The following is a 56,152-nucleotide window of genomic DNA, read 5'->3' as shown; positions in this document are numbered from 1 at the left end:
CGGCATCGTCGCGGCCTGGGACCAGGGCAGGGACATGGTCCTACGCGGCGCGCCCCATCTGTTGGTGGCCCATGCCCGTAAGGACAGCCTCAAACCGGAGATCGACTGCACCATCGCCCTGACCTATTTTGATCTGGCCGCAGCCAGCTGCGAGATCGGCACCTGCTGGGCCGGTATTCTAATGAGCGCCGTAACCGCAGGCTACCAGCCCCTGCTCGAGGCCCTGGCCCTGCCCGAGGGCCACAACCTTTACGGGGCCATGATCTTCGGCTACCCGAGGTTTCCTTATTTCAAGATTCCGGCCCGAAAAGAGCCCCGGATCACCTGGCGTTTCTAATTCACCCGCACACCAAAAGGATGCACAATGGACAACAACGAGAAAAAAAAGCCCAACCCGGAGCGGGTAGCCATCCTCCGCTCCCTGCCGCTGGAAATCAAGAGCCAGATCACCGGGGAAGAGGCCCAGGCCTTCATGTACGATGAGGAGCTACCGGAAAGCCTTTTGGAAAAACTCAAGGACTATCTGGACTAAAACCACAGCCCAAATAACTGGACGCCCGGCTGTTTAATGGCCGTCCGGCTTGGGCCTGTCGAAGGCCAGCCGTGGGAGGAAAACGGCGGTTCGACAGGCTCACCGCGAACGGTAACGGGACGATATAATCGCCAGCTCCCAGATTATTTGGGCTGGCAACACTTCTTATATTTCTTGCCGCTCCCGCAGGGGCAAGGCTCGTTGCGCCCGATCTTTTCGCTGGTTACCGGAACCCGGCCCGGATTCACTTTACCGTCCAGGTACAGCCACTGCCCCTCTTCACAAACAAACTTGGCCCGCTCATGCAGCCGATGGTCCTGGCCATGGCCGGAAAAGTTGGCGGCAAACTCCACCACCCCGGTCGTTTCCCCTGCTGCGCCGCCCTCGGTCTCCAGCACCTCGATCCCGTGCCAGACAAAACCAGCCTCATCGTCCAGATTCAGATCAGCCGGACGGGTACTCCGGTGCCAGGAGCGCAATATATAGGGGATATCCTGCCTGGCAAAAGCGGTATAGCGGGAACGCATCAGCGCCTCCGCGGTCGGGGCAAGCTGGCTGCCCTCCAGAAACGGACCACAACATTCGGCAAACTCCAACCCCGTGCCGCACGGGCACAGGCTCTTCTTCTCTTTCTTGGCCATCCCTACACCTTCCTTGTTTATATATTTGCGGGAATACTTGTACATCCCCAACGGAGTGTGCCACAATATCTCTATTCTTCCCTCCCTTCAACCCCCTTCTGAGGCGCCCGCCATGAAAAAGAAAACCTATCTCCTCATCGGCAACGGCGTAGCCGGAACAACCGCGGCGGAAGCCATCCGCAAGCAGGACCCCACAGGCAGCATCACCATCCTCAGCGAAGAGGACATCCCCTTTTACTATCGGATCAGGCTCAACGAGTTCATTGCCGGGGATGTGGGCGAAGACAAGCTCAGCGCCAAGAAAGACTCCTGGTACCAGGAGCAGCGGCTCGACCTGCGGATCAATACCAGAGTCATTGGCCTCGATGCCGCAGCGAAACAGCTGACCACCGAGACCGGCGAGAAACTCTCCTTTGACCGATTGCTCCTCGCCACGGGCAGCCATTCCTTTCTGCCGCCCATGGAGGGCATCGACCAGCAGGGGGTGTTTTCTCTCCGCCACATCAAGGACGCCAGAGCCATCCTGGCCCAGGCCGAAAAAAGCGAGGAGGTGATCCTCATCGGCGGCGGACTGCTCGGCCTGGAGGCAGGCAATGCCCTGCGCAAGCTGGGCAAAAAAATCACGGTGGTGGAGTTTTTCCCCCGCCTCCTGCCCCGGCAATTGGACAGCAAGGGGGCAGCACGGCTCCAAGAACTCATGGAAAAGATGGGCTTTGCCTTCCGCCTCTCGGCCATGACCAAGACGATCACCGGCAGCAATGGGAGAGCGAACGGCATTGTCCTTGAAGGCGGCGAGACCCTGCCCGGCCAGATGATCATCATCTCCGCCGGGGTCCGGCCCAACCTGGAGTTGGCCAAGAGTGGAGGTCTTGCCTGTGACAAGGGACTCAAGGTGAACGACCGTCTGGAAACCAGCGCCGACGGCATCTATGCGGCGGGCGACGTGGCCGAGCACCGGGGAGTGGTCTCCGGCATCTGGCCCGCGGCCATGGAGCAGGGCAAGGTGGCGGGCACCAACATGGCAGGCGGCGAGGCCGCATACCAGGGCACCACCATGAGCAACATCCTTAAAGTTGCGGGCATCGACGTCGCCGCCGCCGGCAACATCGACGCGGAAGGCCGCTATGAATCGCAGGTAGTAACCTCCGACACCGTCTATAAAAAGCTGGTCATCGAGAACAACCGGCTCATCGGCTGCATCATGGTGGGCGATACCAAAAACTTCACCACCATCACCCGCTACATCACAGAAAAACGGGATATCGGCACGCTCAAAAATACCCTGTTATGACCTGAGGTTATTTTGAATCCATCCGCATTCTTCTTCTCAAGGATGCGCACTTAGATCGGCTGGCGGCTCGGGAACAAAGACTGCAGGCGAGCAGTATTCGCAGACAGAATCGTCATTTTTCCTGTCAATAAGCCGCCAAGATTTCAGCAAGATGAGTTCGGCATGGGTCTTTTTGCAATCCTCGCATACCCAGAGTTCTTGATTGTTTTTCATCTGATATTTAAAACGTTTCATTGATGCTCCGTGATATTGTTAGGTTTTTCCCTCGGCCGGCATGGTCACAGGAATTGCGCAGATATCCAATGGGCTTTTATGTCGCAGCAGCGGATAATTGCGGGGTGAGCAGAGTTGTCCATAAAACGGTTTTCCAGAGGCTCTGGAGATGGTAATCATTTATCCACCTTATTATTTTAAAAGGAGGTATCCCATGCCAAAACTCTTCCGGTACATATTGGCCCTCGTGGCCGCCACCTTCATGGGACTCGCGCCTCTTGCCCAAGCCGGGGCGCCTCAAATGCAAACCCAGGTGCCAGGCTATTACCGAATCCAGCTGGGTCAGTTTGAAATCACCGCCCTGTACGATGGGGCCATCGAGCTGGACACCAAGCTGTTAAAAAACATCAAGCCCGCTGATCTCCAACTTTTGCTGTCCCGCATGTTTGTCGGCAGCCCCAAGATGCAAACGGCGGTGAACGCCTATCTGATCAACACCGGCAGCAACCTGGTGCTGGTTGATGCCGGCGCCGCCAAGCTGTTCGGCCCCTCCCTGGGGTATGTCTTGCAGAACATGCAGGCGGCCGGCTATGACCCGGCCCAGGTGGATACCGTCATCATCACCCACCTGCACCCCGACCACATGGGCGGCCTGAATGACGCCAACGGCCAGCCGCTCTTCCCGAAGGCCAAGATCTTGGTCCCCCAAGAGGATAACGACTTCTGGCTCTCGCAAAAAATCGCGGCTGGCGCGCCGACTGAACGCCAGCCTTTTTTCAAAATGGCTCGCGACAGCGCCGCTCCTTATCTGGCCAGCGGACAGTGGCAAACTTTCACGGCAGGGAGCATTTTGGCGCCTGGGATTCAGGCCGTATCGGCCAACGGCCATACGCCTGGCCATACCGCGTATGCTGTTGAGTCTGAAGGGAAAAAGCTGCTGATCTGGGGTGATCTGGTGCATGCCCATGCCGTGCAGTTTGCCAGGCCGGGCGTTTCCATTGAGTTCGACATCGACCAAAAACAGGCAATCGCCACCCGGCGGAGCATCATGAAGGCCATGGCTGCCAGTAAATCCCTGGTGGCCGGCATGCACCTGCCCTTTCCCGGCATTGGCCATGTCCGGGCAGATGGCAAGGGACGTTACACTTGGGTGCCGATAGAGTTCGGGCCGCTGCCCAAGGCGGCAAACCAATAAAACAAAGAACACCCCCCTGTTTTTCGAGAAGATACATGGAGTGGCCTTAGTTATTTGGCGAAAACAGTCCCTTGCCGAAAAGTTTTATGCAGGGAAGCGGGCTGCATCGACTCAGGCGGCTATCCCCTTGATGATGGCCCGCAGGAAGGCGGGCAGGTCGTCGGGCGTGCGGCTGGTGATAAGGTTGCCGTCCACCACCACCTCCTGATCCAGGTATTTGGCGCCGGCATGCACCAGATCATCCTTGATGGCAAAGAAGCCGGTGACGCTCCTGCCGTTAAGCACCTCAGCCGAGGCCAGCATCCAGCTGGCATGGCAGATGGCGGCGACAATCTTACCGGCTTCCGCCATATCCTTGACCAGTTTGACCATGGCCGGGTGGCGACGCATATGGTCCGGGGCGTAGCCGCCGGGGATGACCAGGCCGTCGAAATCATCGGCCCGCACCTCCTTGATGCCCGCATCGGCGGTGGCCTTGATGCCGGCGGCCCCGCTATAGCTCATCCCGCCCTCGGGGCCGACCACCGTCACCTGGGCGCCGGCCTCCTTGAGGCGGTAGTAGGGGTACCAGAATTCCCGATCGTTATAGGTCTCCTCCACCAGCAGTATTACCTTCTTGCCCTCTAGCTCCATGCGGCACCTCCTTATGTTATGGGTCGTGCGGAATGCTTAGTTATATCATGAAACCATGGTCATGCCCCTGACCCAGCGCTGAAAATAGTCAACAACCTCCGATACGCCCCATTGGCCACGGCCAGTTCCGCATGACTCCCCTGCTCGATGATCTTGCCCCCGGCCATAACCAGAATATGATCCGCCCGGCGGATCGTGGAAAGCCTATGGGCGATGACTATGTTGGTCCGCCCGGCAAAGGTCGCACCAATGGCCTGTTCGGTGAGCATCTCGCTTTCCGGGTCAACGCTGGCGGTGGCCTCGTCCAGCACCAGGATGCGGGGCTCGCGGGCCAGCACCCTGGCAAAGGCCAGCAATTGCCGCTGTCCGGCGGACAGATCCATGCCGCCCTCTCCCACCCTGGTTGCCAGCCCCTCGGGCAGCTGGCGGACAAAACGGGCCAGCTGTGCTTTTTCCAGAATACCCCACAAGAGCTCGTCGGTTTTTTCTCCATCGAGCAGGATATTCTCCCTTATGGTGGATGGCAGAAGAAACACGTCCTGCATCACCAGCCCCACCTGGCTCCGCAGCCAGTTCGGGTCCAAATCGCGCAGATCGATGCCGTCGAGAAAAATCGCTCCTGCATCCGGGTCGTAGAACCGCTCCAGCAGGTTGATGATCGTGGTTTTGCCGCTGCCGGTTGCGCCGACGATGGCCAGGGTCTGACCGGAGGGAATCTTCAAGGAGAAATTTTCCAGCACCGGATGCTCCAACGCATAGCCAAAGCGCACCTCCCGAAACTCGATCTCGCCTTTGCCGGATACGGGCCTTAAGGGTGTTGCGGACAGGGGCAGGGTCTCCTTGGAGTCGAGCAGCTGAAAAATACGCTCCGCCGAGGCCAGGGCCGACTGGACAATGGAATATTTCTGCGACAGCTCGCGCATGGGCTGAAAGAAGAGGCGCATGTAAGAAAGAAAGGCCACCAGCATCCCGATGGTCATCTTCCCGGCCATGACCTGGCTGCCGCCGTACCAGAGGATGGTGCCGATGCTCAGCGCGCTCATCAGCTCGATGAGCGGCATGAACACGGCAAACACCTTGATCTGATAGAGGGCCTTTTCAAAAAAAGTCTGGTTCAGTTGGGAAAATTGCTGCTGGCTGGAACGCTCCCGCAGAAAAAGCTGGATGAGCGAAACCCCGGAGAGCGACTCCTGCAAAAAGGAGTTGATCTGGGCAAGATGGGTACGGATCTGCCGGAATGCGTCCCGGGCCAACTGGCTGAACCAGAGGGTGTTGCCCACCATCAGCGGGAGGAGCAGGCAGATGCCCAGGGCCAGCCGCCAGTTCATCCAAAAGAGAATCCCCAGGATGCCGAGGAGCTTGACCCCGTCGTTGAACAGGGTGACGATCACCGAGGTGAACATCTCGTGCATGTTCTGGATATCGTTGGTCAGCCGGGTTACCAGCCTCCCGGCCGGGTTGCGGTGAAAAAACTTCAAATCGAGATGCAGGAGATGGACAAACATCATCTGCCGCATCCGGTGCATGATTCGTTGCCCGGTCCATTCGAGGATCAGCACCTGGACAAAATTGCCGAAAAACTCGAAGGCCATAAGGCCTAAGAAGAGAAGGGCCAGGTGCTTGAGCCCCGCAAGGCGAACCTCGGCGGCAGGCCCGGTGTTGAGGATGAAATCATCCACAGCCAGACGGATCAGATAGGGCAGGGCCAGGCCGCAGCCCACCACAACAAAGGAAAGGAGCACGGCCAGCAGGGCTCCGAGCCAGTAAGGCCTGCCCAAAAAGACGATCCGCCGCCACAGGCTGAGATCACCGAACTTGCCCAGCTGGTCTTCTTCAAAATAGCCGTAATTATCGTGCACAATTGACCCTTTTGCAAAAATCCAACAAGTTCCCTCTCCCCTTGCGGGAGAGGGTTAGGGAGAGGGGGAAACAGATATTAAATCGGCAGGTTGCGACCTCACCCTCCCCCTTCCCCCTCCCGTCGAGGGAGGGGGAATTCAAGTTGACAGAGGTTTGCAAGAGACTCAAAGCGACAGCTCCTCTTCCCGGCGGCGGTGCATTTGTTGTTGATGAAACATGGTGCGGTAAAAATCGCTGGTGGCCAGCAGCTCGGCATGGTTGCCCTGGGCCAGCAGCCGCCCTTCCTCCAAGACCATAATCCGGGCCGCGTCCCGCAGAGGGGCGATCCGGTGCGAGACGATGAGGCAGGTCCGCCCCGGCAGAAAGATGGTCAGGCCGGAGATGATCTCCTGCTCGGTTTCCAGATCCACGGCAGAGAGGCTGTCGTCGATGATCAGCAGGGGCCGGTCGAGCAGAAGGGCCCGGGCCAGGGCGATGCGCTGGCGCTGGCCGCCGGAAAGCTTGACCCCCCGCTCCCCGATCCGAGTCTGATATCCCTCGCTGAAGCCGAGGATCTCCTCGTGGATGCGGCAGATTTTGGCCGCCGCCTCGATCTGCGTTTGATCAGCCGCCGGATTGCCAAAGGCGATGTTCGCCCCCACGGTATCGGAAAAAAGCAGCACATCCTGAGGCACATAGGCCACCCGCTCGCGCACCGAGGCCAGGGACAACCGGTTGATGTCAATCCCATTGAGAAAAATAGCCCCGTCCGCCACGGGATACTGCCGGGCCAGAAGATGACATAAGGTGGATTTCCCGGAGCCGCTCCGGCCGACCAGGCCGACGATCTCCCCTGCCCGGATAACGCAGCTGACCTCGGTCAGGGCGGGCCGCTCCTGCCCCTCGTACCGGAAATGGAGATGGCGCAGGCTGATCTCCGTTTGCCCGGCTGGAAAGGCAACCGGCTGGGGAGGGTCCGCCAGGGTCGGGTCAGCGTTCATCACCTCATTCAGCCGCCCCAGGGAGGTGAGCCCGCGCTGGAAAAGATTGGTCACCCAGCCCACCGCCATCATCGGCCAGGTCAGCATGTAGAGATAGGAAATAAAGGCGACAAAATCCCCCACCGTGATCGTGCCAACGATCACCAGACGCCCGCCGAAAAAAATCGCCAGCAGCAGACTGGTATTGCCCACCAACCCGGAGATGGGAAACAGGGTGCCGTGCACCCGGGCCAAGCGGATGTTGTCCCGCTGGTACTGGCGCCCAAGGCGGTTGAACCCCTCGGCCTGCGAGGCTTCCTGGGTGTAGGCCTTGAGCAGACGGATGCTGGTGATGGTGCTGCGGGCAAATTCGGTGAGATGGGAAAACTGCTCCTGCACCTTCAAAAAACGGCGGTGCAACCGGGCAGAGAGCACCCTGGTCAGCAAGGCCAGAAAAGGCATGGGGATCACGGCGATCAAGGTGAGGCGCGGGCTGATATAGGCCATGCAGGCCAGGGCGGCGATGCCCATGATCGCGGCGTCGGCGCAGGCCACCACGCCCATGCCCCCGGCCAGCTGCACTGCGGCCAGATCGTTGGTGGCCAGGGCCATGATTGCGCCCACCGGTTTTTTTTGAAAGAAGGGGCGGTCCAGGGTGAGGAGATGGCGGAAAAAACCATCGCGCAGGTCGCGCTCCACCATCCGGGAGAATCCGAGGATCAGATAGCGCCAGACAAAACGGCAGCCGGCAATGCCCATGGCTAGCAGGAAGATGGCCACGGCACTTTGGCCCAGGGCAATTTGGCTGGCCGTGCCATGGGCCAGGAGATCAACGGCCCGTTTCACCAGCCGGGGAATGCCCAGCTGCAGGAGATCAACGGTCAACAGGGCAACAAGACCGCCGAGCAGGCGGGGGGAATATCGCCGGACCAGGGGACGAATAAGCCCTAGGGGGGACGCAATCCTGGCCCCGGGCGCATCACTCTGCGGCACGCTCGGCCTCATTTGGACTCCATCCGCCACACCCCATCCCAGGCCAGGGGCGGCTTGGCCAGCATCTCCCGGCAACGGGCGGCATAGCGTCCGGCCACCACATCGTCCGCGGCCAGATCCTGGAACCCTTCCCTGGCTTGGGCAACCTCGCCCCGGTAGTACAGGGCCAGCGCCGCCGCAAACCGCTCACGCAGCGCCTCTTTCTCGTCGCCCGGAGCAAGGGGCTCAAACACGGTGATAGGCTCCTTGCGGCCCACCACCCCCACCCGGGCGATCTCCCGGACCGTTATCCCCACGAGCAGCTGACGGCGACACGCCTCGGAGATGAGAATCGGGGTACCGAACTCCTTGTTGACCCCCTCCAGCCGGGCCGCGACATTGGCGTTGTCGCCCAAAATGCTGTAATCGAAGCGCTGGCTGGAACCGAGGTTACCCACCACCACCGGGCCGGTGTTGATCCCGATCCGCAGGAACAGGTCGCAGTCGAACCGCGCTTTGAAATCGGGGCGCAACTCGGCCAGCCGCTCCTGGCAGCGCAAGGCCGCCTGCACTGCGCGAGCGGCATGATCCGGCTGGGTAAGCGGCGCGTTCCAGAAGGCGATGATGGCATCCCCTTCATACTTGTCGATGGTCCCCCCGGATTCCAGGATGATATCGGTCATGGCGGAGAGATACTCGTTCAAGAGCAGGGTGAGCCGCTCCGGGTCCAGCCGCTCGGACATCCCGGTGAACCCGGCCAGGTCGGAGAAGAAGATGGAAAGCTCCCGCTTCTCGCCCCCCAACCGCAGCCGCTCGGGATTGCTCACCAACTGGTCGATCACGGTGGGATGGAGATACTGGCTGAAGGCGCGCTTGATGTAGCGTTTCTTGCGCCCTTCGGTGGCGAAGTTGAACACCACCCCGCTGATCAGGGCACAAAGCACCGCCGTGGCCTGGACCGCAACGGGCAGCCAGATCCCTTGCCCATAGGCAAGAAAACCGGCGGCAAAAGGCAGGGGAAGCAGGAGGACAAAGGCCAGGGAGGATTGCCAGGCATTGCGGCAAAAAAGGATGATTATTGCGGCCAGCACCCCGAAAGACAGAGTCAGGAGTGCAGCCAGCCAGACCGGGCTGTCGCGGAGAAAATCCTGGGACAGAAGGTTGTCCAGCATGGTGGCGTGGATCTCCACCCCCGGATAGATCCCGTCGATGGGGATGGCCCTGAGGTCGTAAAGCCCAGGGGCGGTCATGCCCAGAAAGACGTAGGTGTCCTTGAACTCGGCTGGATCGATGACCGGCCTTTCCCCGGCCGCGAGCTGCAACTCGGATTGCACCACTGCGGCCAGGGAGACGGTGGGGACGGTGCGGGATACCCCCCGAAAATTGAGGATGGCCTGCCCTGCCGCGTCGAGCACCACCCCAAGGTTCCCAACCTGCAAATGGTTTTGATTGAGCGACAGGGGCACCGGGCCGAGGGCTCCGGCAAGATAGGCAGCCAGGGCCAGGGAGGGCACGGGTCGGCCGGCGAGGTTGACAAAAAGAGGGGCCCGGCGGAACACCCCGTCCGGATCAGGGCGGTTGCTGATGTTGGCAAGCATGGCCGCGTTTTCGGCCAGCTCCACCACCGGCATGGTCACCGCCTGGGGCAACACCAGCGCCCGGCTTCCCATGAGCCACTGGGAAAAGCCGGAAATGGTCAACCCCGACGGGCCCGCTCCCTCCGCCTGCCCTTCCCCCGTTGGGGCAAGGGTGTAGCTGAGCACCACCGGCCCGTTCTCCCGCATGGCCTGGCCCAAGGCCTGGTCGTCAGCCACGCCGTGGAGCGACGGTTCGCTGAACAGCATATCAAAGGCGACCACCTTGACCCCCCCCCGTTTGCAAAAGGCAAGGACGGTGGCATACGCCTCTCTCGGCCAGGGCCAGGAGAGGTTGTTTTCCCTGCGCCCCCAGTCCAGGCTTTTCTGGTCCAGGGCGATGATCCGCAGCCGGCTGGTGGCCGGAGTCGGCTTGGCAAAATGGGCAACCCGCCACTGCCAGGCCGCATGCTCGAAGCCGGTGAGTGCGCCCTGGTGCCAGAGGAGAAAGGCAAGGCCACAGGCGATCAGGCCGAGAGCAAGCCCGGTAAGACCTTTTTTAACCACGGTCAGATGCTGCCCAGAATGCTCTGGAACCGTTGCTGACGCTGCGCCATGCCGGCCGGGGTCTTGGCTGCGGCAAGCAGGGGTGCAAGGTCGGCAATCCGGTCCGCCGGATCGGGATGGGTCTTGGCGAAATCCAACCCCTGCGGGTTGAGCCGTTGCTTCATCTCGCCAAGCATCCCAACCAGGGCCCGCTGGTCATAACCGGCCCGCTCGAGAATCACCAGGGCCGCCATATCCGCCTCCCGCTCAAAAGCCCGGGAATAGCCGCTGTTGACCAGGGTTGCGGTAACATCGTGGATGGAATCCTCAAACAGTCCGGTGAGCTGGGCCAGTTGCGGCCCCCCGGCCTGCTTGGCCCCTTCCGTGGCCATGATGGAAAAGGCGCTGGTCAGCCGGCTGGTCTTGATGGCCTGCAACCCGTGCTTCAGCTGGACATGGGCGATTTCATGGGCCAGCACCGCAGCCAGGGTGTCCTCGTCCCGGCAGCAACGCAGCATACCCCGGCTGACAAAGATCAGGCCGCCCGGCGCGGCAAAGGCATTGATCCCCTCATCCTCCAGGAGGACAAAATGGTAGCCGCCGTAGGTTTCCGGCATGTCGGAGACCCTGGCCAGAGACTGGCCGACCAGATTGAGGTACTGCAAGGCCTGGGGTTCGGTGCGGGGGTGGTATTTCCCCAGCAGGGTGGCGCCCACCGCCCTGCCCACATAGTATTCCTGCTCCGGGGTGATATCGGTGAAGGCTTTTTCCATGGCCACGGCGGTTTTCTTGAGCGCGCCCACCTGGGACTCGCTGAGCCTAAACCCGCCCACCTGGACCGCCCCGAGGCCATCGATCACATCGGTGGTTTTACAGCCGGCAACGAGCCCAGCGCAGCAAAGAGAGAGAAGAACAGCGAGGAGAACGGGTCGTTTATTTTCCATGGCCGGCACCTCCCCCAAGGATCTGCAAGCCGCCCTTGACCAGGAATTCCCGCATGGCCTCCGGGCTCACCTGGATCCGCTCCAGCCAATCCACCGAGGCATAGTCGAGATTCTTGCCTCTGGCCTTGTACTCGGCTTCCACCTGGGCATTGAAGCCCTTGCCGCCCAGGGCCAGCTCGTCCTCCGAGGCTCCACCCCCCAACCGCTCTCCGGGTTTAAGGACAATGGGTTTGGCAATGAGGCTGGCACTATGCATCCAGCCTTCCCGCCCCTGCCGCTGGTCGCGGACTTTAAGCCAGAGCCCCTGCTCGCCGAGCACATCCACCCGCTCACCGTAACCCAGGGTGGCGACGATCTTCCCAAAGGGCATGGGGGAAACCCTTACCGCGCCCTTCTGCACGGCAACGCTCCTCCAACCTTGCCCGGCCAGGGCAGAGGCCGCCAGAAGAGAGACAACAAGGAACAAGATTATCTTTTTCCGCATTCCCATGATGGTTTCCCTGAAGAATTTTCCTGCCTTGAACAACAGCCACTTTTTATACTAGCACAGGAGATTTCCCGAGACAATGGGACCAAAATGCATTTTTTCCGACAGCGCCACTGAACAAAAGTTGCCTCCCGATTCCGAGCCACTTACAATCCGCGCCCATTTCCCCTAGAATATTCTCACCCTCTTGCCTCCCCTTTGCGACATACGCAGACTCCCCCGCCGTGGCAGCCAGCACACACGGCCTTTGCCTGCCGGACATAAAAATCTTGCAAATAAGTACAATTACTATATAATCAAAAACTGAAATTCCCCCAGCCCTCGCAGACACCTGCAGTGCTTTACCCACACTCCCATTGTGTCCTAATCCGGAGCAGATCGATGAATTTTGCAAATTTTTCCCTGGCTAAAAAACTGGCAGCTGGCTTTGGCTTCCTGGTTATTCTTTCCACCATCGGCGCAGGCTTTGCCGTTTTCAAATCCTCACAGATGGTAACCTCCGTCAAGGACCTGGAAAAAACCCATCTTCCCCTGGCCTATCTGGGCGGCGAACTGGCCCTCTTGGTCAGCCGCCAGCAGCTGGCGGCGGCAAATTTCGTCATCCACAAGGACGCCGTCTACCGGGATCGGTTTGCCAGCCTGGACAAAGAGGCGGATGAAACCTTTGCCCGCGCCCGCACAACCATTCAGGCAGATAAGGAGCTGGTGCAGGCCGGCTGGCTTGAAAAAATCGAGACCATCGTCCAGCTGCACGACCAGCTGGCTCCGGCGGACCAGGAGATGATGGCCGCAGCCCAGGCGGACAACCTTGCCTTGGTATCGGAAAAGGCGGAAGCCGAAGAGGCTGCGGCGGACAAGATCCGTAAGGCCATCAACGAATTCGACAAAATCAACACCGCCGAAGGGGAACATGTCGCCAACAAGGCCCTTACCGAAGGCCGTACGCTCCAGACCCTTATGATCTTCCTTGCCATCGGCATCTTTATCGGCGGCTGCGCCCTTGCCTTTGCCATCACCCGCGGCATCACCGTATCGCCTTAAAAAGGCGATCAGCGGCCTGACCGCGGGCGCCAACCATATCTCCGCTGCGTCCGGCCAGGTAGCGAGTGCCGGCCAACAGCTGGCGGAAGGTGCCACCGAGCAGGCGGCCTCCCTGGAGGAAACCTCCGCCTCCATGACCCGAAACAGCTCGGACAATGCCTATGAGGCCAACGCGGTCATGGGCGAAGTAAACAGTGTGGCCAGCCAAGCGGCAGCCTCCATGCAGCAGCTCACCTCCGCCATGGGTGAGATCTCCGCCGCCAGCGAGAAGACCTCGAAAATCATCAAGACCATCGATGCAATCGCCTTCCAGACCAACCTGCTCGCCCTGAATGCCGCGGTGGAAGCGGCCCGCGCCGGCGAAGCGGGGGCAGGCTTTGCCGTGGTGGCCAACGAAGTTCGCAACCTGGCCATGCGCGCCGCGGACGCGGCCAAGGAAACCGCCGCCCTGATCGAACAGACGGTGAACAAGGTGCAGGAAGGCACGGTGCTCGTTGACAAGACCAACAATGAGTTCAACAAAGTTTCCGCGGGTACCGGCAAGGTTTCGGTGCTGATCAACGAAATTTCCACCGCAGCGAAAGAGCAGACCGAGGGTGTAGGCCAAATCAACAAAGCCCTTCAGGAAATGGACACCGTGGTGCAGAGCAATGCAGCCACCGCAGAGGAATCCGCCGCCGCCTCGGAGGAACTCTTTGCCGAAAGCAACACCCTGCTCGGCCATGTCCGTGAGCTGCAGACCATGATCACCGGAGAGGCTGGCGACAATTCGGGTGCTACGGGCGCCCAAATGCGAAGCAATCCGACGCGCGGCAAAAATACGGGGATCCGACCGTTACTGCGGCAAAAACAGACGCAGACCCGAGCCATCTCTCACAACACAAAGAGTACGGCCAAAGAGGTCATCCCCTTTGACGACGAAGAATTTGAGGATTTCTAAGAAGGGATGATTTTTGAAGGGCGGACACGCCCACGACAACAAAAAAAGCCACCGGCGCAACCGCACCGATGGCTTTTTTTGTTGGTAATCCTACTTTAAAAACGAACAGCAATAATCGGTAAGGCTCCTGATCTTCAGGGAAAACTTGGAGTGGGCAGGCACCTCGAAGGATTCACCGCCATGGATTGTCTTCCAGTCCGACGCCCCGGGCAGCAGAACCTCCAGCTCGCCGGCCATGATCTCCATGATCTCCTTGTCCGCCGTGTTGAATTCGTACTCTCCGGGCAGCATGACACCCAGGGTCTTCTGGGATCCGTCGGCAAACACCACCGTCCGGCTGGTGACCTTGCCGTCGAAGTAGACATTGGCCTTTTTCACGATGGTGACATTGTTGAACTCAGACATGGGTGTTTCCTCTCGGTCGGTTTTTCAATAAAAATTCCCGCCGGCACACAAGCGGGAAGAGTTGATGCACAGTGCAACCTCGTAGATTCTTTATAACCGGACCGGACAAATTGCAAGAATTTGTTGGTCCGGCTTGCACCGCGCCCGCCAAAGAAAAGGGCCGCCCTTAGGCAGCCCTTTTCTTTGCTCATTTCATTTTTCGCGATCAGACGGTGCGACACACCCGGCCGAACCCACCAGGAATGGAGCCAGAGGCCCAAAACGCCGTACCCTGTTTGAAATCCATAAACCAGTAACCGCCGGGTTTGCGCTGGTCGGCAAGAAAGATAAAGGGCTGCTCCCTGGAAAAACAGGGATGGAGATGGACGCCCTTTTCATTCACCCGCGGTTCCAGAAGGGAGAAGGCCTCTTCCATGGTGGGCAGCCGCCAGTCGGCAAATCCGGCAAAGCGCTGGCGGTTAAGTTCTGCCACATATTTCTGCACGTTGCGGATGGCGCTGAGATCACAGCCGCCCCGTTGCCACATGAGCCCGGTGACCTGATCGGTAACGGTCAGGCCATCGCCGTTGTCCACCAAGACATTGCTGAAATTACCCCGGGGGTTGTGGCGGCTGTCATAAAAATTATGCTGCGCGGCCAGGCCTGCCACTTCCTGCTCGGTGAGGACGATACCGGCGGCGCGCAGGCTGACTTTTTCCAGGGCTGGCAGAGAGGCGCCCTTTTTCGGCAGCCCGGTCTCCATGGCCTCCTTCGCCACGGAGTTGTCCACCAACTCGATCTTAGAAGAATCTTCGCTCTCGATGATTTTTTCCAGCAGCCACTGCTTGATCCCCTCGTCAATGGCGTAACTCTTGTCGCGCATGTCCGAGCCCTGCCTGGCCACACATTTTTCCAGCATCTCCTGCGGGCAGTCGATGTGGGCTAGAATCTTGGCGTGCTTCACGCCCCGTTCCATCAGGCAGAGCTTGGCCGGCGAATTCCAGTTATCGATATAAAAATAATAGTGGAGCTCCGCGTTGTTACGGATCCGTTCCTGGTTCTTGCCGCCCCAGCTTTCGAACATGGCAAAGGTATCCGCAGGGGTGAGATCCCAGTCGATTGTCAGATGGTGCCCAGCCATGCCCAACCTGTCCGCTAATCCCATAGCACACCTCCTCTCTTTTATTTCGGGGCCGTTACAGATTTGACCATTCGTTACGGCCCCTTACGCCGCTTACACTGCTGCCGATCACGTCATTTCAATGTTACAGTCGCCGTTGACACTGCTATTTTTGAACAACGGCTTACTTCCTTGGTCGGAAAACGATATAATGAAACAGCTGATTTTTTAAATTAATAATTATTATCAATAATAGTTACGGTTTTCTTTCCACGCAAGGGGAATTTACAATGCGCAAAGAAAAGTTCACCCACAGCGCCGGGTACCCGCTGCCCATGGGCTCATTCCTGAAGCCGGAGGGGGTCAATTTCGCCGTGTTCTCCAGAAATGCCGAAACCGTCACCCTGGTGCTTTTCAAATCCGGCACCGAAGATCCCTGCGCCGAGATTCCCCTTGACCCGAAGATCAACCGGACCGGCCATATCTGGCATATTCTGCTCCACAATCTTGACACCAATCTCCGCTATGGCTACCGCATGTCCGGCCCTTACGACCCCAAGGGCGCAGGCCATTTTTTTTCCGAGAAAAAGCTGCTGCTCGACCCCTACGCCAAGGCCCTTACCGGAGGCTCCGAGTGGGGGATCCCTTACTGCCGCAACGGCCTCTGCGGTCCGTTAAGCTCCTTCCAGCGGCGCTGCTGCATCATCGGCAACGACTTTGACTGGGAAGGCGACCGGCCCCTCAATATCCCCCTGGAAAAGAGCATCATCTACGAGCTCCATGTCCGGGGCTTCACCCGTGATGCGAGTTCCGGCGTACCCCATCCCGGCACCTACCAGGGCGTAGTGGAAAAAATCCCCTATCTCAAAAAACTCGGCATTACCGCGGTGGAACTCCTGCCGGTCACCGAATTCAACGAACTCGAACTCACCAACAACAACCCCTTCACCGGGGAGAGGCTGAAAAATTTCTGGGGCTACAGCCCCATCTCCTTTTTCGCCCCCAAGGCGGCCTATGCGGTCAATGGCCGCAACGGCAATCAAATCCGGGAGTTCAAGGAGATGGTCAAGGCGTTGCATAAAGCCGGGATCGAGGTGATTCTCGACGTGGTCTTCAACCATACGGCGGAAGGGGGCGGCGACGGTCCGGTCATCAGCTTCCGGGGGCTGGACAATGTCATCTACTATCTGCTGGACCCGCAGAGCAGGGAGTATCTCAACTTCTCCGGCTGCGGCAACACGGTGAACTGCAACCATCCCCTGGTCCGGCACCTGATCATGGACTGCCTGCGCTACTGGGTGATCGAGATGCACGTGGACGGCTTCCGCTTCGATCTGGCCAGCGTCCTGGGCCGCGACCAGCAGGGCAACGTGCTGAGTAACCCGCCCATGGTGGAAAAGATCGCCGAGGATCCCATCCTCGCCCACACCAAAATCATTGCCGAGGCCTGGGATGCCGCGGGCCTCTATCAGGTAGGGAGTTTTTCCACTAACCGGCGCTGGGCCGAATGGAACGGCAAATTCCGCGATGATGTCCGCCGCTTCCTCTGCGGGCACGACGACACGGTGGCTCCGCTTGCCACCCGCATCGCGGGCAGCGCCGACCTCTACCAGGACGACGGCCGCACCCCGCGCAACAGCATCAATTTCATCACCAGCCACGACGGCTTTACCCTCTACGACCAGGTGAGCTACAACGAAAAGCACAACCTGGCCAACGGCGAAGACAACCGGGACGGCGGCAACGACAATATGAGCTGGAACAGCGGCAGCGAAGGGGTAACGAACAACGCGACCATCGAAGGGCTGCGCCGACGACGGATCAAAACCTTTGCCACCATCCTCATGCTGTCCCAAGGCGTGCCCATGCTGGTGGCGGGCGATGAATTCGGGCGGACCCAGCAGGGCAACAACAACGCCTACTGCCAGGATAACGAAATCAGCTGGCTCAACTGGGAGCTGGCGGAGCAGAACCACGGCCTGCTGCGCTTCTTCACCCAGCTCATCGCCTTACGGAAAAGACACCCGGTATTCCACCGCACCGATTTTTTCCCCGACGGCGAAGAGAACCCGGAGATCGAATGGCAATCCACCACGCCGGGCAGGCCGGACTGGTCCCCATCCTGCAAGACCCTGGCCTTTATGCTGCATGGCACTACAGCCGGGGTGCGACACGACGATGACTTTTTCGTGATGCTCAACGGCGGGCACACTCCCGAAGAGTTCATCATTCCGGCGCCGCCATCAGGCCGCCTCTGGCATAAACTGCTGGACACCGCAGAACCCTCACCCAACGATCTTGTCGCCGAAAAAAAAGCGCCGCCAATCGGCGAGGCAACAATCACGGTGGGAAGCCTGACGGCCATGGTCTTCATCTCGAAAGCCCGCTGATCTCCCACCATGAAGATTCTCTTCCTTGGCGATTCTCTCGTTGCCTTCTACCACTGGCAGGCCCGCTTTCCCGCCCATGCCGTGATCAACGGTGGAAGGAGCGGAGAAACCGTGGCCTGCCTGCTTGCCAACCTTCCTCTCCATCTGCGCCGCTGTCCCGACCCGGAGCGCGTGTTTATCATGATCGGGACCAACAATCTGCTCAGGGAAGACTATGGTTTTCTGCCGGACTACGCAAAAATTCTCGACGACTTAAGCAGCATCCTTCCCCCGGAACAGATTACCGTTACCAGCCTGCCGCCCTTCCGGGCCGCCCATCTCGCCCCCTCCGTTGTCCCCCAAGTGAACGAAGGTCTGCTCCAGCTCAGCCGGAAGAAAAAGGCCGGGTTTCTGGATCTGTTCTCCGCCTTCAACCGTGACGCGCCAAGCGTTACCGCCTGCTTCACCGGCGACGGCGTCCACCTCAGCGACCTGGGCTACGCCATCTGGTCTGCCAGCCTGTCCCGTTGTTTGTAGCCGGACCCTGCAGCCCTTCCCAGCCCTGCACATTTTCAGATGCAATATCAGACAAATTTGTTACAATGGCCTGCGCTTTACAAAACGATGCATACCAAACCGTAAGAAAGACCTGGGAGAAGCCATGCCTGAAAATAACCGCGAGCCAATCGATCTGGCCACCCTGTACGAGATAACCAGGGCTCTGGCCTCATCGGACGACCTGCGCAAATGCCTGGAAGAAAGCCTCACCGTGCTGGCCGCACGCACCAACCTGGGCAACGGGGCGGTGACCATCGCCAACCCGCTCACCGGCCAGATCGAAACCGAGGTGGCCCCCGGCATGACCGCGGAAGCCCGGAAGCGCGGGATCTATAAATTCGGCGAAGGCATCACCGGGAGGGTGGTGGCCAGCGGCTCCCCCATTGTGGTGCCCCAGATCAGCCAGGAACCGCTTTTTTTGAACAAAACCCGAGCCCGGGCAGAGAAAAACCAGGAGGCCCTCTCCTTTCTCTGCGTGCCCATCAAGCACGGAGCCAACACCATCGGCGCCCTGAGCGTGGACCGCGACTACCAGGAGGGCATTGATTTTGAAAAGGATCTCCAGTTTCTCACCGTGCTCTCCGGCCTCATCGCCCAGACCGTGGTCCGCATCCAGGCGGTGAATCAGGAACGGGAACGATTGGTGCAGGAAAACACCCAGCTGCGGCGGGAACTTTCGGAGAAATACCGGGTGGCCAGCATAGTCAGCAACTCGAACCGGATGCAGGAGGTGTTCGAGATGATCCACCGGGTGGCGGACTCCAACGCCACCATCCTGCTCCGCGGCGAATCCGGCACCGGCAAGACCATGGTGGCCAAGGCCATCCACCACAACAGCAAACGGGCCAAGGCGCCGTTCGTGGCGGTCAACTGCTCGGCCCTGCCGGAAACCCTGCTGGAAAGTGAGCTGTTCGGCCACGAAAAAGGGGCCTTTACCGGGGCGCAGATCGCCAAGAAGGGCCGCTTTGAGCTGGCCGAAGGCGGCACCCTGTTCCTTGACGAAATCGGCGAACTGAGCCAGGCCGTGCAGATCAAGCTGCTCAACGTGGTTCAAGACCGCGAATTCCAGCGGTTGGGCGGCATCGCCCCCATCAAATGCAACGTCCGGTTGATCACCGCCACCAATAAGGATTTAGAAAAGGCCGTGGAAGAAGGCTCCTTCCGGGAAGACCTCTACTACCGGCTCAACGTCTTCCCCATCTACCTGCCGCCCCTGCGGGAACGACGCACCGACATCTTGCTCCTGGCCGAGTTCTTCCTCCAGAAGTACAACGAGGAAAACTCCAAACAGATCCGCCGCATCTCCACCCCGGCCATCGACCTGCTGGTCCAATACCACTGGCCAGGCAATGTGCGGGAGCTGCAAAACTGCATTGAGCGGGCGGTACTGATCTGCGACGAGGATTCGATCAAGAGCTACCACCTGCCGCCGTCGCTGCAAACCTCGGAATCGGTGAGCGAGCGCAATCCGGTTTCCTTTGCTGCGGCAGTGGAGAATTTTGAGCGGGAGCTGATCATCGACAGCCTGAAAAAGAGCCAGGGCAACCAGACCAAGGCCGCCCAGCTGCTGGACACCAGCCTCAGAATCATCAACTACAAGATCGCCAAGCTCAATATCAGCCCCCGCCAGTTCAAACTCAGCAAGGCTTAGGCCGGAAGATGACCGTTCTCCTGCACCTCTGCTGCGGTCCCTGCACCATCTATCCCCTTGCTACCTTGCGAGAGCAGGGGATGACCGTGCGGGGCTATTTCCACAACCCCAACATCCATCCCTACCGGGAATTCCGCCAACGGATCACCACCGTAGAAGATCTGGCGCAGCGGATGGCCTTGCCCGTAGAATACGAACGGGAATACGGCCTTAAGGAATACCTGCGCCAGGTGGTGTTTCACGAAGAGGACCGCTGCCCGCTCTGCTACCGGATGCGCCTTGAAGCAACGGCGAGAAAGGCTTTGGCGATCGGGGCGGACGCCTTCAGCACCACCCTGCTGTACAGCCGCTACCAGCGCCACGAAACCATCCGCGCCCTGGGCGAAGAGCTGGCGGCAGAATTCGGGGTACCATTTTACTACGAGGATTTTCGGGTCGGCTGGCAGGAAGGAATCGACGCCAGCCTTGAGATGGGGCTTTACCGGCAGCCGTACTGCGGCTGCATCTATAGCGAACAGGAACGCTACGACAAGAAATTCAAGAAGAGCAAGGAAGCAGCAATGTAACGGCGAGGGACTAAACAACAATGGGCCTTACCCGCAAACACCGGGAAGGCCCATCAGAATAAACAGCATGTAAGCCGGACACCTATTCCTTGGCTGCCCCGCCGCTACCGCCGGGCATGATCCCGAAGGCAGAGGTAAAGGACTGCCAGTCTGGCAGAGAAAGCGTGGGCACAAACCGACGCCAGGTTTTCTCGATGCCCTTGCCGGACTTCAGCTGGGCCAACAACTCTGTGGCCTGGGGCTTGACGCTGGACTCAGGATAGTTGGCAAGCAGATACTCAAGCCGCCCCTGGGCCTGCTTGTCTTCATCGGTCCGCACATAAAAGGTGGCGACGGAAAACTCGTGCTGGGCCAGAAAATCCTTGGCAGCCTTGGTCCTGGCCGAGGCCTCGACAAAATAGGGCGATTTGGGAAAAGAACGATTCAAGCGATCAAAGGCCTGCACCGCATTCTGGGCGTTGCCAGGATCCCGGTCAGTGGTGCCGATCTGCGAATAATAACACATGCCGACCTGGAACAGAACATAGGGGACAGCCTCGTTGGTCGGATGATTGGCCTCAAACTCTTCGTACATGGTCTTGGCCTCGCTGAACTTGTCCATGTAATAATTGGAATCAGCGGCCTTCAACTCGGCCAGCAGGGCCACCTCGCTGAAGGGAAACCTGTCTTTTATCTCCACGAAACGCTTCAAAGCCGCGCTGTATTTTCCGCGGTTAAAATCGTTCATCCCCTCCATGGCCAGTGCTTCCGGAGTTTCCGGCGCTCCACTAGAGCCAAAGCCCACCCAGCCCAGCATGGTGTCAAGGGTCGCGCACCCGCTGAGTCCGGTGGCTAAGGTCATCATGACAAGAGCCAGGACACAGGCCCGAAAAAATCGACGATTCTGTTTTGAAAAAATCATGTCCCGCTCATCCATTTCAGCAAAAAGAGAAAAGGCCCGGCGCACAAGAACCGGACCTCGAAGCCATCCCAGTAACACCAGAGCCTATAAAGCCTTTTCGATCATGGCCTTGAGCTGCTGTTTGCCCACCGCGCCGGTCACCTGATCGATAACCTCCCCGCCCTTGAAAAGGATCAGGGTGGGAATGGCCCGAATCCCGTATTTGCCGGGGGTGACGGGGTTATCATCGACATTCATCTTCCCGACCTTGAGCTTGCCTTCAAACTCGGCGGCCAGCTCGTCGATCACCGGACCAATCGCTTTACAGGGACCACACCAAGGCGCCCAAAAATCCAAGAGAAAGGGAACCTCTGACTGCAGGGCCTTTGCGCCGAAATCACCGTCGGAAACCTGGATAACCTTGTCGCTCGCCATAATTTTCTCCTTGTATTTCATGGGGATAATTGTATTCAGAGTATATTTGGCTTATCTTACAAAGGGAACCCTGCGCTGACAAGGAAAATCTTGTGCTCTCCCGCCTTCATCCGGGGCAGAGGAACAAAAGCTAAAAAGAGCCGCACCTCATTCTTGACAACCACCAAGCAGTCGCTATAAGGTAATCGGCATGCGTACACGAATCTGCCCATTCTGCAAGGAAGACATCCACGGCCTGGCCCTGGTCTGCCGGTATTGCCGGCGAGACTTGCCCCCAGTAACACAGCGCCGGAGAAAAAATTCCCACGCCTGGCTGGCGGCGATCACCGTTGCGGGAATCATCGTCAGCGGTGCGGCCTTTCTCGCCGCCGAGTTCCTGCGGGAACGGAAAAACTGGCTCACGGAACCTGCTCCGCGACCAGAACCGCAAAACCCGCCTGACTGACCAACCCGGCCTGGGAGTGTTCCATCTCCCGCAAGGCCTCCGGCGGCTGGATCAGGCTGGAGCGTCTTTCCTCCACGACAAACCCGCACTCGATTAAGCATTGTTCCACCTCGTCCGGCTCATAAAATCGGGCCTGTTGGTAGAACGGATGCCCAGCCTCTTTTTTTTGCTGGAGCATTCTCCCCCAAGGGCTGGCGGCCACAATGAGCCCCAGCACCAGATGCCCGCCGGGCTTGAGCACCCTCCGGCACTCCCATAGCACCGGGCGGGGATCGACGAGAAAACAGAAGGTGAAGAGCAGCAGCACCGTCTGCATGCTCTGCCCGGCATAGGGCAGAGCCTCCCCCACCGCCTGGCTCACCCGCACCCCCCGTTTTCCGGCAAAAGCCAGCGGGGCCAGGGCCGGGTCGATCCCAAACGCCACGCCCAAAGCCTCGGCAAAGCGGCCCGGACCAACACCGATCTCCAGCTTCGGATCCAGCAGCGGCGTGACCAGCTCTTGCAGGGCTGCCCGCTCAATGGCAAAGAGCAGACTGTTCTCAAACCAGCCATCATATTCCGCGGCCCGCTCGTCAAAAACCCCGGCTGCCTGGCGCCAGAACGTCTCCTGCCCCATACCTTAGCCCTCGGTCATCAGCTCTCAGCTCCCAGCCCGGCTGTTTCCTTTTTAATAAATAATGGGTATGGTTACTTGCATTCCCCTGATGAGCAAGAAAAAAATCATACCCCCGGATACCTATTCCCATGCAGGCTGAGACAAAATCCCCTTTCCGGCAATCGCTTTCTAATCCCGAACAATTCACCATCACCCTCGAATTGGTGCCCAGCCGGGGCGGGCACAGCCGGGAACACGACCGCACCCTGGAACTGGCCGACAAGCTGGCCCGCGACCCGCGCATCCAGGCGGTGAGCATCACCGAAAATGCCGGCGGCCAGGCCGCCTTGTCCCCGGAAGTCCTGGGCTGCGAGATCCAAAAAATGGGGCTTGACGTGATTGTCCATTTTTCCAGCAAGGACAAGAACCGCAACCAGATGGAAAGCCTGCTCTTTGCCTGGGACCGCCTGGGCATCCGCGACTTGCTGGTGATCACCGGCGATTATCCCCAGGAAGGCTACCAGGGCTGCCCAAAACCGGTCTTTGACCTCGGCTCGGTGCATGTTCTGGATCTCATCTCCCGGATGAACCAAGGAAACTACGGTCCGGACCGGGGCCGCGGCGCCATCCAGCCCACCTCGTTTCTCATGGGCGTGGCCCTCTCCCCCTTCAAACGGCTGGAGGCCGAGCTGCTGATGCAGTACGCCAAGCTCCACCGCAAGACCGAGCGGGGCGCGGACTATATCATCACCCAAGTCGGCTACGATGCCCGCAAGTTCCACGAATTGCTCCAGTATGTCCGGCAGAGTCACCTGAACCTGCCGGTATTGGGCAATGTCTTTGTCCCCAACCTCACGGTCGCCACCCTCATGCACACCGGAAAAATCCCCGGCTGCGTCATCACCGATGCGCTGTACGGTGAAATCCGCCGCGAGGCAACAAGCCCGGACAAGGGAAAACAGGCCCGGCTGCTGCGGGGGGCGAAGCTGCTGGCCATCCTCAAGGGGTTGGGTTACGCAGGCGCCCATCTCGGCGGACCTGGGCTCACCTATGACAACATCAACTATCTCCTCACCACCGCCGATTCCCTTGCCGGAAACTGGCAAGCGCTGATACCGGAGATGGGCTACTGGCATGAGGACGGCTTTTATCTTTACAAAAAAGACGAGAAAAGCGGCCTCAACACCGGCGAGCTCGCCCCCCGCGCAGAAGGACCAGCAGGCTTGCAGGTCAACTACCGGATGGCCAGGATGGTCCATAACCTGGCCTTTACCCAGGAAGCGCCGCTCTATCCGGTGTGCAAAAAAATCTGTCTCGCCTTGGAAGGCGGCAGGCTGGACAACGGGCTTTCCCACCTGGAATATGTAACCAAGTTTCTCCTCTTCGGCTGTCAGAACTGTGGGGACTGCACCCTGGGCGACCTCGCCTTTGTCTGCCCGCAATCGGGCTGCGCCAAATACCTGCTGAACGGCCCCTGCGGCGGCAGCCGCGACGGCTGGTGCGAGGTGTATCCCGGCAAAAAACGCTGCCTCTATGTCCGAATCTACGAACGCCTCGCCGCCCGGGGATTGCCGGAATCCATGCAGCATGGCTTTGTCCCCCCGCGCAACTGGGCGCTCAACAACACCTCCTCCTGGCTCAATTTTTTCCGGGGCTTAGACCACGCCGGGGCAGGCCGGGCCTCCGAAAGCGGAACCGGGCAGAAAAAGGAAAACCCCTCTACCTGAGAAACGTAACCGTTCAGCAGCGCCGCTTTGCTGCTGCCGCAGATGCGCGAAAGAGGCCCGCGAAGTGTGCTCTCGCAGACGAGCAGGCCGATGACAGGTAAGCGAGCCTGCGAGACTCCGAAGCAGATGTGGCGCTGCTGAACGGTTACGAAATAAAAAACATTTCCCATCCATATAAAAGGATGTATATTTTCTCCTTTTTTCCGGATGGACGACAAGTACATCACAAGGGACAAAACGCCATGACATACTCAGACGCATCACGCCCCAAGGACGAATGCGGCGTTTGCGGAATTTTCGGCCATGAAGACGCAGCCAAGCTCACCTACTTCGGCCTCTATGCCCTCCAGCATCGCGGCCAGGAAAGCGCCGGGATCGTGGCCAGCGACGGCAGCCATATCTCCCAGCACAAGGGAATGGGGTTGGTGCACGATGTTTTCAGCGAGGATGACCTGCAAGGACTGAAAGGCCACCTCACCGTGGGCCATGTCCGCTACTCAACCACCGGCGCCTCCAATATCGTCAACGCTCAGCCGTTCACCGCCACCCACCAGGGCTGCACCGTGGCCGTGGCCCACAACGGCAACCTGGTCAATATCCGCTCCCTGCGCAACGAGCTGGAGAAAAAGGGCTCCATCTTCCAGTCCACCATGGACAGCGAGGTGGTGGTCCATTTGCTCGCCCGCTGCTCCCATCTTGGCCTGGACAAGGCGCTCATCGACACCTTCGAGAGCATCAAGGGCGCCTACTCCATCCTGCTCATGACCGAAGACAAGCTCATCGCCGTGCGCGATGCCGGAGGCTTCCGGCCGCTCTGCCTGGGCAAACTCAACAACGGCGGCTTCATCGTCGCCTCGGAAACCTGCGCCCTCGACCTGGTCGAGGCCCAGTATGTCCGCGACATCGAGCCCGGCGAAATCCTGATCATCGACCGCGACGGCCAACGCTCCCTCCAGCTCGACACCAGCCAGCGCCGCAGTTTCTGCATCTTCGAACAGGTCTATTTTGCCCGGCCCGACAGCGACATCTTCGGCATAAACGTTTACCAGAGTCGCAAGCGCATGGGCGCGATCCTGGCCCGCGAATGCAAAATTGATGCGGATTTCGTCATGCCCTTTCCCGACTCCGGCAATTACGCCGCCATCGGCTTTTCCCAGGCCTCGGGCATCCCGCTGGAAATGGCGGTGATCCGCAACCATTACGTGGGCCGCACCTTTATCCAACCCACCCAGTCCATGCGCGATTTTTCGGTGCGGGTCAAGCTGAACCCCATCCGTTCCTTTCTGCAGGGCAAACGGGTCATCATCCTGGACGACTCCATCATCCGGGGCACCACCGGCCGCTCCAGGGTCAAATCCCTGCGCGAAGCCGGGGTAAAAGAAATCCACATGCTGATCAGCTGCCCGCCCACCCGGAATCCTTGCTATTACGGGATCGACTTTCCCTCCGGCGGCGAGCTCATCGCCAACAAGAAAACCGTTGACGAGATCCGCGATTATCTGGGCCTTGATTCCCTTTACTACCTCAGCCTTGAGGGGTTGCTGGAAGCCTGCGGCGGCCCGCCGGACGGCTATTGCAAGGCTTGCTTTGACGGGAATTATCCCGTGGAACCGGACAAGGATTTCTGCAAGCTTCTCCTTGGCACCAGGAACGCTTGCCAGTCCACGGGCAAAAAATAGGAATCCTCAGACCAATGAGCATTGAACAGGCCAAGGAAGTTCTCAGAATTGAAGCGGAAGGCATCATTGCCCTGCTCGACCAGATCGACAGCGATTTTGAAAAAGCTGTGGCCATGATCATGGCCTGCCCTGCCCGGGTGGTGATCACCGGCATCGGCAAGTCGGGGATCATCGGCCAGAAAATCGCCGCCACCATGAACAGCACCGGAACCCCCGCCCTCTTCCTCCACCCGGTGGAGGCCATGCACGGCGACCTGGGCATGGTGGATCCCCAGGACGTCATCCTGGCCATCTCCTACAGCGGCGAAACCGCGGAACTCAGCCTTCTGCTCCCCAACCTCAAGAAACGCGGGGCCAAAATCATCGCCATGACCGGCAACCCCTCCTCCAGCCTGGCCCAGAGTGCCGACGCGGTGCTCAAGGTCGCGGTGCCGCGGGAGGCCTGCCCAATGGGGTTGGCGCCCACAGCCAGCACCACCGCATCCTTGGCCATGGGCGACGCCCTGGCCGTGGTCCTCTTGAACCTCAAGCAATTCAAGGAGAGCGATTTCCGGCGCAACCACCCGGCCGGCAGCCTTGGGGAGCGGCTGAAGGTCAATGTGGCCGAGGTCATGCTCACCGGCACGGCGATCCCCAAGGTGGACCAAACCGCCACCCTGCCCGAGGCCATTGCCGAGCTGAACGCCAAAAACCTGGGCGCGGTCCTGGTCATGCAGGACGAAACCATCACCGGCATCCTGACCGACGGTGATCTTCGCCGATTTATCAGCCAAAAAGGCGGCGACCTGAGCGGCCTCACCCTGGCGGAGACCATAACCAAGGCGCCCAAAGCCATCACCACCGAGCTCCTGGCCGCCGACGCCCTCAGCATCATGCAGCGCCACGAAATCACCTTTCTGGCCGTAACCGATCGCAACGGCAAACTGGCGGGCGTGCTCCATCTTCAAGATTTGCTGGGCAAGGGAGAATTCCGCTTTCTGGTGTAGGGAACAGAGAGCATTTGCGCCGAACCGACCCCCGAAAAACCGCTTATTCTGGTAGATATACCTATTGGGCGGGGCTATTTTTTATGCTACAGTTCCCGACGCTGTTTTGGTTCAACGGGTTATAACCCGGACCAACCGGAGAGAAAAAATTACCCGGCACCCATTGCCGGGTTTCATATCTTCATATGAGGCTTTGTTATGGCAATCTCCAGCAAGGATATCAATTCGGCCTTCAGCGCCGAGGTAACGGCGATTCCGGGAGGCGAGTTCCTGAACCGCTGTTTTTCCTGCGGCGCCTGTAGCGGTATCTGCCCGGTAAGTCAGGCAATTCCCGACTTCGACCCCCGCAAGATCATCCACATGATCCGGATGGGGCTAAAAGACGCGTTGCTCAAATCCGAGCTGCTCTGGTTCTGCTCCCGGTGCCGCAGCTGCATCTTTGTCTGCCCCCAGGACGTCCGCTTTGCCGAGATTATGGTCGCCCTGCGCCAGCTGGCCATGAAAGCCGGCTATATCACGGCCCAGGATCTGCTGGACAAGGGCAAAGCCGCTTGGGTGGAACGCGATCTCTGCGTCTCCTGCCTCACCTGTGTCCGGGTCTGCCCCTGGCGGATTCCTAAGATCGACGACCAGGGCAAGGCTGCCATTGATCCCCAGGAGTGTCGGGGCTGCGGCATCTGCCCCTCCGAGTGTCCGGCCCAGGCCATCCGCTTAAACGAGTCCGAGGACGAGCGACTGATCGCCGCCTGCGGCACAAATAAGTAGCACGGTGAACCCAATGTCCTTTACCCCCAATATCCAAGCATTCTGTTGCCATTACACCTCCCAGCAGACCCTGGCCGAAGGGCCGGAAGGATTGCTGACCGACGGCTTCCCCAAAAACGTGACCATCCACCGCTTGGTCTGCACCGGCAAGCTCGAGGTCAGCACCCTGCTCAAGGCCTTTGAAGATGGCGCGGACGGCGTCTACGTGGCCGGATGCCCGTTGGACAAATGCCACAACCTCATGGGCAGCCAGCGGGCCGCGAAGCGGGTTGCGGCGATCAAGAAGGCCCTGGCCGAGCTCGGGGTTGAACCGGAACGCATTGAGATGTATCACCTGGAGCGCGGCTTCCACCCCGACTTTGTCAAGGCCGCCCAGGAGATGGATGCACGGATTACCACCTTGGGCCCGAGCCCGTTTCAGGGAGGCGCGAAATGATTATTGCCGAGAGAAAACCCATCAATGAAATCATGGACATGGTGAAGGATGCCAAGCGCATCCTAGTTCTGGGTTGCCGTGGCTGCGTAACGATCTGTTCCGCCGGGGGCGAACGCGAGGTGGAGATTCTGGCCTCCCTGATCCGGTTGGGCAAGCAGAAGGCTGGCCAGGAGGTTTCAACCATCGAGGCCACCCTGGTCCGCCAGTGCGACAAGGAGTACATCGACTCCATCGACCAGTGGGACGGCCAGTACGACGCCATCGTTTCCATGGCCTGCGGGGTCGGGGTCAACTTCATCGCCAATCTGCGGCCCATGGCCAAGGTATATCCGGGGGTAAACACCTCCTCCTTCGGCGGTTCTGCCGAACAGGGGGTGTGGAGCGAGCAATGCGCCGGTTGCGGCAACTGCATCCTCCACCTCACCGGCGGCCTCTGCCCGGTGGCCCGCTGCGCCAAGAGCCTGATGAACGGCCCCTGCGGCGGTTCGGTGGGCGGACGCTGCGAGATCCACAAGGACGTGCCCTGCATCTGGCAGTCCATCCACGACAAACTGGTCCGCATCGACAATAAGGAAGGCCTAACGGCCATCGCCCCGATCCGGGACTGGAGCACGTCAGGACACGGAGGCCCGCGCAAGACGGTGCGCAACGACCTGACTGTCTGATCTGTTTTGATTCACTGACAAAAAAGGCGGAACGCTACCAGCGCTCCGCCTTTTTTTATGGACTGCCGTTGATTTTCAGAAAAAGCCCCGACCAAAACCTGAACATCAGGATTGGGGGTAGTATAAAAAGCAGCAAGGGATGATGCTCACGCTCGGCCGGGGCTCTTGGCCATGGTGCGGTATTTCCCTGCCGAACACAATACTGAAAAAATACGGGGTCGCTGCCTAAAAATCTTCAAAGCCATCGCCCATGGGGATGATATCCTCGGGCGTTGCTCCCTTTGCCGGTGGCTTATTCGCTGCGGGAGGACGGAAGCCAGAAAAAAAGAAAGGCCCCGCAACCGTTTTCGGTTACAGGGCCTTTTATAAATATGGTACCGAAGGCCGGACTCGAACCGGCATGGGTCGCCCCACAGACACCTCAAGCCTGCGTGTCTACCAATTCCACCACTCCGGCAATCCTTATTTTCAAATAAAATAACATAAAACGGCTACTTACCCTGCGCCGGGGCTTGAGGAGCGGCTCCGTCCGCCGAAGGCAACGGGATCGGCGTGCTTTGCGGCTCGGCAATGGGGGCGACTTCTTTCATGACCGAGCCATCGCCAACCCTGGTTGACATGTAAGCCAGGGAGATGGAGGTCAGCATGAAAACTATGGCAGCCCAGGTCGTGATCTTGTTCAACAGGGGCAAGGGGCCTTCCGTGCCGAACACGGTCTGGCTGGAGCCGCCGAAGGCCGCGCCCATACTGGCGCCCTTGCCGTGCTGCAACAGCACGATCACGATAAGGAACAGACAGACAACTACATGAACAATGGTCAGTAAAGTGGTCATGCTTTCTTGGTTACCGTTATTGCCGAAAGTGGATGATGCGTTCAAAGGAATCGGCCTTGAGCGATGCCCCGCCAACCAAGGCCCCGTCTATATCAGGCTGCCGCAACAGGGCATCCACATTCCCCGAATTGACGCTGCCACCATACAGTATTCTCATTTGCTGGGCAATACTTTTCTCGTACATCGTAAGCAGCAAATTCCGCACGAATTCATGGGCTTCCTGGGCCTGTTCCTCGCTGGCGGTTTTGCCGGTGCCGATGGCCCAGACCGGCTCATAAGCAAGGACCAGGCCGCTAGGCTCGACCACAACAATGCCGCTCAGCCCGGCCCGGACCTGACGCTCAAGCACGGCCATGGTCTGCCCGGCCTCACGTTCGGCCAGGGTTTCACCAAAACAGAGGACCGGGATTATGCCAAAACGCAGGGCCCCAGCCACCCGCTGGTTGATGAGCGCATCGGTCTCCCCGAAGATTTGCCTTCGCTCCGAATGGCCGATAATGGCCATGGTGCATCCCAGCTCCCGCAGCATGCCAGGGGCGATCTCCCCGGTAAAGGCGCCTTGCTCTGCCCAGCAGACATTCTGGGCCGCCAGCCGAACCTCTGAGCCGCGCACCACCTCGGCCACCGTGGCCAGGGCGGTAAAGGGCGGGGCGATCATGACCTCTCGGTCGCTCAACCCCTTGCAGGCGGAGACCACAGCACCGGCAAGAGTTCTGGCCTCGGCAAGCGAGGTATACATCTTCCAGTTCCCGGCAATCAAAGGGATGCGCTGCATGGACTGCTCCTTATTCATTCCTTTGCTTCCAGGGCCTCGACGCCAGGTAGCTTCTTGCCTTCCATCAGCATGAGGAAGGCACCGCCACCCGTGGAGATGTAGGAGATGTTGCTCGATTCCCCTGCCTTGTGCACCGCCACATCGGTGTCGCCCCCGCCGACAATGGTCAGGGCGTGGGAGCGGGCCACATGCTGCACCATGGCCATGGTCCCTCGGGAAAAGGCGTCCATCTCGAAAGCGCCCATGGGGCCATTCCAGATGATGGTCTTGGCGGTCTCCATGGCCTCGGAAAAAAGAACCGTGGTGGCCGGGCCGATGTCGAGCACCATCCAGTCGGCCGGCACCTCCTGCACCGTTACCCGCTTGGATTCGGCCCGGGCCTCAAACCTGTCCGCGACGATGCAATCCACCGGGAGATAGAGCTTGACCCCAAGGCGCTTGGCCTTGTTGAGCAACTCCCGCGCCGTATCGAGCAGTTCATCCTCGACCTTGGACTTGCCCATGTCATGGCCGATGCTTTTCAGGAAGGTATTGGCCATGGCCCCGCCGATGATCATCTTGTCCACCCGGTCCATGAGGTTGTCCAGGGCGCCGAGCTTGCTTGAGACCTTGGCCCCGCCCACGATGGCCACCAAGGGCCGCATGGGCTCGCTCACCGAGCGGTGGAAATAATCCATCTCCTTTTGCAGCAGGAAACCGGCCGCACACTGCTCGACGAATTGGGTCACCCCCACCACGGAGGCATGGGCTCGATGCGCCACGGCAAAAGCATCGTTGATATAGATATCGCAAAGGCTGGCCAGCTGACTGGCAAACCCATCGTCATTCTGCTGTTCCTCCGCATGGAAGCGGAGATTTTCCAAGAGGACCACACTGCCGGGCTGCATGGCCTCGACAATGGCCTTGGTTTCCGGACCGATACAATCTGGAGCCAGAACGACCTCCTTGTTCAGCAGCCGGGAAAGACGCTTGGCCGCAGGGGCCAGGCTGAACTGAGGTTTACGCTCTCCCTTGGGCCGTCCCAGATGCGAGCAGATAATGACCTTGGCATTTTCATCCAGGGCGTAGTTGAGGGTGGGCAAAACCCCGCGGATCCGGATATCGTCGGTGATGTTCAGTTGTTCATCCAGGGGCACGTTGAAATCAACCCGGATGAGCAGCTTCTTTCCCTTGATGTCAAGATCCCGGATATTCTTCATGGGGGGTGTTCCTTTCGCAAAGTTTGTTAATGCACTGCGGAAATTATCTTTTCCATGAGTATCGCATCTTCCAGCGGCGAGGCGTAGTAATTTTTCCTCAACCCCACCCGGCAAAAGCCGAACCGTTCATACAAGGCCAGAGCCGGAAGATTGGCGGCGCGCAGTTCCAAGAAACAGCGCTCCACCCCTTGCTCCGCCAGATAGCGCAGGGTGTGCGCCACAAGCTGCACCGCTATCCCCTGCCGCCGGTATTCCCGACCCACCGCGATTTTCAGCAACTCACCTTCCCCAACGAAGCTCCGGCCACAGACAAAGCCGCACACCTGCCCGGAAGCGCCGGATTCGGCAACGAACTGCCAGCCGCCTTCCTGGTCACGCTCACTGGCCAGCTGTCCGGCTGTCCACGGTGCAGGATTTTCGGATTCGATGGCAACCACCGCGTCGAGATCAGCACCGGTCATGGCCCGAACGGAAAAGGCGCAAGGCACAGGGGACGAGGCTGAAGGCTCACGTTTCTCCTTGGGCCTTTCACCTTTCACCTGTGTCTTACCTTAACTAGATCATCTGTTCGGCAATGGAAACGGTCCGGTCACCCAGCACATTGGTATAGCTGCCCAGCTCGTTGTCGTACCAAGCATACACCACCGCCTGGGTCACCGGCACTTCCAGGGTGGTGGGGCCAATGTTACAACCGAGCTTGGCCAGATTCACTTTGAGGCTGCCCGTGCGGGTGTGGGTCTCCGAGCCCTCGATAACCGCGGCGGCAAAAGGCAGGCCGATGATATCCGTGGAAACGTGCTGTTCCTCGCTGTATTCCAGATACGCGCTGTTCTTGGCATAATCCCGATAGATGGAATTCACCAGCTTCCGTTTGATGGGGTTTTCCATACTCTCATCCTGGAGGTTGAGCACCAGGACAATCAGAGAGCCGGTATTGGTGGGAATCCGCACCGACTCGGCGATGAAGCCGATGCTCTTCATCTCCGGGATGACCAGGGGCAGGGCCTTTGCCGCGCCGGTGGTGGTCAGGATGATATTGTTAAAGATGCTGCGACTTTTGCGAAGATCGGTGGCCCCGGCATTGGGCAACCGGTCAAGCACCTGCTGACTGCCGGTGGCGGCATGGACCGTGACCATGGAAGCGCTCAAAAATCGGTCCGCACCAAAATGATCGAGCAGGGGCTTGATCATGAAGGAGAGACAGGTGGTGGTACAGGAGGCCGCGGAAATCAGGGTGTGCTGAGACGGATTGAAATCGCCGTCGTTGATGCCCATCACCGTGGTTACGGCATCGGCGGGCATCTCCACGCCTTTGTTCTTGATTTTAAAGGGGGCGGAGAGGAGCACTTTTTCGGCTCCGGCCTGAACATGGCCCCGCAAAGCGCCCTTGGGACTGTCGGCGTCCGCGGTGGGATCGGTAAAAGCGCCGGTGGTGTCAACGACCAGCCGCACCCCGTTTTCCTTCCACTGAATCCCGGCCGGATTCCTGGCCTCACGCAGGATCTTGACCGGCACCCCGTTGATGGTCATGGTGCCGTCCGCGTCATTGAGGTTTTCAATAACCCGGCATCCTCCCTTGCAGCCATGGAGGTACATGCCGAGCCGCCCGTAGGAGCTGTCCCGGTCAATGGAGCTGGCGATATCCTGAAGCCCGGTGCCCACCTGCCGACCCACGTTGACCACAATCTCGGAAAAATGCTTGCGGGAAACATGATGCCAGAGTGAAAGCTTACCGATCCGACCCAGGCCGTTAATGCCTAATTTCATGGGGATACATCTCCTTCTACGCTTTGAGTGAACAGGCACCATCTTGCCTGCGATACAATCGGCTGATTATACGAAAGGGGTATGCTTCCGGCAAGGAAAACTTTGCGACCACACCCCGGCAACCATTGGCCGCATAGGTAAAACAACCTATTCGCTTTCCGGCGCCAGAGGAGGCCGCGGGATCTTGTGCAGGGGCTCCATGGGCGCAATATCCTTGGCCAGAGCCGGATCGATGTCCTGCAACTTCCGGGCGGTGACCAACACCCGCCCCTCAAAGGAGCCCACTGCCCGGTTGTACGATTCCACCGCCCGGTCCAGCCCCTTGCGCATGTCGTGAAAATGGTCGCCCAACACCCCAAGCCGCTCATAAAGGGTGCGCCCAAGTTCGCCGATAACCTGGGCGTGCTCGGCGATCTTTTCCTGCCGCCAGCCGTAGGAAACTGCCCGCAACAGGGCGATCAGGGTGGTGGGCGTGGCAAGGATGACCTTTTGCGCCACCCCGTATTCGATCAATTGCGGGTCCTGCTCCAGGGCGGCGCTGAAAAAATTCTCTCCGGGCAGGAAAAGAACCACAAATTCCGGCGAAGGCCCGAACTGCTCCCAGTAAGACTTGCTGGCCAGCTGACCCAAATGGGTGCGCACCTGCCGGGCGTGCTCCTTGAGCCGCTCCTGGCGGGTCTGGTCATCCTCCGCCTCCATGGCCTCAAGATAGGCGGACAAGGCGGTCTTGGAATCAACCACGATATTCCTCCCGTTGGGCAACCGGACAATCAGGTCCGGCCTCAACTTGCCGGATTCGGTGTCCACCGACCCCTGCTCGACAAAATCGCAATACTCCACCATCCCGGCCATCTCGACCACCCGCCGCAGCTGCATCTCTCCCCACCGGCCACGCACCGAGGGTTTCCGCAGGGCGTTGACCAGATTGGCCGTTTCCCCGTGGAGCCTGACCTGACTGGTGGCCAGGGATTTGACCTGCTCGGTCAGCCCGGCGTACGCCTCGACCCGTTCTTTTTCCACCTGCCGGATCTGATCATCGACCTTTTTCAGGGATTCATGCATGGGCAGGAGCAACTCCTGAATGGAGTGCTTTCTGGTCTCCATGTCGGCCATGCCCCTTTCCTGAAACTTCGCCAGGGTCTGCTGGGCAAGCTCCAGAAAGCGCTGGCTGTTGCTTTGAAAGATGTCGGCGGAAATAGCCTTGAAGGCGTTGGCCAACTCCAGCCTGGCTTCCTGCAACAGCTCCTGTTTTTCCTGGAGTTGCCGCTGCTCCGCCTCAAGCCTTGCCGCAAGCTCCGCAGCCTTGGCCTGCAACATTCCGTTTTCCCGCCGCAGCCCGGCCCGTTCCTCCTCTCCGGCCGCCAACCGCCGCTCGAGATCAACAAGCTGGTCCTCCCGCAGTTGCACCCGCTCATCGGCCAGTCCGCGTTGCCCTGCCAAACGGCCCTGCATCAGCAGCCAGGCCAATATCCCGCCGCAGCACAACCCGACCAGTCCCGCCCCTGCCAGAAAAAAAACAAAAGATACCTCCATTGCACTCCCCCCAAAAAACTTCACGAATGCCCTGTGAAAAAGTTACGAAAATGACCGCCCACATCTCTCACTGGATGGCTGTTGACTTTTCCAAGGAAACCATTATTTTTAAAAAAATTAACGTGCCGGCGTAATCCGGCCTCTTTGCCCTTAGCCAAGCTCAGGCATTGACCACACATGTTCTTGATCTGCGCCAGGGGATATATCTCGCCACAATTAGGCAAATCGTCCTGTCCCCAATGTAACACAGACACCAAAAGGGCTCACCTGCTGAGCCCTTTCTTTTTTTATTGCCAAACATTTTCCAAGGAGCAACCCATGTTGAACGACGGCGAAAAAGGGGCAGTACTGCAACGCGACAAAAAAACATATGCCATTGTCCCCCATCTCCCACTCGGCCTCATCACCCCGGCGCAACTGCGAAAAATTGCCGATGTGGCGGAAAAATACCAAACCGCCGCCCTCAAGATCACCAGCGCGGCCCGCATCGCCATGGTCGGCCTCAGAGAGGAGGATATCGACCAAGCCTGGCAGGATCTGGGCATGAATCCCGGGGCAGCCATCGGCCTCTGTGTCCGCAGCATCAAGGCCTGCCCCGGCAACACCCTTTGCCGCCTTGGCCAGCAGGACGCCTTGACCATGGGCACGGAACTGGACACCCGCTACCACGGTCTCGAACTGCCCGGCAAGATGAAGATGGGGGTATCCGGCTGCCCCAACCAATGCGCCGAAACCTCGGTAAAGGATCTGGGGTTGGTGGGCAAGGCCAAGGGCTGGACCATTCTGGTCGGGGGCAACGCCGCCTCTAAGGCCAGAATCGGGGTTACCCTCTGCGAAGACCTTTCCAGCGAAGAAGCCCTGGCCACCTGCGCCCGAATCATCACCTATTTCAAGGAAAACGGCAAGAAGGGCGAGCGCATGGGCAGATTCCTGGACAGGGTCGGCTTCGAGACCTTCAAGGCGACCGTACTGGCCGGATAATTCCTGCTTCCCGATACGCCATGGCGGGTAAATCCATGGCGTATCGGGGCCGCGCCTCTTTTCTTCCCCACGGAGCATCCTCGCGCCAGCCACAAATAGTATTGACAATCCTGACGTATCGGCTATTTTATGTGATTCATTCTTCGTTAGAGATATGGGCCTATAGCTCAACTGGCTAGAGCCACCGGCTCATAACCGGTCGGTCCCTGGTTCGAATCCAGGTAGGCCCACCACCCCAAGCCGGAACCGACAGAGCAGGAATGTATTGTACACGCAACATAAATCAATCTATCCAGGGACATGTTTTGGCAAGGCCAAGGCAGGGTTCCGGACACAAGGTGCGACCACACACGGTTAGCGCCTTTTTTTTATCTTAGGTTACCCACGGACACCAACAAGGGATGCAGGAAGAAACATTTTCCACCACCACACTTCTCTCGATCCTCGATACCATTGCCCCGTTTGCCATGGCTGAACCATGGGACAACGTCGGGCTCATGGTGGGGGATCCGGACCAGCAGGTCAACGGGATTCTGATCGGACTCGATCCGACCGAGGCGCTCATCCACGAAGCCCTCGCCCAGAAACTGAACACCATCCTCACCCACCACCCCCTGATCTTCCATCCCCTGAAAACAATCCCCAGCAACACCTCCATGGGCCGCCTCCTCAAAACAGCCCTGAGTAACGATCTTTCCCTCATTGCCTGCCACACCAACCTCGATCTTGTCGCCGCCGGGGTCAGCAACGCCCTGGCGGAGAAACTTGGCCTGCGCGACACCCGGCCGCTCGCCGGCCAAGATCCTGCCACACCAAGCCAGAGCCCCGGCTTTGGCAAAATCGGCACCCTGCCCGCCCCCCTCTCCTCCGACCAATTCCTGCACCTCCTGCTGACCGCCCTTGCTGCCCCGGGCATACAGCTTGCCGGCGTGCTGCCGGAAACCATCCACCGCGTGGCCCTCTGCGGCGGCAGCGGCTCCGATCTGGCCGAAACCGCCTGGCGCATGGGGGCGCAGGTCTATATCACCGGCGAGGTAAAACACAGTGTGGCCCGTTGGGCCGAGGGTGCAGGATTCTGCGTGATTGACGCGGGCCATTACCCGACCGAAAACCTCATCGTGCCGGTCTTGGCGGAGATGCTAAAAAAATCCTGCGCGAACAAAGGCTTTACCCCGACCATTACCACCACCGCCCAGCAAGACAATCCCATGCAATGGGTTGTCTTAGACGATAACAAACCCAGATTCTGTCAACCAATAGAACCATTGAGGAAGCACAATTGAAAGCAAACATCTCGCATCTCAGGGAACTCCAGGCCATTGATCAAAAAATCAGCACCTTGGACAAGGAAATTGCGGCCGGTTCCGCCGAAATTGAAAACCGCCGCGCCAGTCTTGACGGCCACAAGGACACCCTTGTCCAGTTGACCGCAAAAATCGCCGCCAACGAACAACGCCGCCGGGAGCTGGAAGCGGAACTCGAAGATGAGCAGGTCCGGATCAAAGACCGGCAGGCAAAACTGATGAATGTCCAGACCAACCGCGAATATCAGAGCATTCTCAAGGAAACGGAAGACGGCAAGAAAGCAAACACGCAACGGGAAGAGGCGGTGGTCCAGCTCATGGAACAGATCGAAGCCTTGACCGCCCAAATCGAGGAAGAAAATAAGATCTGCGCCGAGGATGAGAAGATGCTGGCCGATGACATCGCCGCGGTGGAGAAAAAAACCAGCCAATTCACCGCGGAAAAAAGCAAGATCCTGAAAACCCGCGAAAGCAAGGCGAGCGGCGTATCCGCCAGTCTTCTCAAAAAATACACCGCCATCCGCGACAAGCGCAACGGCCTGGCCATTGTCCCGGTGACCGGCGGCGTCTGCCGGGGCTGCTTCATGAACATCCCGCCGCAACTGTATAATGATCTGATGAAGGAAGACAAACTCATTTCCTGCCCCACCTGTCACCGCATCATGTTCCACGAGGTCGAGACCGAGGAAGAATAGGGGCAACCGGTTACCAATGAGAGAAGAACCGCAGGATTGAAAAGGGGCAAGCCGTTGAAAACCCTTGACCTTTTCCGGTCCTGCTTATAGTTGTGTCAGTGTGGGGAGTGGGTGCATGGTCGCTGGCGGTTCTTGCCGCCAGAGGAAAGTCCGGACTCCGCAGGGCAAGGAGGTTCGTAACACGAACTGGGGGCGACCCCGAGGAAAGTGCCACAGAAAACAGACCGCCGGGCAACCGGTAAGGGTGAAAAGGTGGGGTAAGAGCCCACCGCTTGCGTGGCGACACGGAAGGCACGGCAAACCCCTCCTGGAGCAAAACCAAATAGGGAAGCATTTGAGGGCGGCCCGCCCGAAGCTTCCGGGTAGGTTGCAAGAGATGCCGGGCAACCGGCATCCATAGAGAAATGATCATGGCCCTTGCAAAAGGGTACAGAATCCGGCTTATAGCCCACTCCCCTTTTTTATCTCTCATATGCAGACAGCAACAGCGATCATTGCCGCAGGCGGCGCAGGGTTACGCATGGGAACCTCCACCCCCAAGCAGTTCAGCGAACTGCTCGGCGTTCCCATCCTGATCCACACCATCCGCGCCTTCCGTCAGGTTCCCGCCATCGGGGCCATTATCGTGGTGGCCCCGGCGGAGTCCCGGGAGCTGACCTGCGCCCTTCTGGTCCGTTACCAGCTTGACGACCGCTGCACGGTGGTCAGCGGCGGCAAACTCCGCCAGGACTCGGTGCGCATCGGCCTGGCCCAAGTGGCGGCGGATTCCCCCTTGGTGGCGGTGCACGACGGTGCCCGGCCCCTCATCGCCCCCGCAGACATCCAGCGTTGCCTTGAGGCCGCGGCAACCCATGGCGCAGCCATCCTGGCTGTGCCGGTGAAAGACACCCTCAAGGCGGTGGCCACGGACACCTCCATCCGCCACACCGTGGAACGCGAATCCCTCTGGCAGGCGCAAACCCCCCAGGTGGTCCGCGCCGACCTTCTGAAAGAGGCCTTTGCCAGGGCTGACCAGGACGGTTTTGTCGGCACCGACGAGGCCTCCCTTCTTGAGCACGGCGGCTGGCCGGTCATGGTGGTCGAAGGCTCGGAAACCAACCTCAAGATCACCCGCCCGGATGATCTGCTCATGGCAGAGGCGCTCCTCATGAAAACACAACCATCCCAGCAAATACGGATAGGCCATGGCTTTGACGCCCACTGCCTGGTCGCAGAAAGACCATTGATCCTGGGCGGCCTGGAAATTCCCCACACCCTCGGCTTGCTGGGTCATTCGGACGCCGATGTCCTCACCCACGCCCTGTGCGATGCCATTCTGGGCGCTATCGGCGCAGGTGATATCGGCCGCCATTTCCCGGACAGCGACCCGCAGTACAAGGGAATCTCCAGCATCAAGTTGCTTGCGCATGTAATCGACTTGGCTGCGACACAACATTTCCGCCTCAACAACGCCGACATCACCGTGGTGGCGGAACGGCCCAAACTTACCCCTCATTTTCCGGCCATGCAGAAGATTCTCGCCGAGGCCTGCCGGGTTGAACCTGCGGCCATCAACCTCAAGGCCAGCACCACGGAAAAGATGGGCTACACCGGCCGCGAGGAAGGGATCAGCGCCCATGCCGTAGTTCTGATGGCGAGCTGCCTCTAGCTTAATCGCCCAACTTGTAGGACGCCTCGATGGTGTGAAAAGCGCCCTTGGCTGTCAGTTCACTGGAATAGAGGTGAAACTCGGAAACCGGGAACGCTTCCGTGGCAAAGAGGCTGTTGCCTGCCAGGAAGCGGCTCAGCCTGGCAGGCGGGGTGTCGTGCAGCCTGGCCAGGGTGATGTGCGGGGAAAATTTGCGGCCCTCCGGGGCAAGCCCCAGGCCAAGCAAGACGTTGTCGATCCTCTGGCGCAGGGCGCTGACCTGCTCCACCGGCGCAATCCCGGCCCACAGCACCCTGGGAGTCTTTCTGGGCGGAAAAAACCCCAACCCCTTGACCTGCAGAACAAAGCCCCCCGTCTCAATGTCGGCCAGCCCCTCCTTGATATCCCGAAAGAGCCCGCCGTCCACCTCGCCGATGAAGCGCAGGGTCAGATGCATCTGTTCCGGTTGCACCCATCTGGCGCCGGGCACCCCGTAGCACAGGCCCTGCACCTGGGCTGCGATATCCGGCGGCAAATCAATGGCGACAAACAATCGGTACATGCTTCTTCCCCAGGGCCCAAGACCGGCGCGCCCTGCTCATGCCTGTTGACAAGCGATCCGCGATGGAATAGTTTTGCTTTTCATTATTATGCGTTTATTATTCGTTATTTTATAGTTTTTTTCAGCCTTTTCCCTCGGAGCAACCCATGTTGAATGTCACCACCAGTGCCGTGCGCCGCCTCTGCGTTTCCATCGCCGCAGCCACCCAGGCCGAAGCGCTTGCCCTGGCCCAAAAGTCCGAAGCAGTTGCCGATGTCATCGAGATCCGCCTGGACAGCATGACACACCCGGACCTCTCCCTTTTCCTCAATGGCCTTGCCAAACCCCTCGTGTTCACCAACCGGCCCACCTGGGAAGGCGGCAACTGCGCGGACGAGGAAAAAGAGCGCATCGGCCTGCTCAAAAAAGCTGCCGAAGCCGGGGCTGCCTATGTGGACATCGAACTCAACGCCGACCCCACCCTGGCCACCGAACTCATTGGTGCCGCCCGGGCGAACAACTGCCAAACCATTGCCTCCTGGCACGACTTCAAATGCACCGCCTCCCGGCAGGCCCTGACCGAAATCTTCCAGCGCCAATGCCGCAGCGGCGCCGACATCGGCAAGATCGTCACCACGGCCCGCTGCTTTCAGGACGTGTTCCGGGTTCTCGCCCTGCAGGAACAGGCAGCCGAGCTGGGCTTTCCCCTCATCGCCTTCTGCATGGGTCCGCTCGGCATGATCAGCCGGGTGGCCACCACCGATCTGGGCGGCTATATGACTTACGCCGCCCCGGACAACGGCCCGGCCACCGCGCCCGGCCAGTTGCCCGCCTCGGCTCTCCGCCGCATCTTTACGGAACTCGGTCATGGAGATTAACGGCGCCACCGAACTCTACGGCATCATGGGCAACCCGGTTGCCCACAGCCTGAGTCCGGCCATGCACAATGGAGCCTTTGCTGCCCTGGGGTTGAACAAGGCCTATCTCCCCTTTGTTGTGCAGGATGTGGCCCAGGCCATGACCGGGCTGCGAGCCCTTGGCATCAAGGGGGCAAGTGTCACCATCCCCCACAAGGAAGCGGTGATCCCATACCTTGACACCATCGACCCAATTGCCGAAAAAATCGGGGCGGTAAACACCCTGCTCATCAACGACAACGCAATCCACGGCGCCAACACCGACTGGCTCGGCGCCAATCGCGCCTTAAGCGAGAAGATCAGCCTGAAGGGCTCTTCGGTTCTCCTCCTCGGCGCCGGAGGCTCGGCAAGGGCCATCGGCTTTGGTCTGCTTGAGGCAGGGGCCTCGCTCACCATTGCCAGCCGGACCCCGGAAAAAGGCCAAGCCCTGGCCAGGCTTCTCGGCTGTCCCTGGCTGCCCCTGGCCGAGGCCGCCGGCGCAAGAGGTGACGCCCTGGTAAACGCCACCTCAATGGGCATGGGCTCCCAACAAGACCTGCTGCCCATTGCCAAGGAGTCCCTGGCCAACTTCAAGGTGGTTATGGACATCGTCTATGCCCCCCTGGCAACCCGCTTGCTGCAGGAAGCCGGACAGGCGGGCTGCCAGACCATCGACGGCCTTGCCATGTTGCTCTATCAGGGCGCAGCCCAGTTTGAACTCTGGACCGGCCAGCCGGCCCCGGTGGAAGTGATGCGCCAGAGCCTGCTTGCCAGCTTGGGCGCCGTTACGAAATAACCCGTGCTCTTGACCCTCTTTCATCGCCGTTAACACTGCGTGCTGTTCATCGCCGGGGATAAGATCATTTACTACAACGGCTTAGGCTACAACCCCTAACGATCGCAGACCATGAAAGAAATCCAACCTCTTGCCTTCACCGACACCACCCTCACCGTGCCCGGCTCAAAGAGCCTGACCCAGCGGGCTCTCATTGCCGCAGCCCTGGCAAACGGGGAAAGCATCTTGCAATACCCCCTGGCCAGCGAGGACACCGAATACACCTCCCAAGCCTTGGCTGCCATGGGCATCACCGTTGAGTCCGGCCAGGAGCAGTGGCGGGTAGTGGGCAAGGGCGGGACCATCGCCACCCCCAGCCAGGAGATCTTCCTGGGCAACAACGGCACTGCCACCCGCTTTCTCACCTCGGTGGCGGCACTGGGCCACGGGGACTTTACCATCAACGGCGACCAGCGCATGCACGAGAGGCCGATCAAGCCCCTGATGGAGGCCCTGGCCGGCTGGGGGGTCGAAATCCGCAGCCTTCACAACACGGGCTGCCCGCCGGTGGCCATCGCAGCCGACGGCATCAAGGGCGGCAAGACCCTGCTGCCGGAGGGCAAAAGCAGCCAGTATCTCTCCTCCCTGCTGCTGGTCGCACCCTATGCCGCACAGCCTGCCGAACTCTTGGTGGCCGGGGAGGTCTTGTCCAAACCCTACGTCACCATGACCCTGGCCGTAATGCGGGATTTCGGCATTGCGGTAACCGCCAGCCCCGAGCTCAACCACTTTCTCATCCCTCAGGGTTGCTACCAGGCCAGGAAATACGCAGTGGAAGGCGATGCCTCCAGCGCCTCCTACTTTTGGGCTGCCGCCGCGGTGACCGGCGGCAGGGTGACGGTAGCCAACGTGCCCTCGCCTTCTTTGCAGGGGGATGCGGTGCTGGTGGATATCCTGGCCCGGATGGGCTGCGCGGTGAAGCGTTCCGGAGCGGGCATTACCGTAACCGGCAGCAAGGAGCTGCGCGGGGTTGAGGTGGACATGGGCGACTGCCCGGATGTGGTCCCCACCCTGGCGGTGGTTGCCGCTTTCGCCAAGGGGAGGACGGTGATCAAGAACATCGCCCATCTGCGGATCAAGGAATGCGACCGCCTCCATGTCATGGTCACGGAACTGGCCAAGCTGGGGATCAAGGCAGAGGAACGGCCGGACGCCATGATCATCGCAGGCAGAGAGGGCAACAGCCCCCTCTCTGGCGCAGAGATTGACACCTACAATGACCACCGCATCGCCATGAGCTTTGCCGTGGCAGGGCTGGTGGTGCCGGGGGTCCGGGTTAAGGGGGAAGGATGCGTGGTCAAATCCTTCCCGGATTTTTGGGAGCGGTTCGAACTTCTGTACCCATAGCCGCCGGCTAGGCGACACCCTCGCCATCCGCCTTAACGCCAAAGGGCAAAGGCTGCTGCGCACTGCTGTCATAGGCCGCGACATCAAGCTGGGCGCCACGGCCGAGCATCGAAAGCAGCTCCTCCTTGGTCACCGCCTTGCTGAAGAGAAAGCCCTGCATCTGATCACAGCCATGCCGCCGGAGAAAATGCAGCTGCTCCCCGGTCTCCACCCCCTCGGCCACCACCCGCATGCCCAGGCTCTTGGCCATGGCGATGATGGCCGCGACAATGGCCACATCATCGCCATGGCCATTGATATCGTTGACAAATCTCCGATCTATCTTCAGCTCGCCGATGGGCAGTTGCCTTAAGTAATAGAGGGAGGAATACCCGGTCCCAAAATCATCGATGGAAATCTCCGCCCCCATTCCCCGCAGGGCGCCGAGCAGGACAATGGCCTTCTCTTCGTTTTCCATGACCGACCCTTCCGTAATCTCAAAGATCAGCCCCTCCGGCCCTATTCCGCTCTGGGCCAAGGTCGTCCGAATCTTGCCCAGCAAGTCCTCTTGCCGAAACTGGCGGGGAGAAAGATTCACCGCCATCTTGATCCCGTAGCCTTTGCCGAGGATTTCCCCGAGATCGTCGCAGGCCTGCGCCAGCACCCAGTCACCGATCTCCACGATAAGCCCGGTGTCTTCGGCCATGGGGATAAAATCAACCGGACTGACTATCTCTCCATCCCCACGGCGCCAGCGGATAAGGGCCTCCACCCCCACAATCGTCCCCGTGGCCAGATCCACCTTGGGCTGGTAGTGGAGAAAAAATTCCTTAAGATCCAAGGCTTTACGCAGACTGTTTTCCACCGCCAGCCATTCGGTTACCCGCTTGTTCATGGCCGGAGTGAAAACCCGGTAGGTGTTCTTCCCGCTTTCCTTGGCGCGGTACATGGCGGTATCCGCGTTCTTGATCAGGGCATCCTGATCCTGCCCGTCCTCCGGGTAGAAAGCGATGCCCAGGCTGACAGTCAGGTAGAAGTCATGATCCTGGATGCTGATCACCGGGGCAAGGCACTCTATGATCCTCTGCGCGGCAAGGAGCACATCCTCCTCCTTATCCACCCCCTCAAAGAGGACGATGAATTCATCGCCGCCGTAGCGGGCCACACTGTCAATCTCCCGCAGGCACCCCTCAAGCCGGGCCGCCACCTCCTTGAGCAACAGATCGCCAATCGTATGTCCGAGGCTGTCGTTGATCCGCTTGAAGTTGTCCAAGTCAAGAAACAGAACCGCCACCTTGTTTTCATCCCGCCGGGCATGGGCCAGCGCCACGCCGAGCCGGTCATGGAACAACACCCGGTTAGGCAGGCCGGTCAGGGCATCGTGGTGCGCCTGATACCGCAACTGCTCTTCGTGCAGCTTAATTTCGGTCATATCATGGAACACGCCGACATAGTTCCCGATATTTCCCTGCGCATCCCGGATGGAGGTAATGGTCAACCACTGGGGATAGATCTCCCCGTCCTTGCGCCGGTTCCAGATCTCTCCCTGCCACTGCCCCTTGTCCACCAGAGCGCGCCACATCTCGGCAAAAAAATCGTTCTCATGCCGCTCTGACTTGAGAATCCTGGGATTTTGCCCCAGCACCTCCTGTTCCCCGTAGCCGGTGATGTCGGAGAAAGCCGGGTTTATCCGCTGGATAACGCCCTCGGCATCGGTGATCACAATGCCTTCGATGCTGTTTTCAAAGACATTGTCCGACAACACCAGTTGCCGGGTGGCCTGCTTTACCTCGGTGATGTCCTGGACAATACCCATGAGGTGCACGGCCCGGCCATGTTCGTCCCGCTTGACCTCGGCTTCCGTGTGAATATCCCGCTCCGCACCATCCGGCCGGACGATGCGAAATTCCATGTTCCCACCGGAATCGCCTGCCAGCAGCGCCTGCAACCAGGCTTGCACCAGAGGCTGATCTTCGGGATGGACATACTGAAAAAAGCCTTCATAGTTGTAGGTTCTGCTCTCCTTGCCCACCCCGAAGAGGTGATAGGTCTGCTCGGAACAGACGAGATTGTTTTGGGTGACATCCCACTCCCAGTATCCGAGCCTGGCTATATTCTGGGCCTTGGCCAGACTTTTCTCGCTGCGCCGCAGGTTTTCTTCGATGCGCCCCCGTTCGAGGATCTCCTGGTTGAGATCCTCATTGGTCTTGGCCAGGTCCACTGTCCGTTCAACAATGATCTCCTCCAGGTTATGCCGGTATTTTTCCAGTTCCGTATAGTTCTTGCCAAGTTCGGCCTTGGAAGAAGCCAGGGACTGGTTTGCCGCCCGCAGTTCCCGGTGCATGATCGAAAAGGTAAAATACAGCACCAGAAAGGCAACGAATCCCCCCACAAGAGTCAGGACGATGCTTACGCCGACAAAAGCGTTGAATTCCTCGACAAACTTGGTCACTTCAATGGCCAAGGCAACCCGGCCCGCGGCTTCGCCCTTGAAATCCGGCAAGACCAGGCTGGTATCAAAGACATACCAGCGCCCTTGGATTTGCCGCGGAACAAGCTTTTTCCCGGCAAAGCGAAAATTTTCAGGCAGGTGCCTGAAAACATTGTCACAACACTGGAACAGGATCTGGTCTCCCAATTCCTGCACCGGATGGTGCGCCAAATGCTCTACCCCTTGCCAGCCCGCCTTGTCAAACAGCAGGGCCATCTGCGCCCCCTGCCCTGTCTCCATAAGCTCCACAAGCCGGTCTGCCTTGAAGCCGAACTCAATGGCGCCAATATAGGCCTCCCCAACAAAAATAGGCTGGATGATCCGGTAGAAAAAACCAGCGCGCCCTGTCTCATAGCCGGCCAGAGGCTGATGCCGTCTGTTTATCTCCACAATCATGGGGCGGGAGGAAAGATCATCGCCATACAGCTCGGGCTGTTGCACCCGCAGAAAGGAGCGGTTGTCCGGGGTATAAAAATGAAATCCGGCAAGAGAGGGGGTTTCTCTCTGCAAGACCTCGTACAAGGGAAGACACTGAGCCAGCAGGGCGGCCCGGTCGCCTTTGGCAAAAGCCGCGACCAGCTGGGGACGGGTGGCGATGAGGTTTTGAATCCTGAAACGATAATTGGCGAAGGTCTGCTTGGTTGTCAGGTCAAAAAGCACATGAATCTGCTGCTGCTCGGCGGCAAGTCGTGTTTCAAAATCATGATGGCGGGTTCTGATCCCCCAGAACAAAAATACCCCGGCCAGGCAGAGAATCGTTCCCAGCACGGTCAAGGTGGCTTTCCATTGTCTCAGAGAAGGCATATTATTGTACTCTCAATCCGCTGATAGGTAGAAGGCTCAACCGCTTGTCCGCCTGTGGCCTTGTCTGCGCCTTTGTTCTCCGGCCCGCAAGCCCTGTCACTTGGCAAGCATCCCTGCGGCAGCAAGCAGCGCCCAGCCGGGGTCATCCGATGCTTCTCCGCTGTACCTAGGATCCTGCCGCAGGCCGGCATAATGGGCCAGCAGGCGGGTTGCCAGTTTTTTCCCCAATTGCACGCCTTCCTGATCAAAAGAGTTGATGTTCCAGATAAATCCCTGGAACACCACCTTGGCCTCATACAGAGCCAGGAGAGCGCCCATGGTATAGGGGGTCAGCCGGTCGGCCAGGAGCACGACGCTGGGACGGTTTCCGGCAAAGCTCCGGTTGGGATTTTCCTGCGGCTGGCCGGTGGCCAGGGCGAGGGCCTGGGCCAAGAGGTTTGCCACCAATTTTTCCTGGGAGGTGGTCTGCTCGATAATGAGATCCCGGCCATACTGACTGGTGCGAAAACCGATGAATTCGGCGGGGACGATGGCGGTTCCTTGGTGGATCAACTGGTAAAAGGCGTGCTGGCCGTTGGTGCCCGGCTCGCCCCAGATAATGGGGCCGCTCTTCCAGGCCAGGGGCTTGCCCTGTCTGGTCACGGATTTGCCGTTGCTCTCCATGTCGCATTGCTGGAGATGGGCGGTGAAACGGACGAGCGCTTGGCTGTACGGCAGGATGGCGAGGGTTTCGCAGCCGAGAAAATTATGGTTCCAGATACCGAGCAGGGCCAGGAGCAAAGCAGGGTTGCGGCGGATGTCCGGTTCTTCCGCCGCCCGATCCATGGCCTGAGCCCCCTGAAGAATCTCCAGCAGTTGCGGGTATCCCAGGCCAAAGCCGAGCATCACCGCGCCGACCATGGAGGTGGCGCTGTAACGCCCGCCGATGGAGTCGAACATGTAAAAAGAACGGAGATACCGGGCGGGATTGTCCATGGGCGAGCCCTTGCCGGTAACCGCGAGAAAATGGCGGTTTGGTTCAAGCCCCGCTTCGCTGAAAGCCTTGCGCACCAACTCTTCGTTGGTCATGGTTTCGAGGGTGGAGCCGCTTTTCGACACCACGTTCACCAGGGTTCTGGCAAGATCAAGCCCGCTTAAGGTAGCGGCGGCGTCATCGGGGTCCACATTGCTGATAAAGTGCACCCTGCGGCCGGGGATCTTATAGGCACCCAGGGCCAGATACAAGGCCCGGGGGCCCAGGTCCGACCCGCCGATCCCAATCTGGATCAGGTCGGTGAATGGCTCCCCTGCCGCATTGACAATGGCTCCTGCTTCCAAGGCGGCGAGAAAATCGGCCAGCTTTTCCAGCTCTGCCTTGGCCTGGGCCGACGCCTCGGGCGCCAGGCTGACCGGGGCAAAGATATCGCGGCAGGCGGTGTGCAGCACCTGCCGCTCCTCGCTGGCATACCCCTCGATCCGGTTCAATACCGCGCCCTTTTTCATCAGCAGGAACTGGGCCACCGCCCCGCTTTGCTCGGCAAGCCTTTGCAGGCCCGCAAGCACCGGTTCATCCACCCTTTGGGTGGAGTACAACAGATCAAAGCCCGCGGCATGGGCCCGGTAGCTGCGGATTCTTGCCGGAGAAAGGGCGTTGGGAGCGGTCAGGTCATAGGGTGCCTGGGCAAGTTTTTCGAGCTCCTCCCATGCAGGCATCTTATTGAAATAACGAGAAAAATATGGCGATACATCATATTGACCCCCGGTTCCGGTTGGCTGTTCCATAAAAAAATCCCCGTTCCCATCAGAATTTCATGGAGATACGTTTAAAATATGTTAAAAAATAAGCTGTTATCTGCTATATAATAATGTTAATTACTTATCAGCTGATACGCACTGCCCTTTTGAGAGTGTATCTTATCACAACCGGGCCATATCATTGCATAAGACTTACACGGCAGCGTATTTTTTTTCCGCGGACCAGCCAGCGAAAGGCCCCGCCTTTCGCCAACCCCAAAACGTTGCATGTATAATTTTCCTTTTTCACTAACCTCCAGGGAGCACGATACAGGCCATGGAACCAGTTGCCGCTGAAAAGGAACTCTTTCGCTCCTGCGAGATCATTTTCGGGCCGGAGCTCAGCATCTCCCGCGAATTTCTCGACTATCTCCAGCACTCCGGCATCAAGAGCGCCTATCGCAAGCGGGCCATGGAAACCCACCCGGACCGGGCCGGACTGGAAAATGAGCGGGAACAACGACAACGCCACGACCTGTTCCACTCCGTGCAGGAGGCCTACGAAAACCTGATCACCTTTCTTGACGCCAAGGAAAAAGGCTACTGCCTGCCTCCCCCTGTGCGCCAGGCGCCACCTCGAACCCAGCCCCCCCGCCCGGCACCGGCCAAGCCCCAGAGACCCCAGCAGACAAAAACGAACCAGAACACCGCCGGGCCCCGCCCGCAGACCAGGCCCGGAGCCCAGACAAAGGCCGATTTCCGCAACAACGCCAGCCAGCCTTCAACGTTCTGGAATACGGAAAGCCTTTACCAGGGCCCCCTGCCGAACCGCCGCCTGCTTCTTGGTCATTTCCTCTACTATTCCGGCCTGATCAACTGGCGGACCATCATCCAGGCCCTCATCTGGCAACGCACCGAACGGCCGCGCCTGGGAGAAATCGGCCAGCGCTTTGGCCTGCTCAACGAGGCGGATGTGGTGCAGATCCTCCGCAACCGCCCGACCCTGCAGCCCTTCGGTCAGACCGCCATGGATATGGGTCTGCTTTCCCAGCCACAGCTCCAGATGCTCGTTGCCCACCAGAAACGGCTCCAGAAAAAGTTCGGTGAATTTTTTCTGGAAAAACGGATCCTCGAAGCCAACGAGTTGCGCACCCTGCTCCAGCAATACCAGGAGCACAACGCGAGCATCTCCAGCCAGGTGTATGGATCAGCTTTCCGGCGCTGATGCTCTTGCCCTTGTCGTTTTCGGCGCAACGACGCCACGCCCACGGTCCGGCGCTCCCGAATCCGTTCCTTCCCCCCAGGCCCAGAACCGACCCCCATGTACAATAATCTCCTCTATCTTCTGGTCGTCATCCTGATTCTGACCACCGGCTCCATTCCGGAACAGCCCCAAATCCCATGGCCCATTGCCCTGTTGCTCTTTTGCAGCAAGGGTGTTCTTTTCAACCAGCTGGCCCGTTATTTTTTCCGGCGCAATCACGACAACACCGCGGCCCGCTATTTTGCCGTGGAACAGCACCTCTCCATCCTGGCCATCGTTTTTCTGGCCGTGGATATCTCCCTGCTGGAGGGCCGCTACTACCTCAGCAGGCTGCCGCTTGCCCAAGAGCTGCCGATTCTTGCCCATTTGGCCGGGCTCATGGTCTTCTTCGGCTATCTCTGCCTCCTTTGGCTGGCGGCCCGCCCCAGCTATCAGCGCATTTTCGCCAGAACCCTTACGGCCCGTTCCTTTCTTGCGGCAAACCTCAAGATCAATCTCGCCATTCTTCTTCCCTGGCTGATCATCTCCGTCTTGTTCGACCTCTTGCAGCTTGCCCCCCTTCCCCGATTGCAGGATTTTCTTGCCTCGCCCTGGGGCGAACCCATCCTGGTCCTGCTCTCTCTGTTTGGCCTGATCTTCTTTCTGCCCCTGGCCATTGTCCGCCTCTGGGGCTGCACGCCGCTCCCGCCAGGCCCGGCACGGCAACGGATTGAAGAGTTCTGCCGTGGACAGAGGTTGCGGTTTGCCGACATCCTGCTCTGGCCGCTCTTTGAGGGCCGCATGCTGACCGCAGGGGTCATGGGCCTCACCGGCCGCTTCCGCTACCTCCTCGTCACCCCCGCCCTGCTCGAAGCCACGACCCCGGAGGAAATCGAAGCGGTCATGGCCCATGAACTGGGGCATGTCAAACGGTTCCATCTCCAGCTCTACCTCTTTCTCTTTCTCGGCTTTGGCCTGCTGACCCAGGTGAGCGGGGCTCCGCTTCTCCTGCTCCTGCTCAGTTCGGACTTTTTTTACCAATTGGTCACCCTGACCGGCAAGGGTCCGGACACGATTCTTTCCCTGGCCAGTGCCTGCATTGTTTTCGCCCTGCTGCTGGGCTATTTCCGTTTCATCTTTGGTTTTTTCATGCGCAACTTTGAACGGCAGGCGGACCTCTATGCCCTAAGCGCCATGGGGCATGCCTCCCCCCTGATCCGGGTCTTTGAAAAGATCGCCCTGCTCAGCGGAAATATCAGGGATCTGCCCAGCTGGCACCATTTCGGCCTGGGACAGCGCATCGACTTTCTGCGCCGCTGCGAAAAAGATCCGGACCGGATCCCCCGTCATCACCGCAAGGTCCACCTGGCCTTGCTCCTCTACGCTATTGTCATGCTCACCACCACTCTTGCCGCCTGGCGCCTGCCCCAAGACCTTCTCGGCGAAGCCCCAAAAGCCAGATTCGCCGAGGCGCTTATCCGGCAAAAAATACGGGAACAGCCGGACAACGGTCTCTGGCTGCAAATTCTGGGCGATCTGCAATACAGCCTCAACCAGGAGCAGACCGCCAGAGATTCCTATGAGCAGGCGCTCCGCCTTGCCCCCGACAACACGGAAGCCCTGAACAATCTTGCCTGGCTCCTGCTCACCGCCCAGGAACCAACACTGCGCAACCCGGAAAAAGCCCTGCTTCTGGCCGAGAAAGCGGCGGCGAAAACAAGAACGCCGCACATCCTCGACACCCTGGCCACGGCATACTGGGCAAACGGCAACCAGGAGAAGGCTTTGGCTCTGGAAGAGGAAGCCCTTGCCAGGGCAGGGACACACAAGGAGTTTTACCGCAGCCAGATGGAAAAATTCCGCACCACCCGGTATTCCGCCTCCACCCGCTTCCCGGATGCAGGGCAAACCACAGATACTCCTTGAGGAAAAGATGGCGACGCAGGGTTTGATTATCATTAATACGGGGCACGGCAAGGGAAAAACCACGGCGGCTTTCGGACAGGCGCTCCGGGCAGCGGGGCAGGGGCTGAAGGTCTGCATCATTCAATTCATCAAGGGGCAGAGCAAAACCGGCGAGGCTCTCGCTTGTGCCACCGCCTTTCCGGGCCAGGTTGAATTGCATCTCGCCGGAACCGGCTTTACCTGGCAACAGGACATGGAGACCGTGAAAGCTGCGGCCCTGGCAGGCTGGCGACTCGCCGGGGAAAAGATCTTAAGCGATGCCTACGACCTCATCGTCCTCGACGAACTCACCTACCTGATCGGCTTCGGCCTTGTTTCGGAGGAGGAGGTCCTCGACCTGTTTCGCAAGCGGCCCAAACGGTTGCATCTGGTGATCACCGGTCGCGACGCCAGCCCGGGGCTCATCGAATACGCGGATCTGGTTACCGAGATGCACGCCATAAAACATCCCTTTCAGAAGGGGATCAAGGCCCGGAAGGGTATTGAATTCTGAGACCCGGGCCGGCTATGCTCCGCCCGGCTCAGTTTCGGAGACACAGGAAAGCTCGGCCAGGGGACGCCCAAGCTTCAGGGCCTGGCCGATGGCTGCGCCACAGGCGAAGGCCTGATCCTGCTGTGCCCGACTATGCCCGTACCGCGGATAATACCGGCCCAGCCATCTGGACCGCTCCGGCACCCGGCCGGCAAGTTTTAAAAATACCCCGATGGTCCGCCAGGGCTCCTTGCTGGGGTGGGCAAAGATCATCCTGCCCACCACCTTGGCCCGGCAACGGACAAGCTGCCAGCGCAGACTCAGCCAGTGCATCCGCCAGTAGCCCCGACAGGAAATCAGCGGCAGAACCTGGCGTCCGGCAAAAAGCCTTGGCCCGTCCCGATCAAGCAGGGAGAGAATCGGACCGCTGGGATTATACGACCAGGTGGGCCCGGCGAGAACAATGAGATCATAGTGTTCCCCGCAACTGGGAGAGAGCGGCTGGATGGGCATCCTGGTCCGCAAAAAGGTGGCCAGCATCATGAACAAGGTGGCGGGCACAGTGCCGATGGGGAAATGTGGGGGGATGAGGGGCTGGAGCCGCTCACAGACCAGTTCCACCCCTTGCTCCTCAAGACCGGCGCCAAGCCGGTGCACCAGACCGCTGGTCTGGGCGCTGAGGGAGTAATAGAGGATGAGGACCTTCATTGGTTGGGAATCCGCAGGCTGCATTCTTTTTCACGGCACCATTGAGGAAAAAACAGGGTTTTCTTTCGCCGACCCGGTCAATATCGGGTAAAATCCCTTATACCATAGATACCGACAACCCTGAAGAGAGAAACCAGCCCCGGCACGAGGCGATTCAAGAAAATCCCCTTGGCCGATTCCCTTAACCCCGGATGCATGAGCCATGCCTGAAACACACGAAATAATCATTGTCGGCGCGGGCCTTTCCGGCTTAAGCGTTGCCCATTTCCTGCACACAAGCGCCCCGGAGCTGGACATCCTCATTCTTGAGCAGGATGGTCGCCCCGGCGGCGCGGTGCGCTCCTTTAAAGAACAAGGCTACCTGGCCGAATGGGGACCGCACGGCTTCCTGGACAACAACCCGGCCAGCCGCGCTCTGCTCAGCGAAACCGGCCTGGACCGCATCGCCCAGAAAGCGCCCCTGGGCAGCTTTGTCCGCTATGTCTGCCATGAAGGGCGGTTGGTGCAACTGCCGCAGAGCCCGCCCGCCCTGCTCACGACCCCGCTCTTGTCCCCCCTGGGAAAGTTACGGCTGCTGGGCGATCTTTTCAAAAAACCGCAGGCCGAAGAGCAAAGCGTCGGCCAATGGGCGGCATACCGCTTCGGAACTGAAATCTTGCCCCTGGTGGATGCGGCGCTCACCGGCACCTTTGCCGGGGATTATGAACGTCTCAGTATCGATGGCGTGATGCCGGGGGTGCGGGCTCTGGAAAAGGAAGCGGGCTCGGTGCTCAAAGGACTGCTCCGAAAAAAAAGGGAGAAGGGCGCGGTGATGCTGCCGGCCATGACCAGCTTTCCCTTAGGGATGGAACAGCTCATCACCACCCTGGCCACCGGAGCGAACATTCTCTACCATAGCCCGGTGCGGGCAATCAGCCGCGAAAACGAGGCCTGGGAGATCCACACCGAGACCACAACCTACCGGGCTGCCACCGTCATTGTCGCCCTGCCGGTCAACCGCAGCCTGGAACTGCTGGCCGCCCATGCCCCGCCCCTGGCCGCCATCCCCACGGCGCGCATCGCCACCGTGGCCCTGGGCTTCACGGACAAGGCGCAGGTACCCTTTGGCTTCGGCTATCTGGCCCCGGAACGGGAAAAACGCTTTGCCATGGGCGCCCTGTTCTCCACCCATATGTTTCCCGGCCGCGCCCCCCAGGGGAGAGTGCTGATGGAGGCCCTGGTCGGCGGCCGCCGCCATCCGGAACGACTGGAGCTGTCCGACGAGGAGTTGATCAGCCGCATCTACGATGATCTCCGGCAGCTGATCCCCTTGCCCGAGCCCCCCTGTTTCAACCGGGTGCTGCGCGGCGACGGCGCCATCCCCCAACTGGAATTGGGCTACCCTGCGCTGCTCAGGTGGAAAGATTCCCTGGAACAGCGACTGGACGGCTTGCATGTCTGCGGTTTTGGCTGGGAAGGAATCGGCATGAACGACATGATGAAGACGGCCAAGATGGTGGCAGAGAGGATACTGCGCCGGGTGGAGGGCAAACGAGAAAAACCCGAGGTCAAGCCGGTCTATTTTTAGGAGCCGTTATGAAATAGCCCCGGCTGTTTCGTTACGGCTCTTTATGCCGTTTTTGCCAAGCAGGATAACGAATTTATTCAACACCACGGCTTAGAAGGCATTATCGGGTTACGCCGGTTTCCGCGCGTACTGTGCCGTCTGTTCGTTTGGACCAGGCAAGGGAAAACTGGGTCATGGTTTTGTCGAAGCATTCCGGGCAAAAACCATGGGACACCCGAACCTCGGCCTCGACCATCTGCTCGAGCCAGTCCCCTTTGCACTTTACCTTACGACACACGCAACAGACCGTACGCATATTCCCCCCTGTGTGCACCCCGAAAACCGCCCCCGCGGCATCTGATCCGCCTTTTTTTCTCTCCTCAACCCTGATTTTTCAAACGTTCCACCAGATGCTCCACCTGCCCACGAATACTGCCGCTGCGGACAATGGCTTCGGTAATGACCCGAATGGAATGGACCACTGTTGAATGATCCCGGTTAAAGGCCTTGCCGATCTCGGACAGGGCTTCCTCGGTGAGTTTCCTGGCCAGGTACATGGAAACCTGCCTGGGAAAGGCGATGGTTTTCTTCCTGCCCTTTGACTGCAGCTCTTCGATGGAGACATTGAACTGCCCGGCCACGAAATTACGGATCAGCACTGCGGACAACTCCTGCCGCTGCCCGATGATAGCAGCGACAATCTCCTTGACCATATCCATATCCGGCGCGGTCTTGTGCAGGGAGGCCTTGGCCTTCAGGCCGATGATGGCGCTTTCCACCCGCCGGATATCGCCCTGGATTCGGTCGGCGAGAAACTCGATGATCTCCCCGGAAAGGGCGAGCTTGTTGTTGCGGGCCTTGCGCTCGATGATCAGACAACGGGTCCGCCGGTCCGGGGGATTGATGGTGGTGATCAGCCCGGAAGAGAGCCGGGAGCGCACGCCGTCATCCATATCGGGGATATTGCGCGGGGAAACAGCCCCGGTGAAAATAACCCTTTTCCCGCAATCCATCAGGACATCCAGGGCCTCGGCCAACTCAGCCTGGGTCTTGGTCCGTCCGGCCAGGGACTGCACATCCTCCATCAGCAGCACATCACACTGGTTATGATATTTTTCCTTGAACTGCTCCATGGCGTTGTTCTTGATGCTGCGCACCATTTCGGAGGTAAGCTGTTGGGAGGTCACATAATGCAGCCGGGTTCCAGGGGAATGGCTGGTGATATGATGGGCCACCGCATGGGTCAGATGGCTTTTGCCCAACCCCGTCCCCGCTTCAATGAACAGACAGGGGCTGAGGGTGGAATCGCCGTTGGCTATGGCCTCACAGGCTGAATAGGCCAGGGCGTTGGACTCGCCAACCATGAACTCATCAAAGATATAGCGCGGGTGCAGGGTCCGCACCGTGGACCGGGCCACCGGCATGCTGGGCAGCCGGAGCTGGCTCTGTTTCTTTTCTTCCGGTTGCACCTTCTTGGTCTCGCTCACCGAAAGCCGCACCGCCTCCCCGGTAAAACCAACATCCTGCAAGGCGGCCTGAATATCGGCCAGGTAGTTGTTCCTGACCCAGGAGCAGAAATAGGGGTCAGGCCCAGCCAGTTCGATACTCTGCGCATCATCATGCACACATTGCAAGGGTTCGATCCACAGCTTGAAGTCGCTGTCGGAAATTTTTTGTGCCAAAACACTCTTAACTCGCTGCCAAAGCATCTTTTTCCCCTGGTCCAGTCACGAAAAAACAACCAATTAAAGCGAATTGAGACCGCTGAGATAATTTCTGCCCGTTTTTTTAAAGGAAAAGCATAACCCT

Annotated in this window: 53 protein-coding genes, 2 tRNA genes and 1 other RNA gene (1 of these 56 cut by a window edge); 30 read left to right on the top strand and 26 right to left on the bottom strand. The window is 59.3% G+C overall.

The genetic code is table 11. The annotated features are described in order from the left end of the window. Positions 1–337, top strand: partial view of a nitroreductase family protein gene (locus ACZ46D_RS00280; RefSeq protein WP_464928040.1) — the end only. The gene continues 464 nt to the left of window position 1, outside the view; 337 of the gene's 801 nt are visible here — the last part of the coding sequence; its start codon lies beyond the left edge, outside the window; the stop codon is at positions 335–337. 27 nt (positions 338–364) lie between these two features. Further along, positions 365–532 (top strand): hypothetical protein, encoded by a 168-nt coding sequence (locus ACZ46D_RS00275; RefSeq protein WP_464928039.1) that lies wholly within the window; start codon positions 365–367, stop codon positions 530–532. Positions 533–675: 143 nt separating this feature from the next. On the opposite strand, the gene ACZ46D_RS00270 is transcribed toward ACZ46D_RS00275, so the two are convergent. Beyond that, entirely contained in the window at positions 676–1,173 is a 498-nt protein-coding gene (locus ACZ46D_RS00270) for a YchJ family protein (RefSeq protein ID WP_464928038.1), read from the bottom strand. Positions 1,174–1,285: 112 nt separating this feature from the next. On the opposite strand from ACZ46D_RS00270, the gene ACZ46D_RS00265 reads away from it, so the two are divergent. Next, complete coding sequence (locus tag ACZ46D_RS00265) at positions 1,286–2,464, top strand: NAD(P)/FAD-dependent oxidoreductase (protein ID WP_464928037.1); 1,179 nt, start codon at positions 1,286–1,288, stop codon at positions 2,462–2,464. Between the two features lie 36 nt (positions 2,465–2,500). Here the strand turns inward: ACZ46D_RS00265 and ACZ46D_RS00260 are convergent, their stop codons facing one another. Then, positions 2,501–2,698 carry a hypothetical protein gene (locus ACZ46D_RS00260; protein WP_464928036.1) on the bottom strand — a complete coding sequence of 66 codons (198 nt, stop codon included), beginning with the start codon at positions 2,696–2,698 and terminating at the stop codon, positions 2,501–2,503. A 193-nt stretch (positions 2,699–2,891) separates the two neighbouring features. Between ACZ46D_RS00260 and ACZ46D_RS00255 the strand changes: the two genes are divergently transcribed. Beyond that, positions 2,892–3,872 carry an MBL fold metallo-hydrolase gene (locus ACZ46D_RS00255; RefSeq protein ID WP_464928035.1) on the top strand — a complete coding sequence of 327 codons (981 nt, stop codon included), beginning with the start codon at positions 2,892–2,894 and terminating at the stop codon, positions 3,870–3,872. A gap of 111 nt (positions 3,873–3,983) precedes the next feature. Here ACZ46D_RS00255 and ACZ46D_RS00250 read toward each other — a convergent pair whose 3' ends face one another. The 6 genes from ACZ46D_RS00250 to ACZ46D_RS00225 form a co-directional block, all read right to left on the bottom strand. Further along, positions 3,984–4,505: a type 1 glutamine amidotransferase domain-containing protein gene (locus ACZ46D_RS00250; protein WP_464928034.1), complete on the bottom strand. Its 522-nt coding sequence runs from the start codon at positions 4,503–4,505 to the stop codon at positions 3,984–3,986. A gap of 59 nt (positions 4,506–4,564) precedes the next feature. Continuing rightward, positions 4,565–6,364: an ABC transporter ATP-binding protein gene (locus ACZ46D_RS00245; RefSeq protein ID WP_464928033.1), complete on the bottom strand. Its 1,800-nt coding sequence runs from the start codon at positions 6,362–6,364 to the stop codon at positions 4,565–4,567. A 165-nt stretch (positions 6,365–6,529) separates the two neighbouring features. Continuing rightward, positions 6,530–8,317: an ABC transporter ATP-binding protein gene (locus ACZ46D_RS00240; protein ID WP_464928032.1), complete on the bottom strand. Its 1,788-nt coding sequence runs from the start codon at positions 8,315–8,317 to the stop codon at positions 6,530–6,532. 8 nt (positions 8,318–8,325) lie between these two features. Then, a complete protein-coding gene (locus ACZ46D_RS00235) occupies positions 8,326–10,437 on the bottom strand; it encodes a CHASE2 domain-containing protein (protein WP_464928031.1) in 2,112 nt (703 codons plus the stop codon). A 2-nt stretch (positions 10,438–10,439) separates the two neighbouring features. Then, entirely contained in the window at positions 10,440–11,360 is a 921-nt protein-coding gene (locus ACZ46D_RS00230) for a M48 family metallopeptidase (protein WP_464928030.1), read from the bottom strand. Continuing rightward, positions 11,350–11,850: an SH3 domain-containing protein gene (locus tag ACZ46D_RS00225; RefSeq protein ID WP_464928029.1), complete on the bottom strand. Its 501-nt coding sequence runs from the start codon at positions 11,848–11,850 to the stop codon at positions 11,350–11,352. Before ACZ46D_RS00225 ends, ACZ46D_RS00230 begins: the two co-directional genes overlap by 11 nt. Positions 11,851–12,228: 378 nt before the next feature. On the opposite strand from ACZ46D_RS00225, the gene ACZ46D_RS00220 reads away from it, so the two are divergent. Continuing rightward, positions 12,229–12,888, top strand: a complete 660-nt coding sequence (locus ACZ46D_RS00220) for a hypothetical protein (RefSeq protein WP_464928028.1) — start codon at positions 12,229–12,231, stop codon at positions 12,886–12,888. Positions 12,889–13,021: 133 nt separating this feature from the next. Beyond that, on the top strand, positions 13,022–13,828 hold the full coding sequence (locus tag ACZ46D_RS00215; RefSeq protein ID WP_464929237.1) for a methyl-accepting chemotaxis protein: 807 nt from the start codon (positions 13,022–13,024) through the stop codon (positions 13,826–13,828). Positions 13,829–13,918: 90 nt separating this feature from the next. Here the strand turns inward: ACZ46D_RS00215 and ppnP are convergent, their stop codons facing one another. Both ppnP and ACZ46D_RS00205 read right to left on the bottom strand, forming a co-directional pair. Next, a complete protein-coding gene (gene ppnP, locus ACZ46D_RS00210; RefSeq protein ID WP_464928027.1) occupies positions 13,919–14,233 on the bottom strand; it encodes a pyrimidine/purine nucleoside phosphorylase in 315 nt (104 codons plus the stop codon). 205 nt (positions 14,234–14,438) lie between these two features. Further along, positions 14,439–15,377 carry an Lcl C-terminal domain-containing protein gene (locus ACZ46D_RS00205; protein WP_464928026.1) on the bottom strand — a complete coding sequence of 313 codons (939 nt, stop codon included), beginning with the start codon at positions 15,375–15,377 and terminating at the stop codon, positions 14,439–14,441. 245 nt (positions 15,378–15,622) lie between these two features. Here ACZ46D_RS00205 and glgX point away from each other — a divergent pair, with 245 nt between their 5' ends. The 4 genes from glgX to ACZ46D_RS00185 all read left to right on the top strand — a co-directional run bounded on the left by glgX (position 15,623) and on the right by ACZ46D_RS00185 (position 20,476). Next, positions 15,623–17,722: a glycogen debranching protein GlgX gene (gene glgX, locus ACZ46D_RS00200; RefSeq protein ID WP_464928025.1), complete on the top strand. Its 2,100-nt coding sequence runs from the start codon at positions 15,623–15,625 to the stop codon at positions 17,720–17,722. A 9-nt stretch (positions 17,723–17,731) separates the two neighbouring features. Then, entirely contained in the window at positions 17,732–18,238 is a 507-nt protein-coding gene (locus ACZ46D_RS00195; protein ID WP_464928024.1) for a GDSL-type esterase/lipase family protein, read from the top strand. A gap of 124 nt (positions 18,239–18,362) precedes the next feature. Continuing rightward, entirely contained in the window at positions 18,363–19,910 is a 1,548-nt protein-coding gene (locus tag ACZ46D_RS00190; protein WP_464928023.1) for a sigma 54-interacting transcriptional regulator, read from the top strand. A gap of 8 nt (positions 19,911–19,918) precedes the next feature. Further along, on the top strand, positions 19,919–20,476 hold the full coding sequence (locus tag ACZ46D_RS00185) for an epoxyqueuosine reductase QueH (RefSeq protein WP_464928022.1): 558 nt from the start codon (positions 19,919–19,921) through the stop codon (positions 20,474–20,476). An 82-nt stretch (positions 20,477–20,558) separates the two neighbouring features. Here the strand turns inward: ACZ46D_RS00185 and ACZ46D_RS00180 are convergent, their stop codons facing one another. Both ACZ46D_RS00180 and trxA read right to left on the bottom strand, forming a co-directional pair. Continuing rightward, positions 20,559–21,377 carry an outer membrane protein assembly factor BamD gene (locus tag ACZ46D_RS00180; protein ID WP_464928021.1) on the bottom strand — a complete coding sequence of 273 codons (819 nt, stop codon included), beginning with the start codon at positions 21,375–21,377 and terminating at the stop codon, positions 20,559–20,561. Between the two features lie 84 nt (positions 21,378–21,461). Next, a complete protein-coding gene (gene trxA / locus ACZ46D_RS00175; RefSeq protein WP_464928020.1) occupies positions 21,462–21,791 on the bottom strand; it encodes a thioredoxin in 330 nt (109 codons plus the stop codon). 190 nt (positions 21,792–21,981) lie between these two features. Here trxA and ACZ46D_RS00170 point away from each other — a divergent pair, with 190 nt between their 5' ends. Continuing rightward, positions 21,982–22,236, top strand: a complete 255-nt coding sequence (locus ACZ46D_RS00170) for a hypothetical protein (protein WP_464928019.1) — start codon at positions 21,982–21,984, stop codon at positions 22,234–22,236. Here the strand turns inward: ACZ46D_RS00170 and ACZ46D_RS00165 are convergent. Further along, entirely contained in the window at positions 22,190–22,852 is a 663-nt protein-coding gene (locus tag ACZ46D_RS00165; RefSeq protein WP_464928018.1) for a class I SAM-dependent methyltransferase, read from the bottom strand. The genes ACZ46D_RS00170 and ACZ46D_RS00165 overlap by 47 nt on opposite strands. Positions 22,853–22,980: 128 nt before the next feature. Here ACZ46D_RS00165 and ACZ46D_RS00160 point away from each other — a divergent pair, with 128 nt between their 5' ends. The 6 genes from ACZ46D_RS00160 to ACZ46D_RS00135 all read left to right on the top strand — a co-directional run bounded on the left by ACZ46D_RS00160 (position 22,981) and on the right by ACZ46D_RS00135 (position 29,089). Continuing rightward, a complete protein-coding gene (locus ACZ46D_RS00160; protein ID WP_464928017.1) occupies positions 22,981–24,558 on the top strand; it encodes a methylenetetrahydrofolate reductase C-terminal domain-containing protein in 1,578 nt (525 codons plus the stop codon). A gap of 242 nt (positions 24,559–24,800) precedes the next feature. Beyond that, positions 24,801–26,237 carry an amidophosphoribosyltransferase gene (gene purF / locus ACZ46D_RS00155; protein WP_464928016.1) on the top strand — a complete coding sequence of 479 codons (1,437 nt, stop codon included), beginning with the start codon at positions 24,801–24,803 and terminating at the stop codon, positions 26,235–26,237. Positions 26,238–26,251: 14 nt separating this feature from the next. After that, entirely contained in the window at positions 26,252–27,223 is a 972-nt protein-coding gene (locus ACZ46D_RS00150) for a KpsF/GutQ family sugar-phosphate isomerase (RefSeq protein WP_464928015.1), read from the top strand. 198 nt (positions 27,224–27,421) lie between these two features. After that, a complete protein-coding gene (locus ACZ46D_RS00145; protein ID WP_464928014.1) occupies positions 27,422–27,988 on the top strand; it encodes a 4Fe-4S dicluster domain-containing protein in 567 nt (188 codons plus the stop codon). A gap of 13 nt (positions 27,989–28,001) precedes the next feature. Continuing rightward, positions 28,002–28,424 (top strand): hydrogenase iron-sulfur subunit, encoded by a 423-nt coding sequence (locus tag ACZ46D_RS00140; protein ID WP_464928013.1) that lies wholly within the window; start codon positions 28,002–28,004, stop codon positions 28,422–28,424. Beyond that, a complete protein-coding gene (locus ACZ46D_RS00135) occupies positions 28,421–29,089 on the top strand; it encodes a methylenetetrahydrofolate reductase C-terminal domain-containing protein (protein WP_464928012.1) in 669 nt (222 codons plus the stop codon). Before ACZ46D_RS00140 ends, ACZ46D_RS00135 begins: the two co-directional genes overlap by 4 nt. A gap of 372 nt (positions 29,090–29,461) precedes the next feature. On the opposite strand, the gene ACZ46D_RS00130 is transcribed toward ACZ46D_RS00135, so the two are convergent. The 7 genes from ACZ46D_RS00130 to ACZ46D_RS00100 form a co-directional block, all read right to left on the bottom strand. Beyond that, positions 29,462–29,546: transfer RNA gene (locus tag ACZ46D_RS00130), tRNA-Leu, on the bottom strand. Positions 29,547–29,580: 34 nt separating this feature from the next. After that, on the bottom strand, positions 29,581–29,922 hold the full coding sequence (gene secG, locus ACZ46D_RS00125) for a preprotein translocase subunit SecG (RefSeq protein WP_464928011.1): 342 nt from the start codon (positions 29,920–29,922) through the stop codon (positions 29,581–29,583). A 16-nt stretch (positions 29,923–29,938) separates the two neighbouring features. Then, positions 29,939–30,697 carry a triose-phosphate isomerase gene (gene tpiA / locus ACZ46D_RS00120; RefSeq protein WP_464928010.1) on the bottom strand — a complete coding sequence of 253 codons (759 nt, stop codon included), beginning with the start codon at positions 30,695–30,697 and terminating at the stop codon, positions 29,939–29,941. A 14-nt stretch (positions 30,698–30,711) separates the two neighbouring features. Next, positions 30,712–31,896, bottom strand: coding sequence for a phosphoglycerate kinase (locus tag ACZ46D_RS00115; RefSeq protein ID WP_423125242.1), 1,185 nt, complete (start codon positions 31,894–31,896; stop codon positions 30,712–30,714). A 26-nt stretch (positions 31,897–31,922) separates the two neighbouring features. Then, the gene (rimI, locus tag ACZ46D_RS00110; RefSeq protein WP_464928009.1) at positions 31,923–32,435 is read right to left on the bottom strand and encodes a ribosomal protein S18-alanine N-acetyltransferase; all 513 of its coding nucleotides are present in this window, start codon (positions 32,433–32,435) and stop codon (positions 31,923–31,925) included. A 16-nt stretch (positions 32,436–32,451) separates the two neighbouring features. Beyond that, a complete protein-coding gene (locus ACZ46D_RS00105) occupies positions 32,452–33,663 on the bottom strand; it encodes a type I glyceraldehyde-3-phosphate dehydrogenase (RefSeq protein WP_464928008.1) in 1,212 nt (403 codons plus the stop codon). Positions 33,664–33,810: 147 nt separating this feature from the next. Further along, positions 33,811–35,196, bottom strand: a complete 1,386-nt coding sequence (locus tag ACZ46D_RS00100; RefSeq protein ID WP_464928007.1) for a DNA recombination protein RmuC — start codon at positions 35,194–35,196, stop codon at positions 33,811–33,813. A gap of 318 nt (positions 35,197–35,514) precedes the next feature. On the opposite strand from ACZ46D_RS00100, the gene ACZ46D_RS00095 reads away from it, so the two are divergent. The 6 genes from ACZ46D_RS00095 to ispD all read left to right on the top strand — a co-directional run bounded on the left by ACZ46D_RS00095 (position 35,515) and on the right by ispD (position 39,824). After that, entirely contained in the window at positions 35,515–36,177 is a 663-nt protein-coding gene (locus ACZ46D_RS00095; protein WP_464928006.1) for an NAD(P)/FAD-dependent oxidoreductase, read from the top strand. A 156-nt stretch (positions 36,178–36,333) separates the two neighbouring features. After that, a tRNA-Ile gene (locus tag ACZ46D_RS00090) sits at positions 36,334–36,410 on the top strand. 168 nt (positions 36,411–36,578) lie between these two features. Beyond that, positions 36,579–37,460, top strand: coding sequence for a Nif3-like dinuclear metal center hexameric protein (locus ACZ46D_RS00085; RefSeq protein ID WP_464928005.1), 882 nt, complete (start codon positions 36,579–36,581; stop codon positions 37,458–37,460). Further along, a complete protein-coding gene (locus ACZ46D_RS00080; RefSeq protein WP_464928004.1) occupies positions 37,457–38,176 on the top strand; it encodes a zinc ribbon domain-containing protein in 720 nt (239 codons plus the stop codon). Before ACZ46D_RS00085 ends, ACZ46D_RS00080 begins: the two co-directional genes overlap by 4 nt. Positions 38,177–38,279: 103 nt before the next feature. Beyond that, an RNA gene (gene rnpB, locus ACZ46D_RS00075) (RNase P RNA component class A) lies at positions 38,280–38,636 on the top strand. 12 nt (positions 38,637–38,648) lie between these two features. Continuing rightward, positions 38,649–39,824: a 2-C-methyl-D-erythritol 4-phosphate cytidylyltransferase gene (ispD, locus tag ACZ46D_RS00070; protein WP_464928003.1), complete on the top strand. Its 1,176-nt coding sequence runs from the start codon at positions 38,649–38,651 to the stop codon at positions 39,822–39,824. Between the two features lies 1 nt (position 39,825). Here ispD and thpR read toward each other — a convergent pair whose 3' ends face one another. Beyond that, positions 39,826–40,365, bottom strand: coding sequence for an RNA 2',3'-cyclic phosphodiesterase (gene thpR / locus ACZ46D_RS00065; RefSeq protein ID WP_464928002.1), 540 nt, complete (start codon positions 40,363–40,365; stop codon positions 39,826–39,828). 146 nt (positions 40,366–40,511) lie between these two features. Between thpR and aroD the strand changes: the two genes are divergently transcribed. From aroD to aroA, 3 genes are all read left to right on the top strand, one after another. Continuing rightward, positions 40,512–41,222, top strand: coding sequence for a type I 3-dehydroquinate dehydratase (aroD, locus tag ACZ46D_RS00060; protein ID WP_464928001.1), 711 nt, complete (start codon positions 40,512–40,514; stop codon positions 41,220–41,222). After that, positions 41,212–42,036: a shikimate dehydrogenase gene (locus tag ACZ46D_RS00055; protein WP_464928000.1), complete on the top strand. Its 825-nt coding sequence runs from the start codon at positions 41,212–41,214 to the stop codon at positions 42,034–42,036. The genes aroD and ACZ46D_RS00055 overlap by 11 nt, the downstream gene beginning before the upstream one ends. 111 nt (positions 42,037–42,147) lie before the next feature. Further along, on the top strand, positions 42,148–43,422 hold the full coding sequence (gene aroA / locus ACZ46D_RS00050) for a 3-phosphoshikimate 1-carboxyvinyltransferase (RefSeq protein WP_464927999.1): 1,275 nt from the start codon (positions 42,148–42,150) through the stop codon (positions 43,420–43,422). Between the two features lie 7 nt (positions 43,423–43,429). On the opposite strand, the gene ACZ46D_RS00045 is transcribed toward aroA, so the two are convergent. Further along, positions 43,430–46,696: an EAL domain-containing protein gene (locus tag ACZ46D_RS00045; protein ID WP_464927998.1), complete on the bottom strand. Its 3,267-nt coding sequence runs from the start codon at positions 46,694–46,696 to the stop codon at positions 43,430–43,432. A 96-nt stretch (positions 46,697–46,792) separates the two neighbouring features. Beyond that, a complete protein-coding gene (locus ACZ46D_RS00040) occupies positions 46,793–48,388 on the bottom strand; it encodes a glucose-6-phosphate isomerase (RefSeq protein WP_464927997.1) in 1,596 nt (531 codons plus the stop codon). A 358-nt stretch (positions 48,389–48,746) separates the two neighbouring features. Between ACZ46D_RS00040 and ACZ46D_RS00035 the strand changes: the two genes are divergently transcribed. The 3 genes from ACZ46D_RS00035 (at position 48,747) to cobO (ending at position 52,110) form a co-directional block, all read left to right on the top strand. Beyond that, positions 48,747–49,634 carry a J domain-containing protein gene (locus tag ACZ46D_RS00035; RefSeq protein ID WP_464927996.1) on the top strand — a complete coding sequence of 296 codons (888 nt, stop codon included), beginning with the start codon at positions 48,747–48,749 and terminating at the stop codon, positions 49,632–49,634. A gap of 96 nt (positions 49,635–49,730) precedes the next feature. After that, on the top strand, positions 49,731–51,578 hold the full coding sequence (locus ACZ46D_RS00030; RefSeq protein ID WP_464927995.1) for a M48 family metalloprotease: 1,848 nt from the start codon (positions 49,731–49,733) through the stop codon (positions 51,576–51,578). Between the two features lie 22 nt (positions 51,579–51,600). After that, positions 51,601–52,110 (top strand): cob(I)yrinic acid a,c-diamide adenosyltransferase, encoded by a 510-nt coding sequence (cobO, locus tag ACZ46D_RS00025; RefSeq protein ID WP_464927994.1) that lies wholly within the window; start codon positions 51,601–51,603, stop codon positions 52,108–52,110. Positions 52,111–52,122: 12 nt separating this feature from the next. On the opposite strand, the gene ACZ46D_RS00020 is transcribed toward cobO, so the two are convergent. Next, positions 52,123–52,797 carry a hypothetical protein gene (locus tag ACZ46D_RS00020; protein ID WP_464927993.1) on the bottom strand — a complete coding sequence of 225 codons (675 nt, stop codon included), beginning with the start codon at positions 52,795–52,797 and terminating at the stop codon, positions 52,123–52,125. 202 nt (positions 52,798–52,999) lie between these two features. On the opposite strand from ACZ46D_RS00020, the gene hemG reads away from it, so the two are divergent. Next, positions 53,000–54,364 carry a protoporphyrinogen oxidase gene (gene hemG / locus ACZ46D_RS00015; RefSeq protein WP_464927992.1) on the top strand — a complete coding sequence of 455 codons (1,365 nt, stop codon included), beginning with the start codon at positions 53,000–53,002 and terminating at the stop codon, positions 54,362–54,364. 100 nt (positions 54,365–54,464) lie between these two features. On the opposite strand, the gene ACZ46D_RS00010 is transcribed toward hemG, so the two are convergent. Both ACZ46D_RS00010 and dnaA read right to left on the bottom strand, forming a co-directional pair. Next, entirely contained in the window at positions 54,465–54,659 is a 195-nt protein-coding gene (locus ACZ46D_RS00010; RefSeq protein WP_464927991.1) for a hypothetical protein, read from the bottom strand. A gap of 64 nt (positions 54,660–54,723) precedes the next feature. After that, positions 54,724–56,052 carry a chromosomal replication initiator protein DnaA gene (gene dnaA, locus ACZ46D_RS00005; RefSeq protein ID WP_464927990.1) on the bottom strand — a complete coding sequence of 443 codons (1,329 nt, stop codon included), beginning with the start codon at positions 56,050–56,052 and terminating at the stop codon, positions 54,724–54,726. Between the last annotated feature and the right edge of the window lie 100 nt (positions 56,053–56,152).

This window comes from Thiovibrio sp. Mzg5, from assembly GCF_055379285.1.
Note: the sequence above shows the minus strand (reverse complement) of the source record. Positions and strands in the feature narration are given on the sequence as shown.

Excerpts from the sequence above, each read along its gene's own strand:
- ACZ46D_RS00275 (WP_464928039.1), top strand. The coding sequence starts at position 365 with ATGGACAACAACGAGAAAAAAAAGCCCAACCCGGAGCGGGTAGCCATC.
- ACZ46D_RS00270 (WP_464928038.1), bottom strand. The coding sequence starts at position 1,173 with ATGGCCAAGAAAGAGAAGAAGAGCCTGTGCCCGTGCGGCACGGGGTTG.
- ACZ46D_RS00265 (WP_464928037.1), top strand. The coding sequence starts at position 1,286 with ATGAAAAAGAAAACCTATCTCCTCATCGGCAACGGCGTAGCCGGAACA.
- ACZ46D_RS00260 (WP_464928036.1), bottom strand. The coding sequence starts at position 2,698 with ATGAAACGTTTTAAATATCAGATGAAAAACAATCAAGAACTCTGGGTA.
- ACZ46D_RS00255 (WP_464928035.1), top strand. The coding sequence starts at position 2,892 with ATGCCAAAACTCTTCCGGTACATATTGGCCCTCGTGGCCGCCACCTTC.
- ACZ46D_RS00250 (WP_464928034.1), bottom strand. The coding sequence starts at position 4,505 with ATGGAGCTAGAGGGCAAGAAGGTAATACTGCTGGTGGAGGAGACCTAT.
- ACZ46D_RS00230 (WP_464928030.1), bottom strand. The coding sequence starts at position 11,360 with ATGGAAAATAAACGACCCGTTCTCCTCGCTGTTCTTCTCTCTCTTTGC.
- ACZ46D_RS00225 (WP_464928029.1), bottom strand. The coding sequence starts at position 11,850 with ATGGGAATGCGGAAAAAGATAATCTTGTTCCTTGTTGTCTCTCTTCTG.
- ACZ46D_RS00220 (WP_464928028.1), top strand. The coding sequence starts at position 12,229 with ATGAATTTTGCAAATTTTTCCCTGGCTAAAAAACTGGCAGCTGGCTTT.
- ACZ46D_RS00215 (WP_464929237.1), top strand. The coding sequence starts at position 13,022 with ATGACCCGAAACAGCTCGGACAATGCCTATGAGGCCAACGCGGTCATG.
- ppnP (WP_464928027.1), bottom strand. The coding sequence starts at position 14,233 with ATGTCTGAGTTCAACAATGTCACCATCGTGAAAAAGGCCAATGTCTAC.
- ACZ46D_RS00205 (WP_464928026.1), bottom strand. The coding sequence starts at position 15,377 with ATGGGATTAGCGGACAGGTTGGGCATGGCTGGGCACCATCTGACAATC.
- glgX (WP_464928025.1), top strand. The coding sequence starts at position 15,623 with ATGCGCAAAGAAAAGTTCACCCACAGCGCCGGGTACCCGCTGCCCATG.
- ACZ46D_RS00195 (WP_464928024.1), top strand. The coding sequence starts at position 17,732 with ATGAAGATTCTCTTCCTTGGCGATTCTCTCGTTGCCTTCTACCACTGG.
- ACZ46D_RS00190 (WP_464928023.1), top strand. The coding sequence starts at position 18,363 with ATGCCTGAAAATAACCGCGAGCCAATCGATCTGGCCACCCTGTACGAG.
- ACZ46D_RS00185 (WP_464928022.1), top strand. The coding sequence starts at position 19,919 with ATGACCGTTCTCCTGCACCTCTGCTGCGGTCCCTGCACCATCTATCCC.
- ACZ46D_RS00180 (WP_464928021.1), bottom strand. The coding sequence starts at position 21,377 with ATGATTTTTTCAAAACAGAATCGTCGATTTTTTCGGGCCTGTGTCCTG.
- trxA (WP_464928020.1), bottom strand. The coding sequence starts at position 21,791 with ATGGCGAGCGACAAGGTTATCCAGGTTTCCGACGGTGATTTCGGCGCA.
- ACZ46D_RS00170 (WP_464928019.1), top strand. The coding sequence starts at position 21,982 with ATGCGTACACGAATCTGCCCATTCTGCAAGGAAGACATCCACGGCCTG.
- ACZ46D_RS00165 (WP_464928018.1), bottom strand. The coding sequence starts at position 22,852 with ATGGGGCAGGAGACGTTCTGGCGCCAGGCAGCCGGGGTTTTTGACGAG.
- ACZ46D_RS00160 (WP_464928017.1), top strand. The coding sequence starts at position 22,981 with ATGCAGGCTGAGACAAAATCCCCTTTCCGGCAATCGCTTTCTAATCCC.
- purF (WP_464928016.1), top strand. The coding sequence starts at position 24,801 with ATGACATACTCAGACGCATCACGCCCCAAGGACGAATGCGGCGTTTGC.
- ACZ46D_RS00150 (WP_464928015.1), top strand. The coding sequence starts at position 26,252 with ATGAGCATTGAACAGGCCAAGGAAGTTCTCAGAATTGAAGCGGAAGGC.
- ACZ46D_RS00145 (WP_464928014.1), top strand. The coding sequence starts at position 27,422 with ATGGCAATCTCCAGCAAGGATATCAATTCGGCCTTCAGCGCCGAGGTA.
- ACZ46D_RS00140 (WP_464928013.1), top strand. The coding sequence starts at position 28,002 with ATGTCCTTTACCCCCAATATCCAAGCATTCTGTTGCCATTACACCTCC.
- ACZ46D_RS00135 (WP_464928012.1), top strand. The coding sequence starts at position 28,421 with ATGATTATTGCCGAGAGAAAACCCATCAATGAAATCATGGACATGGTG.
- secG (WP_464928011.1), bottom strand. The coding sequence starts at position 29,922 with ATGACCACTTTACTGACCATTGTTCATGTAGTTGTCTGTCTGTTCCTT.
- tpiA (WP_464928010.1), bottom strand. The coding sequence starts at position 30,697 with ATGCAGCGCATCCCTTTGATTGCCGGGAACTGGAAGATGTATACCTCG.
- ACZ46D_RS00115 (WP_423125242.1), bottom strand. The coding sequence starts at position 31,896 with ATGAAGAATATCCGGGATCTTGACATCAAGGGAAAGAAGCTGCTCATC.
- ACZ46D_RS00105 (WP_464928008.1), bottom strand. The coding sequence starts at position 33,663 with ATGAAATTAGGCATTAACGGCCTGGGTCGGATCGGTAAGCTTTCACTC.
- ACZ46D_RS00100 (WP_464928007.1), bottom strand. The coding sequence starts at position 35,196 with ATGGAGGTATCTTTTGTTTTTTTTCTGGCAGGGGCGGGACTGGTCGGG.
- ACZ46D_RS00095 (WP_464928006.1), top strand. The coding sequence starts at position 35,515 with ATGTTGAACGACGGCGAAAAAGGGGCAGTACTGCAACGCGACAAAAAA.
- ACZ46D_RS00085 (WP_464928005.1), top strand. The coding sequence starts at position 36,579 with ATGCAGGAAGAAACATTTTCCACCACCACACTTCTCTCGATCCTCGAT.
- ispD (WP_464928003.1), top strand. The coding sequence starts at position 38,649 with ATGCAGACAGCAACAGCGATCATTGCCGCAGGCGGCGCAGGGTTACGC.
- thpR (WP_464928002.1), bottom strand. The coding sequence starts at position 40,365 with ATGTACCGATTGTTTGTCGCCATTGATTTGCCGCCGGATATCGCAGCC.
- aroD (WP_464928001.1), top strand. The coding sequence starts at position 40,512 with ATGTTGAATGTCACCACCAGTGCCGTGCGCCGCCTCTGCGTTTCCATC.
- ACZ46D_RS00055 (WP_464928000.1), top strand. The coding sequence starts at position 41,212 with ATGGAGATTAACGGCGCCACCGAACTCTACGGCATCATGGGCAACCCG.
- aroA (WP_464927999.1), top strand. The coding sequence starts at position 42,148 with ATGAAAGAAATCCAACCTCTTGCCTTCACCGACACCACCCTCACCGTG.
- ACZ46D_RS00045 (WP_464927998.1), bottom strand. The coding sequence starts at position 46,696 with ATGCCTTCTCTGAGACAATGGAAAGCCACCTTGACCGTGCTGGGAACG.
- ACZ46D_RS00040 (WP_464927997.1), bottom strand. The coding sequence starts at position 48,388 with ATGCCTGCATGGGAGGAGCTCGAAAAACTTGCCCAGGCACCCTATGAC.
- ACZ46D_RS00035 (WP_464927996.1), top strand. The coding sequence starts at position 48,747 with ATGGAACCAGTTGCCGCTGAAAAGGAACTCTTTCGCTCCTGCGAGATC.
- ACZ46D_RS00030 (WP_464927995.1), top strand. The coding sequence starts at position 49,731 with ATGTACAATAATCTCCTCTATCTTCTGGTCGTCATCCTGATTCTGACC.
- ACZ46D_RS00020 (WP_464927993.1), bottom strand. The coding sequence starts at position 52,797 with ATGAAGGTCCTCATCCTCTATTACTCCCTCAGCGCCCAGACCAGCGGT.
- hemG (WP_464927992.1), top strand. The coding sequence starts at position 53,000 with ATGCCTGAAACACACGAAATAATCATTGTCGGCGCGGGCCTTTCCGGC.
- ACZ46D_RS00010 (WP_464927991.1), bottom strand. The coding sequence starts at position 54,659 with ATGCGTACGGTCTGTTGCGTGTGTCGTAAGGTAAAGTGCAAAGGGGAC.
- dnaA (WP_464927990.1), bottom strand. The coding sequence starts at position 56,052 with ATGCTTTGGCAGCGAGTTAAGAGTGTTTTGGCACAAAAAATTTCCGAC.